This window comes from Paenibacillus sp. O199, assembly GCF_001636635.1.
GTDB lineage: Bacteria > Bacillota > Bacilli > Paenibacillales > Paenibacillaceae > Paenibacillus > Paenibacillus marchantiae.
In genome coordinates this window covers 290,929-348,599 of sequence record NZ_LGRP01000002.1, presented here as the reverse complement: position 1 = coordinate 348,599, position 57,671 = coordinate 290,929, and the positions used below count along the sequence as shown (strand labels likewise).

Genomic DNA, 57,671 nt, shown 5'->3' with positions numbered 1-57,671 from the left:
ATCAAGAGCTATGGGGAAATGAACGCATGCTTTTCCTGCATGAAGCCGTCAGCAATTTGCTTCTTAACCTGGAGCAAGCCAGCACATCTGATGTGATGTTAAACCGGGAAGAAATTCGTGCCTTTATGATGCAATACGCACTGACGTATTATTCTTTTTGACACCTTCCGTTTAGAAGAAAAGATACATAAAAATGCAAAGAAACCCTGGTGATATACACCGGGTCTTTTTGCATTTTTCGACCTGTCTTTTTCAAAAGTTTACGCTTATTGCGGTTCAGTAAATTTCACAACGATTAGTGCTTCTCCATTAGCTTGAACAGGGCCGGTCGTAGTTGGCATCACCTGTTCGATCTTTTCGTTCCCATTCGGGATGAGCACAGGTGTAATCAATGGCAGCCCGGCAGCCTGGATCGCTTCCATGTCAAATTCAATCAACAGTTGACCTGCGGTTACGGTGTCTCCGCTATTCACATATGCGGTAAAACCTTCACCCTTCAGTCCAACGGTATTAATTCCAATATGCACAAGCATCTGAACACCGGTTTCATGTTCCAGGATTACGGCATGTTTGCTTTTATTCATCACATGAGCGATGACGCCGTCAAAAGGTGCAAATACTTTGCCCTCAGAAGGCTCGATAGCGATCCCTTCTCCCATATGCTTTTCCGAGAATGCAGGATCAGGAACCTGCTCCAAAGCAACAGCTGTGCCTGTGATCGGTGATGCAATTTCCAACAAATCTACCTTGGTGCGATGGTTAGCGGCCTGGCTGGCAGAGGAGTTTGACTTTTGCGACAGAACTTCCGTCTTGCTCTCATCTCCAGCATTGCTCGGAACTTCCTCCGCAACCGGCTGATCCTTATATCCGAAGAACCAGGTAAGTGCAAATGCAATTCCCATGGCCACCACGTTGGACAAAATGTACAAAGGCAATTGACTATTCAAATACAGCAGGGTGCCCGGAATAACCGTCACCGCCATACCTGTACCTTGCAAATGGAACAATGACGCGATAAATCCACCGACAGCGCCTCCGACAAGGCCCATGATAAACGGTTTCATATACCGCAAGTTAACCCCGAAGATAGCAGGTTCGGTAATCCCTAGAAATGCAGAGAATGACGAAGGCAGTGCGAGTGCTTTCAGCTTTGTATTTTTGGTCTTCAACCCCACCGCCAGACAAGCTGCTCCTTGCGCAGCCATAGCGCATGTAATAATCGCGTTGAACGGATTAAAGCCCGTTTTCTCCAGCAATTGAATCTCCAGAAAGTTAAAGATGTGATGTACACCGGTAACAACAATAATTTGATGGAAAAAACCAATAATAATACCCGCAATACCAAATGGCAGTCCCAATACGGCTGTTGTTCCATGCAGAACCCACTCCTCCAGGGAATGGAAAACCGGACCAATCGCGAAGAGACCAAGTGTAATCATGACCGTCAGTGTAATAAAAGGGGTAAGAATTAAGTCGAGCGCCTCTGGCACGCGTCTTCTTAGAACCTTCTCAAACTTCGCTCCGATCAATCCGACGAAGAACGCAGGCAGTACGGAACCCTGATACCCGACCACCGGTATGAATCCGAACATATGCAGCGGTTGTGCTGATCCATCGGCCACAGCGTATGCATTCGGAAGCGCCGGATTCACAAGCATTAGACCCAAAACGATGCCGAGAACCGGACTCCCGCCAAACACGCGGAACGCAGACCAGGCTACAAGTGCAGGCAGAAATGCAAATGCCGTGTCCGTCAGGATTTGAGTAAATAATAAGAAATTGGGCGAAATGTCCTCCGGTGTTGCACCAAATAGCGATAGAATTTCATTTTGAGTGAGCAGCCCGCGCAGACCCATGAAGAGCCCCGTTGCGACCAGCACAGGAATAATCGGTACAAAAACGTCACCAAACGTGCGAATGGCCCGTTGAAAAGCATTGCCTTCCTTTTTGCCCTGACTCTTCACGTCTTCCTTGGAAGACCCTTCGATGCCCAGCTTCTCAACCTCTTCAAATATCCGGTTCACTGTTCCTGTTCCAAAAATGATCTGATACTGGCCCGAGTTGAAAAAGGCCCCTTTCACTTTGTCGATGTTCTCGACCTGCTTCTGATCAATCTTGTCCTTGTCATTCACCATGATCCGAAGACGTGTTGCACAGTGTGCAAATGATGCGATATTTTCTTTGCCCCCGATGGCACGAATAACGTCCTGGGCAATCTGCTGATTATCCGACATGGTTCTTCATTCCTCTCACGTTATATCTAATAATCCCATTTTGATGCCTGAAATCCTGCCTTGCCTTCATGTGCAAAGAAGCGAATCTCCACACTTTCCTTGCTTGGGAAGATACGGCTTGTGAATACCTCTTCTCCATCATTGACAAAGATCTCAACAGAAGAAGAATCCACAAAGATATGGAACTTCAGCACGTCTGCATTCAATGCGCAGCGCCGAATATTCCCGTTCTGATCCGCGAGCGTGGCGCCTGACTGCGAACGATTCAGGGTTACTTTCTGAGTCAACCGATCATACTGCAACACGGTCTTCTCTTCTGCACTCGCCCGCAATTCAATGCCTACAACCTCTGCGTCAAAATTACGGATTTCACATTCCAATTCATAAGCCATTCCAGCAAAGTCTGCGAAAGATCGAGTCTCATGATCCATTGTGAATTCCATGTGAGTCCCTTCAGAATCCCCACGCAGCTTCACCATTTCAGAGACTGGCTGCTGAATTAATTTCCCCTCCCGGAGTGACAACTGCCGCGGAATTGTTAGGCAATGTGCCCATCCACTCTTATCTGTCGGATACTCCAAATCGGGAAGTCCCATCCAGCCTACCAAAATTCGTCTTCCATCTGGCGCCTGCATCGTCTGCGGGGCATAAAAATCAAATCCACGATCCAGCTCCTGAAACGGACCATGGTCGAAGTGCCTTGTCTGAAGATCCAGTGGTTCGCCAATCAGATAGCCCGACTGAAAAATGTTGTGATACTCATCTCCCTGACTCTCTATTCCTTGTGGCGAAAAGATCAGCACACCCTTACCCTGCATCTCCATATAATCGGGGCACTCCCACATGTAACCAAAGTTAGGTAGCCCAGTATGAATCTCTCCAAGAAACGTCCAGTTTCTGAGATCTGACGAGCGATATAATACGGTGCATCCCGTTTCATCTACACGCTGGGCTCCAATCACACAATAATACGTGTCACCTTGCTGCCAAACCTTGGGGTCTCTGAAATGTTCCGTGTAGCCAGAAGGTACTTCAGAGATCACAGGTTGATGCACTTTGGTTATTGAACCGCTTTCATGCATAATCGCCAGACACTGATACGGATGCCTGATCCAGTCCTCATCTCTTGTATTACCTGTGTATAGCAGATTGAGCTGGCCATCTTTTTCAATAGCACTGCCCGAATATGCCCCGTGTGAGTCATATGTGTCGCCCGGCTCGATTCCGATTCCGACTTCTTCCCAGTGCACCAGATCCGTTGAACGGGTATGGTACCAATACTTCATTCCATGCTCGGTCCCGAGCGGGAACCACTGATAGAACAGATGATAATATCCCTGATAATAAGAGAATCCGTTAGGATCGTTAAGCAGTCCGGTTATCGGCTGGATATGGTAATGCTGTCTCCACGGACAAGCAGAGATCAAAGCTTCCAGCTTGCCTATTTCTCCAGGCTCTGCCTGTTCGATTCGTCTGTAGCGTTGCTCTCTAGTCATTTTCATAAAAAGTGTTCTCCATCCTAGCGAAAAGTAAAACCTAAATTAGAGGAACCGGTTCCAACACGCTCAAAAAAATAATTCCATATGGCTTTTTCGCCTGCCACCGTGTTCCCATATCCTTAATGGATATTCGGAGTGGAACCGGTTCGATGGAATTATCATAAAGGATTCATTTATATCTTGTCAACGCTTTCTCGTGGAATAATCTCCACATCAAGAATCGTGCACTGCTCCACCGGATCGCCTTGTACCAGACGAATAATGTGCTGGGCCGCCACTTGACCTGCCTCAAAATAATGATATTTTACTGTCGTTAGTGTAGGATGAATCATCTCGGTAATTTCATAACCACCAAATCCGGTAACCGATAAATCCTGCGGGATTTGTATCTTATTAGAAAAAGCAATCTTCATCACACCCAGTGCGATGTTATCTGTTGCGCCCACAATAATCGTCGGTTTGCTTTTTTTCAAAATCGCTTCTGCGGTAATGATCGCCTCAGACATTTTGAAGCTTGTCTCGTAATATGTCACATCACATCCACCGCATTCGTCGATCGCACGCTTGAACCCCTGTTTGCGATGGATACCCACTGCCTGATCTCTCTCGGTAACGCCAATATAGACGATTTTCCGATGGCCCTTTTCCACAACATGTTTACCCATCTCATACCCCGCCTGATCATCATTATGAACCAGACTGTGTAACTGTTCATGCTGCTGCCCTACCAATAGCACTGGAATTCCGATGTCTTCAACGGCTTTGAGATGTGCATCGGTCACTTCTGCGGCAAGCAGAATAATGCCGGATACCTTCTGTCTGGCAAAGTCATATATGGCATCAATCTCGCGCTGCATATCCTGGCTCGTATTCGCGATTAGCATCTGATACTGATTATTTCTTAATTCTTCATCGATGCCGATCAATGTCTGAGAGGTTGCAAAGGAATCCAGACGAGGAACAACCGTTCCAATAATACTGGTTTTTTTTGCTTTGAGACTCTGTGCGAACGTATTGGGTACGTAATTGTATTGTTTAATAATGCGCTCAATTTTCTGCCGTGTATCGTCACTAACAGAACCACCATTCAGGAAACGAGAGACGGTGCTCTTCGCCACGCCTGCCATTTGGGCGATATCCGAAATCGTTTTATTCATAACTTCTCCTCTTATTCTCATTCGCTTGAATTCACTTATATTACCTTATATTATACTTCGAATGGCAAACCCTTGCGAATACTATTCCCATGGAGATATTAGTAAATCTCACGCAACTCTGAACGTGCATGTGCAATGCGTCACGGTAAAGCGTTATTGATGCATGGCATTAATTCAGCTTCTTGCAGACAAGGAACATGAGATGCTAGTATAACTTCAATTCATAACGTGCATCATGAAATACAGAACCGAATATCATTATTCATACAGGCTATGACGGAAAGAGTACGCGGAGTTATCGTTCATTACAGGGACGCGGTGCCGAAGACTGAGAGCACCCGAAAGGAACATGCCGCCGAAGTTCACTCCCGAGCCGATTGCTGAAGAGCTGCTCCTCATGGATATAGCTTCTAGGACAATCCGTTCCTTGCGTTAAAAGGTCAAAGTGAGAAACAGATCGGCTGTATTCAATCAGCAGGACCGTTTCTAATTAGGGTGGTACCACGGCTTCTTCGTCCCTTACGGATGAAGGGCCTTTTTGTGTTTTTTCATAAATTTAAATTGAAGGAGTGGATCAGCATGGATCAAAGCATGAACTTGGAACAATTAAGAGGCCGATTGAGTGAGATTAATCATAACCTCCTCCACTTGTTGTCAGAACGGGCCCAAATTACACAGGAAATTGGTCAAATCAAGGAAAAACAGGGTGTACCCAAATTTGATCCGGTTCGCGAAAAAGAAATGCTGGAGGAACTGACTGCTGCCAATCCTGGGCCTTTCCAAGACGATGCCATCAAACTTCTGTTCAAACAGATTTTCCAGGCTTCCCTGAACCTTCAGGTCGACGAACATAAGAAACAACTGCTCGTTAGCCGCAAAAATCAGCAGGAAGATACTGTCGTCTCCATCGGAAACGTCAAGGTTGGCGCAGGCAAACCCATTATGATCGCTGGCCCATGCTCGGTTGAAAGTTATGAGCAGGTACGCGAGGTCGCAGCAGCGCTGAAAGCGGCCGGCATTACCGTAATGCGCGGAGGTGCATTTAAACCTCGTACTTCTCCATATGACTTCCAGGGACTCGGAATCGAAGGATTGAAAATTCTGAAGGAAGTTGCCGACGAGTTCGGACTGAAGACAATTAGTGAGATTGTGCATCCAAGTCATATTGAATTGGCTGGACAGTATATTGATGTCATCCAGATCGGTGCCCGTAACATGCAAAACTTTGAACTGCTCAAGGCTGCCGGGGATGTTAAGATTCCTATTCTGCTGAAACGTGGTTTGGCGGCAACCATTGATGAATTCGTTCATGCTGCGGAGTACGTTGTCTCCCGCGGGAACAAACAAGTTATGCTGATTGAACGCGGCATTCGCACCTATGAAAAAGCAACACGAAACACACTAGACATCTCTGCCGTGCCGATTCTGAAACAGGAAACCCATCTGCCTGTGCTTGTGGACGTCACCCACTCTACAGGGCGCAAAGATATCCTTGCCCCTTGTGCCAAGGCAGCACTTGCTGCGGGTGCAGATGGCGTTATGGTTGAGGTTCATCCGAATCCGGCCGTAGCCCTCTCGGATAGCGCACAGCAATTAAATATCGAGCAGTTCCACCAATTCCTCTCCTCTGTGAGACAATCTGGATTGCTGAAGGATCAATAGGTTAGTTAACAATAAAAGCCTGACTGAAATGTGTGGTTCATACGAAAAACGGTATGATCCTACATTTCTCAGGCTTTTGACTATCTTAATCTTAATTTTAATCCACATCTTAATCTCTATACATCGGCTCTGCTCCACTTTCTCAAACCTCAATAATAATGGGCAGAATCATTGGTCTTCGTTTTGTCTGGGCGTAGATGTAATGACCGATCTCGTCTTTCAGCTTTCTTTTGATCACATTCCACTGATTCGCTCCGCTTCCGGTTAACTCATCCATCTTGTTCTGAACCAGCTCATGAATCTCTTTCATGAACTCCTCAGAATCCTTCACAAACACAAAACCTCTGGAAATAATCTCAGGCGCTGTCACCATATGTTTCTCCGTTTTGCTCAGCGTAGTCACAATCACCAGCATTCCATCGGATGACAGTTGCCGGCGATCACGCAGCACGATATTCCCGACGTCGCCCATGATCAGACCGTCGACCAGACTGTTGCCTGAAGCAATTTTGGGACCAGGAGATGCCACGCTGTCTTTGTACTGAATCATATCCCCATTGTTCACGATGAATACATGATCCCGTTCGATCCCCACGGACTCCGCCAGTTGTCTATGCTGATACAGCATGCGGAACTCACCGTGAACTGGAATTAGATAATCAGGCTTCATCAGGGTCAGCATCAGTTTGAGTTCTTCCTGGCTGCCGTGTCCTGATACATGCATGCCTGCTGCTCCGCTTGAACCGTAAATGACGCGTGCTCCGAGCACATACAGATTATCAATGACATGCGCAAGATTGCGTTCGTTCCCCGGGATCGCCCCAGCGGCAATAATGACGGTATCTCCAGGTGCAATCTTCACATGAGGATGTTTGGAGGCCGCCAAACGGGATAAAGCAGCCATCGTTTCACCCTGACTTCCCGTACAGAGCACAACGACCTCATCAGGTGGAAAATGGTCCGAATCAATGGCCTCAATGAGCAGCCCCTCTGGTACATCCAGGTATCCCAGTTCACTAGCTACGGACACTACATTAAGCATGCTTCTACCCAGCAGAGCCAGCTTGCGCCCCGTCTCGAACGCTGCATTTACAATCTGTTGAACCCTGCTTACGTTGGACGCAAAGGTAGAAATAAACACTTTTTGTTTGGCACGAATAAACGCGTCCAATATGTGGTCACCTACGACACGCTCGGAAGGGGTGAACCCCGGTCTCTCTGCATTGGTGCTCTCGGACAACAGCACGTGTACACCTTGTTTGCCAATCTCGGCCATACGGTGCAGATCGGGATACGGCCCATTTACAGGTGACATATCAAACTTGAAATCCCCGGTATGGACGACATTTCCTCCAGGTGTTTGAAAGAAAATACCCAGGCAATCCGGTATGCTGTGACTGGTCGCAAAAAAAGAAATCTGAATTCCACCCAGCGTAATGCTGGATTTGGAATCAACCGTATGCAGATCTGCTTTGCGCAGCAGCCCATGCTCTTTCAGTTTCAGTTCAATTAATCCTCGTGTCAGTCTGGATGCATACACCGGGATATTGATTTGTTTTAACAAATAGGGAATGCCGCCAATGTGGTCTTCATGTCCATGGGTAACCACAAGCGCCCTTACCTTGTCCTGATTTTCCAGCAGATACGTCACATCCGGAATGATGAGATCAATGCCCGGTAGGGTTTCATCCGGGAATTTGGAGCCACAGTCGATGACAATGATGTCCTGATTATATTGGATCAGATACATGTTCTTACCTATTTCATTCAAGCCGCCAAGTGCCGCGATATACAATTTGTTGTGGGCGAGATTCAAATCGGATGCATCCTCCTCTACGTTGCAGTACTAGCATTGAAGCTTTGCATTTTTCTATGTATTTTTAGTATGGAAATTCTGACCGCAGTTATGCATTTCGCAGCTGTTTCCATGCAAAAAAGCCACAGTGGAAAACTTCTCCACCGTGGCCTGCATCATCCTATACGAAAGATTTATCTCGTTGAAGTAAAACTTCCTGCTCATAGGTTTTGATCTCAGCAATCCACTGTTCACGTACAGGTACTTGCTGCTGGGCGCAGTAATAATCCCAGATCGCGCCGAAAGGATAGGACTTAAACTCTTCTGTCAAAGCAAGACGAAGGGTGTAATCCCCTTCCAGCTCCGCTGATTTCAGAGCATCCACAGGTTCCAACATCGCACGTAGCAATGCTTTAATGGTGTTGCGTGTGCCAACTACCCACGCAGCAACTCGATTGATGCTTCCATCAAAGAAATCGAGTCCGATATGTGTCGTTGGTAGCAGCTCATGACGTACCAATTCGCGAGCAATTTCCAGCAGCTCATCATCCATAATGACAACATGGTCACTGTCCCAACGCATTGGACGGCTGACATGCAGCAGAATGCCGTTGGTAAACAGGGCCAGTGAAGATAGTTTGTTAGAAATAACTTCCGTTGGATGAAAATGTCCGGCATCAAGGCAGATTAACGTATCATTTTGCAGTCCATAGCCCATATAGAATTCATGAGAACCAACGACATACGCTTCTGAGCCGAGGCCAAACAGCTTACTCTCGACCGCATCCAGATGATACTTGGGATCAAGCTTCTCGGCAAATACCTCATCTAGTGAATCCTTCAGCCGCTTCCGCGGTGTCATGCGATCGACCGGATTATCCTTGAACCCGTCCGGCACCCATACATTGGTTACACAAGTCTGGCCCAGCTGCTCGCCAAAGTAAGCGCCAATGCGGCGGGATGCTTTGCAGTGATCAATCCAGAACTTGCGAATCGCCGGATCGGAATGACTTAGCGTGAAACCGTCACTTGATTTTTCATGTGAAAAACAGGTTGGATTGAAATCCAGACCGAGCCCTTGTTCTTTGGCCCATTTTACCCAGTTCTCATAATGCTTCGGCTCAATCCGATCCAGCTCTACTTGTTCGTCCGTATCCGCATAGATCGCGTGCAAATTGACCTTATGTTTGCCGGGAATCATGGAGAAGGCTTGCTCCAGGTCTGCCCGAAGCTCTGCGGGTGTCGTTGCAGCCCCCGGATATTGACCTGTAACGGATATTCCACCCGTAAGTTCCCCATCTTTATTCAGAAAACCTTTTACATCGTCCCCTTGCCAACAGTGAACAGACACTTTGATTTCCGCGAGCTTCTTCAGCACTTCATCCGTATCAATTCCATGCTGAGCATATAATAATTTGGCTGCTTCATATGCTTGCTTGACTTGATTTTCCATGTGCGAGAACCCTCCTTATTATCGTGTAAATGCTGCTGGCACACCGCCATCAATCGTCATCATGCAACCGGTTGTTTTTTCTGATTTGGAAGAGGCAAAAAAGGCGATGCCTTCCGCAATATCTCTCGGATAAATATTGACGAGCAAAGTTGTTCGTTTACGATAGTACTCTTCCAGTTGATCCGGTTCGATACCATAGGCTGCTGCACGTTCATTTCTCCATGAACCGTTCCAGATCGCTGAACCTTGCAGGATGGCATCCGGGAGAATCGTATTTACACGAATACCGTATTCCCCACCTTCCGCCGCGATGCAGCGGGCCAAATGAGCCTCAAGTGCTTTGGCCGAGCTGTAAGCTGAGGCGCTTTTACCCGCATAGACTGAGTTTTTGGACCCGATAAATACCATACTGCCGCCAATCCCCTGTTGTTTCATCAACTTGAAAGCTTCACGTGCCACGAGGAAGTACCCAGTACCCAGCACATTCATGTTCAAGTTCCATTCTTTTAACGATGTTTCGTCAAACGGACTAGAGGTGGCCAGGCCTGCATTGTTCACGATAATATCCAAGCCGCCATATTGTACAGCAACTTCGGCATACGCAGATTGCACGGCTTCCTCATCCGTTACATCCATCTTCAATGCATATGCTCGATTGGCACCATATTGGTCGTTAATTTCCTGAGCTACCTTCTGTGCTCCTTCAAGGTTGAGGTCCGCGAGAACGACATGTGCCCCTTCAGATACCAATCTGCGTGCGGTTTCACTTCCAATTCCACCGGCACCCCCGGTAATAAACGCCACTTTGCGGGAAAACTCAGTCTCCGCCGGAGCCAGCGATAATTTGTAAAGCTCAAGCGGCCAGTACTCCACATTGTAGGATTCATTGGCGCTGAGGGATACGAATTGGCCCAGACTTGTCGCACCCCGCATCACGGCAATGGCTCTATGATACAATGCCCCGCTCACCTGGGACAGTGCCCAGCTCTTGCCTGTGTTGATCATGCCCACACCTGGGATAAGAATGACGCGAGGTGCAGCTTCGAACATCACGTCACCATCATTTTTGTTGCTCTCAAAATATTGTTGATATTGTTCTTTGTAGGCGGCTACGCCTTCCACCAGTTTGGATTTCAGCCCTTCAATATCCTCCGCGTCCGGTGTCCAATCGATGAATAGAGGTACCACTTTGGTGTGCACCAAATGATCCGGGCACGCCGCGCCTACCTGTGACAGCTTCGGCGAATCCACTCCTCCAACGAAGGCGAGCACATCCTCCTGATCGTCAAAGGACAAAATCATTTTTTTGCTATCCGATACCGCTCCGCGAATGGTCGGCATTACTTTGGATACGATCTGGCGACGCACTTCTGCCTCAAACGCAGGATACTTCTCTCCGCCAAACAGGCTTCCTTGGTCAACACGTGCTTCAATGAAGGCTTCCGCTTCATTAATAATTTTGATCGTCTGGGCGTAACATTCTTCCGATGTTTCTCCCCAAGTCACGAGTCCATGCTTCTCCATCAGAACCAGTTCGGCATTGGGATTCGAGAATACGCTTTCAGCAATCATCTTGGATAGTGTGAATCCTGGACGCACATAAGGAACCCATACAAATCGATCCCCGTAAATCTCTTTCGCCAGTTCTTTTCCGTTATCTGCACAACACAGACTAATAATCGCATCTGGATGGGTATGGTCCACATGTTTATATGGAAGGAATGCATGCAGCAACGTCTCAATGGATGCACGCGGGTGTTTGGAATCGATCATGCAATGACCCAGGTATTCGACCATCTCTTCATCCGACATGGATTCCCGTTCGATTAATGGACGAATATCTTCGAGTCCAAGGCCTGTAAAATGCTTCGCCTGCATAGAAGCCAGATCAGATCCGCTGCCTTTTACATACATCACTTCTATATCACGGCCGCGAAAATCTTTCACCGTCGTTTTGGTAGACGTATTGCCTCCGAAAATGTTACATACACGGCGATCTGACCCAATCAGATTGGATCGGTAGACCAGTTGCTCCAGTCCGGTTGTTTTCTCCGAAGCCTGTGATGAATTCCATAAACTCTGTACCATTTGTTCCCCTCCGATAATGTTTGTTTTATTCCTAATCAGAGTTTATCATCTTTGTTTTGTTTTGAAAACAAAAGATTTTAAATATAAACGGAAAAATTCAAAAGAGTTTCTGTTTTGATGATTTTTTTTTCAATAAAAACACCCTGACGTGTTGGTCAGAGTGTTTGGAAGAGATTTTCTTGCACAGAACATGCTCAATGCTTCTCGTTGAGTAGATGAATCTTTTTAGAAAAGCTAGACCCTATAGACCCTAGTAGATCCCTGCTTTTTTTGAAGTATTTTTGATTCCGTAAGTGTCGTTGACGACCGTGTTTCCAAAGGATGTCAAACTTCCGTTAGGACCCGTAGCTAAGTCCAAATAGTTCAAATCAGAGCTGTTGCCATACCAGGACCATGCGAGCCAGCCTACCCCTTTTTCCTGACCATATTTCATGATCGCATATTCATCGACATCTCCGTTCGTGTGATATCCACCGAATTCACCGATGATCAGGGCCAGACCTTTGTTTAATACGCTTTCCATGTTGGCTTTTACGGTTGCCGCGTCTTTACCGGCATACTCATACATGTGAATCGAAAACACAGTATTTTTCTGTGTATCTGCTGCAAATACACTTTGTCCATAATCCACGATGGATTGCGGGTACTGCCCCCAGCCCGCTGCATCCACGATCAACGTATTGTTAATCCCGGCATTTCTCAGCTTCGGAATTGCTTTTTTGTATCCATCAGCCCAAGCACTACCGTTCCATGTTCCATACCATTCGTTCGCGATATTTACGATAACTCTGTCTTCTTTGCCAATGAGTGCTTCCTTGATGCTAATCCAGTAATTCACTGCTGAATCCAATGAATTATAGTCATCCTTACCTGTTGCATCATGTACTTCAAGTACCGCAATCATTTTGTTTGCGCTTACAACATTAATGATGTTTTTAACGGAGTTCAGATCGTCTTTGGTGTACTGCACGCCATTGGAGAGCACAATCCGTACGGTGTTGGCACCTGTTTTGGCAATTGCAGGAATAGCCGTGTTCAGGTCGTTCTTAAACCATGAATGTCCATGATTGACACCTCTCATAACAAATGCCTTGCCAGTGGAATCGTACAATTTGCCTCCGCTTACATAAAATCCTGTAGCAGCAGACGCTTTGGGTGCAGCACTCCCCAGAATCACCAACATAAGTGCAGCTATTACGGTAAAGACTGTACACTTTTGCAACTTGACCATTCGCTAGAACCTCCTACATTTTTTTATTTATTTCAATTAACCCTGCTCAAGGCAATAAGTTAACTAAAATCAAGAGTATCCCATAATTTTATAAAGTTATTATTTATAAATAAATAACTTTATGTAAGATACATAATTTAATTTTATTTACTTAATCGTTAAGGTTATGGACATATAATAAAATGAAAACGCTTACCGGTCAAGTTATTTTTACCATGATAAGGAATTTATTTTGTACTCGCTACCTCCCCCATCAACACTCCCTATTTGGCAATCGACCCCCTAAACACTTCAAATCGTTTTTAAAACAAAGAGAGCACCTCGTTCACCCCTAAAAGAAGTGAATAGGTACTCTCTGTTTCATATCCATGGTCAATGGATATCATCTACGCCGGGCAAAGTCCACAAATCTGAACTTGTCCGGGCGATGCCTTGCCTCTGTGAACTGGAATTGACTTGCATCCTCCAGGTAAACCTGACTTCTAACCACAACTACATTGTGGAATCCTTCGAGATCAAGCAATTCCCTATCCTCAGCAGTAGGCTCCTCCACCAAAATTTCCTTTTTGGCAAAAGAGATGGTCAGCCCGAGCTCTTCCTCAATGTACTCGAAGATGGAGTCATTACATATTTCCTTGCTCAAACCGGGAATAAGCCTCTGGCTTATATGGTCCTTGTCGAGAATGACATGTTCGCCATCCACTTGCCGTACACGTCTGATCTCCCAGACCTTTTCATTCAGGCCAAAATTGATTTTCTTGAACAAGGCCTGATCAACCTTTTTTTCTTCAAAAACCTTAACGTACGTTTTGGCCCGATGTCCCATTTTTTTAGCCAGTTCCTTGAAGCTGACGAGGCCCGAAATAGGAAAATCAATTTTACGTATATCCAGTACAATGGAGCCCTTACCTTGAATTTTCTGAATATAACCTTCTTCAGACAGCATTTTAAGCGCTTTGCGAATTGTCTCTCTAGACGTTTGATAACTTTCCGATAAATCAAGTTCCGAGGGAAGCAGCGTACCTGCTTCAATTTCTCCAGTCCGAATACGAGCTGCAATATCTTCATAGATTCGGATAAATTTATTATTCATCATTCATCACCACTGTCCATTACCTTTTTTATCATATTGGCAACCTATTATAACATTAAAAGTCGAATAACGGATAATGTGGCTACTGAGGATGATGAAATGATGAATTCCCATGTGATTCAATCTAAGTCTTTCAATCCGATTTTGACGTGTTAGCCTTACCGTCTATATCAATACTCGTTCCTTTATCATCCATAGTTCGGTTCTCTTCCTCCATAGTTTGACCTTCTTCTATAATACGGATCAGTTTGTTCAGTCGGAAGATCAGGGCTGCGGCCTCAGATCTGCTCAGATGCTGCATGGGTCGGAAACTGCCGTCTTCGTACCCGGTAAGCATGTACATTCCAGCAAGCTCTTCAACCTCTTCTTTGGCCCAATCGGACACATCCATCTGATCCGTAAAAGCACGACGTGAAGTTGCGGGTTCCGGCTTGATTTTGCGAATAACATTCGCAATGATCTTCGATGCCTGTTCCCGGGTTACCAGCGCATATGGAGCAAATTTACCATTACCCATGCCATGTACCATACCAAGACTTACGGCTGCTTCGATCTCAGGAGCAAACCAATCCTGATCGTTCACATCCCGAAAAGCATGCTGATAAACGGCAGATGTATCCACACCCATTAATCGCACAATAAGTGCTGTGAACTCAGCTCTTGTAATGGGACGACGGGGTTCAAAGCGGGTTTCACTTACACCTTGAATAATGTTTTGCTCTGCCAGCCATATAATCTGATCTTTATTGAATGTTTGACCAATATCAATGAACTTGATCTCTTTCTTGACTTTTGCTTCTACTTTGTCATTTTGCTCAGGCTGAGATACTCCGGACTGAACATTCTCAGGCTTGGAGGAAGGTGCAGGTGAACCAGCTCCACTTCCGCTTGGAGGTGGATATGGCAGAGTCACGGCCGTGACCTGCTGGCTTTCACTTTTTTCACCGGCTGAATTTTCAGTCCACAATATGACATCATAGCGCTGTCCGCCCGTTAGTCCTGTCCAGATGTAGCTTCGATCTTTTCCACGATAGATCTCCCGCCCACTACTAGAAAGCACGATCGTTTCATTCAAAGATTCCAGCTTCCAGCTCAATGCAATGCTGCTTGTGCTCTGGGAGATCGCTGAAACGGTGAATTCTTCTGAAGGCAATGTCTCGAACTCGGGAACATCGAATGTCTTTCCGTCTCCCGCCTCATTGAAAGGCACAATAGAAAAGTCGGAATAGACCTGGGCACTTTTCAATTCAGTTACATGTATCGATGTTTCCATTGTTGTTGCAATCAGCTCGTCTTCCTGATAGATGCGATAGCCTGCTGCACCAGGAATCATATCCCATATAATATCTGCACTATGCTGAGCGCGTTCTTTCACTTGAGGTGGAGAAGGAATTTTGCCTGGCAGCGTTACTGCTGTTAGATTGAATCCGCTCTCGCTCTTACCGGAAGCATTTACGGTTTTGATGGTATACACATAATTTATACCTGGCTCAAGCCCATGGTCTTTGTAATAAGGCTCGTCAACAGACACTCGGCCGATCTCCGCACCGTCACGTTCAATGATGAATTGCTCAGCCCCCTTGACATGGCTCTTTTCGAACTGAAGTTGTATGCTCTCCTGTGTCGAACGATATTCCACTTCCTTGGGAGCTTCCGGTTTGGTCAACAACGTATAATTAAGCTTATGTGATGTATCCCCCTGCTCGTTCTCGGTATACAGTTCAATGGAGTAGTTCGTTCCGCCCTGAAGTTCCTTTACGATATACTCTTTTTGTCTGCCTCTATACAGCTCAATACCATCCATTAGAACCACAAACGTTTCGTTGAGGTAAGGAAAATCCCACTCCAGTCTGGCATGATCCGTCTCCGGATATAGCTTCATCTCAATAGAATCGACATGAGGCAGCGTGAAAAATGGAGCAACGACCATTGGAATTCCATTACCCGCTGTATTATAAGGAACGATCTGTACTTGATCATATTGGGCTGCACTGACTAGCCCCTTAAGGGTAACTTCAGTCAAATCACTCTCTGTAATTGTTGTAAATTCGTCATCCGCTATCATTACAATGTAACCCTCTGCACCTTGTACTTTTGTCCACTTAATCACTGCCTCCGTCTCTTCAATCACGTCTGGATGCAGCGTTTCCGTAATTGTTGCAGGCAGCGTACGCAATTGAACATCAAATCCCGTATCGCTATCGCCGGAAGCATTCGAAGTCTTAACCGTATAAGTGTATCTCTCTCCCGGCGTCAAGTCCTTGTCTTCATAAGAGATACTGTCAGCCGGAATACGGTCAATTTCAATACCATCTCGCAAAATGATCAATTGTTCTGTGCCTCGTGTGGCGCTGCCACTCAGATCCAGCGTTGCCGATTGATCGGTTACCGCAGCAATACTTGCTGTTTGTGGGGATATGGGTTTGGTCAACAAAAGAACCTGAATAGGAGAAGAGCGGTGACCATCCTCATTCTTAACTGTAAGTTCAAACGCATACGTTGTGCCATCCAATAAACTGGCGAGATGGACCAATGGTTCGGACACAGTCTGAACTTCCCCCGTTGTCTGATTGCGAATTTCATATGCGGCTGCTCCCTTTACTGCTTCCCACGCCAGATCAAACGTATGCGTTCCCTTGATCACTGTAATTCCATCTGGTGATAGTGGCAGAGTTTGAGTTGTTATTCCATAGACAAGGGAAGCACCCGAACCACTTGCATTAACCGCCCGGATCTTGTACGTATATTTCGTGCCGGGCGACAAATCCTCATCTACGAATCGGGTTTCACTCGCATCCATACGAGCAATCTCTCGCCCATTGCGTTCAATGATGTATTCGTCTGCACCCTTTACCCCTGTTTTGGTAAAATCCAGACTAAGACTGTTTTCCGACACTTCCGTTGCCTTAATCTCAACTGGTTTCTCAGGCAATGTAAGTATGGATATACCCGTCGCTTCGGATGGGGTCCCTTGTCTGTTCACTGCAACAAGTGTGTAATGATGCATCGTTCCATCCTCAAGTCCTGAAATAAAGGTCGTCAGCTCTGTTCCACGGTAAATCTCTTTGTTCCCCTGCTGAACTACATACTCCGAGGCACCTGCTACCGAAGCCCATGACAAGGTGCCTTTATGTACTCCTGGTTCAACAACGATTTCTGAAGGGGCGGTCGGTTTGGATAATCGAATCAAGCTGGCGGACTGACCGACTCCAGACGTGTTCACGGCCTGTACTTCCACTAAATACTCCATACCTGGCAACAATTCTTCAGCCGTATAGGCAAGTCCCGAAGTTCGACCCACTTCCGTCCCATTGATACTAACAATATATGATTCGGCTGTATTTACAGATTCCCATTCCACCCCAATACTCGCTTCATCCGTACGTGTTACTGTGAGTCCTCCAGGTCTGGTTGGCAAAGTAAGCAGTTCACCGCTTGTGGGTGCACCATAACCAGCAGCATTTCCGGCCTCCACCTGATACGTATAGTGGCGGTTGCCTGATAACTGATGGACTTCAATCTGTGTATCTGAAATCTCATAACTCTGCCCCTCAAGAACGACCCGGTACTTCGTCGCGCCGGGGACTGCATCCCATCTGAGTGTTGCTCCTGTTTCAGTCGGTTGAACGAAGTGAAGACCTGAAGGACTCTCGGGAAGCGTCGTTCCAGATACTCGATTGGATTGACCTTGTCCACTTCCATTGCCTGCCTGAACGTCCACCTGAACCAACGTTCCCGCAGTCAATCCCGTTAGCAGATATTCATGGGTTCCAGCAAGCAGCGTCTCCCGCTTCTCCCCATTCACAAAGACTTCGTATCGCTCCGCGCCTCTTACAGGATCCCAACTGAGATGCATGCTCGTTGTTGTAGCATTATCTATACTCAAGCTTTCAATGGCCCCCGGCAATGTCAGCAGCTTCTGCAAACTTGTTACTGGACCTTCTCCTGTCTCGTTTGCGGCCAGCAATTCATAGCTATACTCTGTTCCACTATCCAGACCTGCGTCCACATACTCCGTTTCCAATCCTTCGTAGACCCCAGCTCCACTGCGTGAAAGGCTGTAATACGTAGCTGAAGTTACCGTCTCCCATCCCAGAGAGATCTCATGCTCCCGAATCTGCACTGCCGCAAATTCACCAGGTGCTGCAGGCAATGTCAGGAATCCCACCCTGCTGCTTTCTCCCGTACCACTCTCATTCAGTGCTGTGACCGAAATCGTATGAATGCTCCCCGGGACCAGATTGGTCATGTACGGAATATTGGAAGAATCGGAGATCGTCTGGTCAAATACAATACTTCCATCCGAAGTTGCAGCCGTGATACGGTACGCAGTAGCACCTTGAACCGAATCGAAATGTACTTCTGCCAGCTCAGGCTGGGAATCGACTTTTCGAACTTGTAATGATCCCGGTGCCGCGGGGATTGTCAGTGCACGGACAGATACTGCATCACTTATGCCAGTATGGTTTCGAACTCTCACTTCGTAATCATAGACTTGCCCACCACTTAGGGAGTGATCAATGAGCGTATGTTTAGGATAATCCAGTGTCCAGGACTGGCCTGTCGTATGGTTTATGATTTCATACTGATACCCGTCGGTATACCATTCTCCTGTGGGCAGATCCCACGTAAGTTCTGCCGAAGTCTCACTGATCTGTGTAACGCTCGCATTTCCCGGCTGCTGTGGCTTGCGCTGGATCTGATAAGGTGCTGATACGGTCTCATATGTATTCCCTGCCATATCTATTGTTTTGGCATGGATATACCAAATGCCTTCGGATTCAATTGAAATTACAGGCTCATTCGAGCGGACTTCATTCCAGTTGTCTGGCGATGCGGTACTGTTGGTCACACTGTACAATCGCGAATTCTCATTGATACCCGAATCAGAATCTTCATATTGAACGGTAGCAGATATATTAGTGTCAATCCAGCCTTGTCCATTCGGTGTAAATGTAATCGTTGGAGCAACCTGATCGACATAAGCCGTACGACTGACCTCCTTGCTAACGTTTCCGACAGCGTCTCTCGCTCTGGCTCGAATTACGTTGGGACCGTTTGAACTCACTGTACCTGAGTTTCCTACAATATACGGGGCCCCATTCAAACTATATTCATACGAAATGGCATGTTCATCTACGCTGCCAGCAATCGTAAATTGTATAGCTTCCTTGCTCCAGCCAGACTGACTTAATGTAATAACCGGCTCTGTTGGAGCAGTCTTATCCAGTCGAATGAGTGCTTTTGTAACAGTACTTACATTCCCTACCCTGTCAAGCGAGCGCGCATATACTGTGGTTTGTCCTTCTTCGGTAACCTTCACTTCTCCAGTGTAATCTTTCCAGGGGCCTTGTTCGTTTAGACGATATTGGCTTTTGGCAAGTCCACTGCCTGTATCTTCACCGCTGGTTATTTCAAAGGATACATCCTGATTCGTCCATTCATCAGCACTGAGTGTAATCTTTGGCTCATCAGGTCCTGTCTTGTCAATCCGGGCATTGGCTGAAGTTGACGCACTGACATTAGAGGCCCGATCCACACTTCGCGCCTGAATCTCGGTGATTCCTTCGGTATTGATGGTAAATGGCTCTTGATAATCGACCCAAGTTCCTTCAACTCCAAGTCTATATTGCGTAAGACCCACTCCACTTGCTTCATCCGTACCTGCCGTTAACGTCACTGTTACTGCCGAATGGGTCCACTCCGTCGGATTTAACGAGATGACGGGAGGTGTCGGAGCTGTACGGTCCACTCGTGCTGTAACAGAAGCCTCCTGTCCTGTATTGCCAAATGCATCTATGCTGCGTGCAATAATGAGTGTGTTTCCTTCAGAAGCAACCGTAATGGGAGCAGTGTATTCCTTCCATTCTCCCCCAATCCCCAGCTTGTACTCAGTCTTCTGTACACCACTTAAGGCATCCGAGCCTGCTGTAATCGTAACCAGGACATCTTCCTTGGTCCAAGAAGAAGGATTTACTGCTATCGAGGGAGCAGTGGGACCGGTTGTGTCCTTTGTGATCTGACCTGCAGAGGTAAATGCAGTCTGTATGCCTTCTCCATTCAGTGCTGCTACATATACGTTATATAATCCGTCTGCAAGTCCAGTTAACGCAAGTTCAGTCCGAGTTGATGAAGTTGTACCCGATGCAAGCACTTGTCCGACGGAGTTACGTATTTCCGTTTTGTAACTCGTTCCCGCAGGATTGCCATTGTTGTTCCAACTAGCCGTAACGGAGTTACCAGACTGGCTCACAGCTGCATCGCTTGGTGCATTGGCTAGTGTAAATTTGCTAGCTGGACTTGAATACCCCGTATACGAACCCACTGTATTTTTAGCGCGCACAGCAAAAGAATATTGAGTATTCGGTGTAAGCCCGGTCACCTGCCGACTATTTGTTGTACCCGTATCAAAGGTTTGATTCGTCGTTACATTTTTCAGTTCATACGTCACGGAAGCATCATTCGCCTTTTTGTCCCAGTTGACCGTCAGATTATTATTGTTAACAGATGTAAATGACGGTGTTCCCGGAACAACGAAACTTTTCACCGTGAAGTTGACAGTGCTCGCAGAGGAGACCCCTCCCTTGTCATCCATTACCCACACCTGCAACGTATGTGCGCCATCTGCGAGCGTGTCTGGCAATGTGTAATTCGTGTTAAACGACTGATTGGAACCTGTAGCCGTCATCTGTGTCAACATGTTTTCGGAGCCTCCGTCGATTGACCATTTGACAGTCAGAAGATCTCCCACATCCGTATCCCGGGTTGTACCGGATATTTGAAGCTGTTCTCCTTTGTAATAGGTCTGGCCCGAAGACGGTGCCGATAGTGCAAATGAAGGCGGTGCATTTTTGGGACCAATCCCCACAATCGTCGAAAATTTGCGTGAAGCCTGGTTCGCGGTTGCTTTGCCGTTCCACCAAAACTGCGCAGCAGTATCCGTTGCGGTAACGGTCTGCCCTGGCGTAAAGGAAGATGGAGAAGAACCACCTATCAGCTGCGCATTGTCCGGGCTATTGTACTGCCCCATGAAAATGCGATCTGCGTCCACAACGTTATACGTGTTGGCATAAAAAGCAGTTACCTGAACACCTCCACTGTAATTGCGCCAGCCGTTCTCAATCACTTCAAACGGAGAAGCATCGTTGCCATTCACCATCGTATCCCAATAGAACGTACCTCCCAGATTCAGCGTAGAGCCGCTGCGGTTAACAGCCTCCAGCTCCACCTTCATATAACCGCCCTGAGATGTGGCATTAACGATGGACACGCGCAAAATATACTCTACGTTGTCTTTCTGCCTGGACATTTCGATTACATTATTATTGATTCGATAATAATTAAGGGGCAGCGACTTAAAATTAACGGGTGTTCCGTTATGATCAATAATGGTGGATACATTCCCGGTATCGCCACCGTAGAATACGTTTGTATTAGGAAGCAACACAATTCTATATTTGCCATCACTATTCATCTCCACTTTCACCTTGGAGGATTGAACAGCCTTCATGCTGGAAGTATCGGATACAATACTGATGGTTTCCACAGCTTCAGCCATAATGGCCGTTGAACCCCATTCGACCAGCAAGGCTTGGGGTGACAGCAGAGCAAATGCAAGTACCACTTTGGTAAGCTGCTCGGCCTGTTTTTTAATACGCTTCTCAGATTTCTTCAACGTCTGCTCTCCTTTTCTGCACACAAAAAAAGGAGGCACCCCAACAAAGGAACAAAGTCCTCTGTTGGGGTGCCTCCCCTAACAAGTGTCATTTTTTCTTGATTATAACGATTCGAATAACGAAAGTAAATACTTAATAATGCTGAATATTGTCAATTACGAACGATTGATTGATTATAACGTATGGCTGAGAAACCACTTGTACAATTCCGGGTTGTCATACGTTTCGGTCCAAGCATCATGATTACCTTCAGGATATATCGTCAGCTTCACATCCGCGTTCAACGCTTCAAGCGCATGAACAATTTTCTCGGATTCCGTAACATAAACGATGTCATCCTTGGCACCATGGAATGCCCAGATCGGTATATTATGCAGTTCTTCCGCTTTGGAAGGGTCTGCTCCCCCACATACAGGAGCCAATGCAGCAAATGTATTGGGGTAAAACAGTGGCAGATCCCAAGCACCATACCCGCCCATACTCAGACCTGTAAGATACACCCGGTTCGGGTCAGCAGCTTCGTTTTCCAAAACATGTTCCAGAAGAGCCATAACAGCTTCGCGATGCATACCCCAAAATTCGTCCACAGGACATTGCGGTGAAATCACGATAAACGGGAAACTTTTGTCCTGATCGGCAATAAGCGGAACCCCGTGTGCTTTAAGCTTTTCCAGATCATTTCCACGTTCTCCAGAACCATGAAGAAACAAAATGACAGGCCATTTCTGGTCCGCAGCAAGCGGTTCCTCCGTCTCGGGAATGTGCAGTAAATAGTCCAAAGTGACGGTTTTGGTGATTTCCTTTACCAGTCGATGCCCGGTTTGGGACATATGCTCGCCTCACTTCTCATCTCTAATTTTCAGCAACGCTTCATCCAATACTCCAACCACCTTGTCACACCATGCATCAAATTCGGGATCTTCGGTCTGCAATTCAGGATGTGCAAGAATATATTCTATGGTGCTCCGGATTCCTTGATCGGCCCTGATCGTTGCCACAAATTCTGGAACAAGCCTTTTTAGCTTACTGTTATCAAATACAACCGTATTCGCCTTGTCTCCCAGCAGACCGCCTCGAAGATCCTGATCACTGCACGCCGCCAAAAACTCGGAAGATACATGAACCGCATGAAGCTTGACACCAAGCACTCCTGCAATAATCTCATAGATCTGATTCCAGGTTACTGACTCGTCCGAGGTAATATGTACCGATTCACCAATGGCGTGAATATTGCCCATAAGGCCAATAAATCCTTTGGCAAAATCACTGTTATGCGTTATGGTCCAGAGAGATGTACCATCTCCATGAATGAGTACGGGTTTATTTTCACGTATGCGCTTGAGGACCTGCCAGCTTCCCTCTGCCCCGTGTACACCGAGAGGTACAGAACGTTCACTATACGTATGGCTTGGACGCACAATGGTTACCGGAAATCCTTCTTCACGATACTGTTTCATCAAATAGTCTTCACATGCAATTTTGTTGCGCGAATATTCCCAATACGGATTGGATAAAGGCGTACCTTCCGTGATCCGATAATCAGCAAGTGGTGTCTGGTAGGCAGATGCCGAACTGATAAATATAAATTGCTTCGTTTTGTCTTTGAACAAACGGTAATCTCTCTCCAGCTGGGAAGGTACAAACGCGATAAAGTCTGCGACAACATCGAACTCCAGGTCGGCAATCAGCTCCGCAACCCGCGCTTCATCGTTAATATCGGCTTGCAGCACTTTGATTTGCGCAGGCAAATTATCATTTTGATTACCCCGGTTGATCAAATAAAGTTCACAGCCTTGCTTCGCAAGCTGATCGGTAATTGCTGTACTGATGGTACCTGTTCCTCCAATAAATAGCGCTTTCATATTTGGCCACCTCCAGATGAAATTGATCACTAGTCCATGATATCACGCACACAAAAGAGGAGCAAAGATTCAATTGAAGAATCTTTGCTCCTGTCCACTATATGACCTTAACCGTTCCGTAAATCATGTACATGCCACAGTGAATTTCATATTCCCCAGGCTGGAGATCTTTGTCCAAGGTGTAGTAATTATCACCCTTTTGCATGTACATATCCATGCCAAGCTTACTTGATGCCACCGATTTAACGTGTGTGACCTGCCGGGTAAGAATAAAGTTGATTTTGGTAGGGACTCCGGATTTAACTTCAATAACATCAGGTTCAAAACCGTCATTGCTTACGTTAACATTAACAACTTCATATCCCTTCAAGTCCTCCGGCGTCTCGGCTTTGGCCGTTACGGCACTTCCCGAGCCTGGGGACATGTCCTTGCCCATAAAATACACCATAAAAGATCCAAGCAGCACAACTACAGTAATTCCCAGCGTAAGCCAAGGCCAGGTTTTGCTAATCCAGCTTTTCATCTCAACGCTCCTCTGTCTATGTTCCCATTCTATTGCAACTCTTCTTCAGCATACCCCATCCGGTTAAAATTGAAAATGACTCGAATGGGCCATATCGATGGGACGTCACTTAGCCCAATAAATATATTCATCAAAAAAGAGCCTGAATCCCTCAGGCTCTTTCAGCTATAGTTCTTGTCTTTATCATTCTATCTAATTCCACTCAGGAATATAGAGGTGTATTTCGACTTCGTCTCATCCGCAACTTATAAATCTCTGGTAGCGCTACACCAATTAGCACCACAATAACCCCGATCCATTGCAATGGGCTCACATGCTCGTGAAGCACAATGGCTGAGAGCAGCACCGCGATTGGGAGCTCAACTGCACCAAGAATTCCGGCCATGTCGCCCCCAATATGAGGCACACCTACTGCGAACAGTACTGGTGGGATAAAAGCTCCGAAGAAGCCAAGCAACAATCCGAAGACAAGCAGCTGGCTCCAAATCAATCCGTTAAACAGGAACGTCGGCGGGAACAGGATACACAGCAAGACCAGACCTCCGGTCACCATCCATGCACTGCGAAAAGCCGGATGTGCTGATGGAACCGCTTTACCACTGAACATTACAAACAGGGAGTAACTTACAGCCGCCATTAAGCCAAGCGCTATGCCCAAGCCGTTAAACTCTCCGAGTCCCTGTTCCAGGAAACCTGCTGCCAGCAATGTTCCGCCAAACAGGATAATCAAAGTCAGGAACGTTACTTTGTCAGGACGCTGACGTTTGCTCACGGCCTGAATCAATACGCTAATCCACGTAAATTGGAACAAAAGAATAATGGCAAGTGACGCGGGAATGTATCGTAAAGACTGATAATAGACAAGACCGGTAATCACCGTCGGCGTCCCTGCAGCCATCAATATCAAACGTTGCTTCCACGTTAATTTCTGGAATGCTTTTGCCACGGTTGCTGATGTTTTTCCATCTGCCTGTGATTTCCGTTTCATTCTAAACTTCGAGTATAATGCCAGCATCCAGGAAAGGATGAAGCCCGTGATCAGCTGTGTGCCCACGACCTCTCCAAGTTTGTACCCTTCGCCGTAAGCCAGAACCACAATTGTGGATAATATGCCATAGCTCATCGCTCCTGCGAGAACGGACAGATAATATTTCATTGTAGATAAACCTCCTGATGATCGAAAAATGCGTCCGCATGTTTGATCCATGCCAAGGTCACAGACACCATCCAAATGCAAAAATCCTAACTACGAGCAAGGAATACAATGATTCCTGGCATCGTAGTTAGGAAGTATAGGCTTCCCGTAGAGACCCTCGCCCTGTGTACACTTTCGGCCTGCGAGGTTATACGAAATGAAATATGCATTTGTTGTTTGCGATTCGTGTGTGACGACTTTTCATATATTACATGGCAGGTGAGGTGGTGTCAACCCTGATTCACAATTTAAATTTTTTTAATTCAAATTAAAAACAAAAGACATACGTTATTACGTCATTTTATAGATGAAGAATCCCATGTTAACGTTTGCTGCAATCCTTCTTTGAGACCATTTAAATCCAATCCATCCACTGCAAAGGCCTCTCGGATCAAAGGAGGAGCCACAAATTCATCGTATTTACCAAGATACGGTGCTTCATCTTCTGAAAGTAACGCAGATGCGTCTTCCGCTGTTCGACATTCACTCATGATCTCGGCCAAAAGTGTGCGACCATCCACTTTGCCTGACACGACAAAATAATAAGGCTCCATAGGTACAACAGATCGCAAGGCAAGTTTGTCAGACAAATTGTGCTTCATTAAACGTTCCAGTGTGCGGAAAGACTTGCTTCCCACCCAAGGTAATACATACAAGGAATCTCCTCCAGCTGGAATGACAACCTGTTTCAGCAACCCACTTTCACGTGCAAGTCGACGGGCGCGTTCCAATCGATTTACCGCTTGCGGAGACAGATACGGATATATCACCGTGTCGGACAGTACTTCACGCATTTTCTGGACGACCGTCGTATGAATGTCCCCACCCGCACCCAGCCATAACGTATCCACTTTTCCTTTGGCTGCCTTCACATACACAGATTTATGCTTGTGATCGACCTCTTCCACTTTCCACAGTTTCCCGGCAAGAGAGAAACAGTATCCAGGAGGCGGCACGGTTGTAATCGACCCGATCTCCTCGGAACCGTTCAGCACTTTGTGCTCTTCATCATCTTTGAACACCGCATAAAAGCGATAGTTATTGACGGTTTTCTCACCCGTAAGCCCAATGATTAAAGTCCGATCTTCTGTCCATTGCAGATGATCAGTCTCAATCAGATAATTTAGAAAAATCTGATATTGATCTGCACGAATCTCCTTGAATGGTGCGAGCGAAAGCATGGCCTCAGCCAATTCTTTGGGTTCAGCCTCCCCCATGCTTTTCAGTATGCTCATAGTCTGATGATAGAGCACACCCATCGGCATCTTCCGGGCCTCAAGTGGTTCAACCCACTTGGTCTTTACATACAATTCAATAACAGCAATAGCCCGCATGAGTGTCCATGGCATCCGAGCAGGCAATTGAGCTTCCTCATCCTCTTCTTCCGGACATACAAATAGCATCTCGGAAGCCATATCCTCACGCCTGCCTGACCGTCCAAGGCGCTGAACAAAGCTCGATGCACTATAAGGTGCTCCAAGCTGCACAACTCGCTCCAGTTCACCCAGGTCAATCCCCAGTTCCAACGTTACGGTAGCCGCAGCTACTGCTGGCCCTGATCCGGTTCGTAAGGCGGCTTCGGTCTCTTCTCTCAACATGGCGGAAATGCTCCCATGATGAACATGGAATACGTCCCGCTCCTGTCTCCGTGCGGCGACACGCCGCATCTCAAGTATAGTGACTTCGGCATCCGTCCGACTATTGGTGAATATCAAAGCTTTTTTGCGATGTGTACTCTCATATATGAAGTCGTAATAGACTTTACGTGCGTTATGCAGATGTTCCGCCTGTTCTTCATCCCGTGCATCCGGAAACGAAAAATGCTCCACCCGCAAACGCAGCTTGCGACCACCGGGGGAAGAAACCACATCCACCCCCTGATTAGTTCCAGCAGCGAGCCAGGCTGTAGCAGCATCATAATCACTTAGTGTCGCAGATAATCCCACTCTTCTCGGTTTACATCCAGCCATACGTTCAATTCGCGCCAGCTCACTCAATACCTGAATGCCTCGATCCGCTCCCATGAATGCATGAACCTCGTCAATGATGACATATCGCAGATCATGAAATAGCGCCGGGATGGCATTGGGACGATTCATCAACAGACCTTCGAGCGATTCAGGCGTAATCTGAAGCACACCGGATGGACTTCGCATGAGACGTGTTTTCTCTGCCTGAGGCACATCTCCATGCCAGTGCCATACCGGAATATTGCCCTCTGACAGTAGGTCCTTTAGTCGCTCGAATTGGTCATTAATCAGTGCCTTAAGTGGCCCGATGTACAAGATGCCCACGGATTTGGAGGGACGTTCATGCAGCTCGGTCAGTGCAGGAAAAAAAGCCGCCTCCGTCTTGCCGGAGGCTGTACCTGCCGCAATCAGCATATGATGTGGGGTATGAAAACAAATATTACAAGCTTCAATCTGGGCAGGCCGAAGTGATTCCCATCTTTTTTTATAAATAAATTCCTGTACAAAAGGGGCCAGTCGATAGAAAGGGTTCTCACTCATAATTCAAACTCCGCCAGAAAATCATCCAAATCATCAGATGATGAAGAATCCGTTCCTTTTCCTGCTTCCTGCGGTTTGACTGCTCGCTCACCAAGTAATTGAACATAGGCCACTTCAGGATTCTGATGGAGCGTGTGCAGCACATCCATGAAGTCCCGTACCACTTCACGCGTGGTCAGTAACTCATCCGCGCCGAGCCGGTTGACCGCTGTTTGCATAAAATCAACTAAATCCTCGTCTGTTAGACTAACACTATATCCAAAATGCAGGGCATGTATCTGACGTAGCTTCTGCAACAGAATCAAAATCTCTTCATGGGACAACATCGAAAGTTTCAGGATCGGTCCGGTGTAATTCGCATATTCTCTTGCCGCATAGCGGCCATCAATGAGTCTCGAACGAAGTGCTTCATAACTGAAGAGTCCGCGTCTTTCATCTTCCACAAATTGTGGTGTGCCGCCTACAAAGATACCCAGGTGTTCTGCTTTACCCTGCATCGTATCATTGAACATGGTAAGCAGCTTCTCGTAGTTGCTTTGCCGGGATATGCTGTTTGTAATTTTGTACAGATTCACCGCTTCATCTATGAACAACAGCAGTCCTTTGTAACCGATCCGTGCCGTAAATTCGGACCATAATTTGAAGTAGTCATACCAGTTATCATCATCAATGATGACGCCGACAGCCAACTCTTTCTTTGCTTCCGTCTTGGTTGCAAATTCGCCTCTCAACCAGCGCAGAGCCGCCTGTTTGCGGTCATCATCCGCCAATTTATAGCCGTTCCAGTACGAAGCCAGCACCTTGGCAAAATCGAATCCATGCACCATATTCTGCATTTCGTTCGTCACCGCATAGATTTGCTTCTCGACTTCAGCAGGAAGAGCAGGATCATCCGGGCGCAAGCCCTGACTTTGCATCGCTTGCTGCTGAAGACCAGCGATCCATTTTTGCAAAATCGGTTCCAGTGCCCCGCCATCCGGACGTGTACGAGTAGACAGACGAGTCATCAGCTCACGGTATGTTGCAAGCCCCTGACCTTTGGTTCCCACCAGTCTGCGCTCAGGTGACAAGTCGGCGTCCGCCACAACAAATTCCCGATCCATCGCATAGTTACGAATCATCTGTAACAGAAAACTTTTTCCGCTTCCATACCTTCCTGTAATCAGCTTAAAAGCTGCCCCGCCTTCCGCAATGTTGTCCATATCCCGTAAGATCGCGTCCACTTCAGACTTCCGACCAACAGCAATCTGCTCCAGTCCGATTCGTGGCACAACGCCCGCTGTCAACGAATTCACTAGTGCGGTAGTCAGCCGCTTCGGTATTTTAAGTTCTGCCACTGCCCAATCACCTCTTCACATGTTCAAACACATTTATATAATCCGAAACCATCCGATCACCTTCAATCAAAAGGTCACCAATCGTTTCCATGGCCATATCATTAATTTCATCCAACAGGAGTGTAGGCATCGTGCCGTATTGCTCAGCCACCCGCATCAGCTCCGTATCCGGGTTGACGCCAAGCAAGGCGTGAATGGCCTGTACATGCTGCTGAGATAGCATTTCAGAAAACTGTATCCACTCTTCATCCAGATCAGCAGAAAAATCCGCCTCCCATTGTAATGATAATGGCTCGTTAATCCCGTTTTCTTGTCCTCCATCAGTATTAAGCGCTCCCTCAACGTCAACCTCCTGTTGGTTAGACTGCTTAGCACTTTCAGCTTCTTCCGTTGAATTCTGGATCACGGTAGTGGGTAGGCTGCTCACATTGTTTGCATCCTCATCTTCGGAGGTATGATTTTCTTCGATCATGAGTGCTCTGCGCACATATTCGCTTTCCTTTTGCAGCGAAGCAAGTTTCTCTGCATCAATCCGGACTATCGGTTGCTCTACAACTGGCATTTGCTCGACTGCAAATGCCTTGTCCAGGTAACGTTCAATCACTTTTGCAAGCTCAGGTTCAAGCGTCTTTCCACGAAGTCGCCCTCTGAAACCGAGCAGTTCACGGCATTTATTTTCCGTGCATCGAAAAACTCGGGTTACAAACTGGACAAAATCTGCATGCTCTCCAATCGGAACATATGTCATTTGAACCGATTTTCCATAAATGGATTCGTCATATACAGCTTTTCGAAACAGCGTACGTTCGATAGTCCTTTCATGATTTAACTCAAACTGATCCAATATGCCTGCCTTGCGTCTACGCAGTAGATAAGAATCCACCAAAACCATAACTCGGGGAATGTACTGTTCCAGAACCTTCATACCGCCATCTCTGTAAAATTTACTGAGCGTAATGTCGTAGTCATAATATCTTTGTAACAACTTCAGCGAGATATCCGATATATTGCTGCTCAATAGCCGTTGCAATTCCATATCCAGAATCTCCGGTGGAAGATAACCACTCGAAAGCTCCACCATCTCGGATAATGACATGTTCAACTCATGGACTAGATCATAATCAATAATCCAATCCTGCATGTACACATCCAACTGCGGAAGCCGTTCACGATAGTTGATCCATAGTTCTTTTAATTGGTCGTAACCTTCCTCAGGTTCCTGCCAACCAATTCCGTTTATCAGTTCATAAATATGAACAAACAGATAGGACAGATCCGTATCAGGGAAACGTCCTTGCCGGACTTCCGTCCTCCAATACATATACCACTTGCGCTGGGGTTCGTTCATTACACCATAAGTCGGCCAATAACTCATAAAAGGAACAAAGGGAGCCTGCTCCCCTTCCACCTCAATGAGTTGCCTTGCTTCCTCTACAAACCTTTTCTCAGAAGACAATATGCCGCCAGGTAATCTTATATCAAAATCAGCACGGACAATCGTTGAACGATCAGGAACCGGGACTGCCGCTGTGATAGGCTCTTCGCTCAGATCTATCTCCATAAATTCCAGTTGTCTTGAATCCTCTTTCATTGAATTCCGTTTCACCGTCCTCTGCGTGTGAATACGAACAAGTGTATCCATATTCATCATTATAACACTTGTCCTGTGCCTGCGGTGATGAAAATAATACTTTCCTAATTAGCAGAAAAAAGAAAGACATTCAAACTGATATCCAGTTTAAATGCCTTCCCTCTATACCATTTTGCTGCACCCTTTACAGTAAGGCTAGTACAACCTCGTATCAAACCATGATAGCCCGATTTTTTCCGTCACTCTTGGCTTGAGCAAGGGCCTGACTGGCTTTTTCAATCAGATTCGACATCATCAGCTTTTCTTCAGGAACCATTACCGCACCGCCAACGCTAACAGTGACCACGTCACTCGGGCTGGACAGATCTCTCTGAATTTGAAGTGCAAGCACATGTTGTCTGATTTCTTCGGCAAGCTCCGCTGAACGTTCTGATGTTGCATTCTTCAGTTTCAACATGAAGGTTCCTCCCCGAAGACGGGAGATGATGGCATCATTCTGCTCACTGACCACCGCCAGCACTTCTCCAATCCACTGCAGGCAAAGATCGCCACCTTGAAGTCCATAAGATGCATTATATGAACGGAAATCATCGATATCTATAATAAACAGTCCCAAACTGCATTTCTCCTGCAAACATTCATTCCAATCATCCTGAAGTTGAGATTGGAATATGGTTTGAAGCGGCATGTCTGTTAACGGATCTGTATTGAGATAGTTCTGGAGCTGACTGGTTGTCTCCGTATAATGATCCTGATCATGATTCGATGCGCCACCGTTCAGAAGGACCATCACTGAGGGTTTGCCTGCATGTGTAACAGAAGCCAGTGTAATCTCAAGCAGCAGGGACGTGCCCGTTGCTGTGGTGAAGTACGCCTGGTTAGTAAACAGACGCGTATTATTGAGCTTCAGTTCCTCCAGGTTTTGCTGCAAAATCGTTTTCGTCTTATCAGGTACAAATTCCCTGAAGTCCTTGCTGATGAGATTTTTAGAATTTTCATAGCCAAGCAATTCAGCTGCCTTGTTATTGCAATAAATAACGAACCCGTCCGTCAACGTAAAAAACGCCACCGGGGAAAACTCCATCAACTGTAAGTAGCGCTGCTCATTTTGACGCAAAATACGTGCATTCTGCAACGCCTGCTCCTCTGCCTGAACAAGCTGGTTCTCCGTTTGACGGCGTACGATGCTTTTGAGCAATGGAAGCACATTCAGCTCCTTCGTTGTCCACAGGTAGGAGGTCGATTGGACAATCTCTCTCCATTTCTCGAAGGATTTTCGGGGGGACAGACGCATGCCATCATCGGTTTTGATCACGGCTTTGGCTGGATCACCTGCCCAATCCACAAGCTGAACCACTTCAGGCCGGAACCAGATGATATAATGATGCTGCCCAGGGGATATGGCCACATAAACAATACCCGATGCTTTTTCCTTGTAAGCTTTAGCAGGATCATACTCCAAACTCAGCTTGGAGGTGTGATAACTGTAATCTACCGACTTGCCCGCTAGCCATGCAGCCAATTCCCGTACTTGCTCTCGTGCCGGCGTATCGCCATATAACAGCAGCTTGTCCTGATAACAGATCGCAGCTCCCGAAGCATCCATCAAACTCAATAAGGTCTGCTCTTCGCCCTGCAATTCCTCAATAATCCTCACTGGGCTTGTATTCCCAATAAAAATATTGGCAATTTGGGTAGCCGCTTCACGTGACCTGATTTCAGCCTGATATTCATCCAGCTGCTGACGTTGAAACAGTTCACTTGAGAAGAATGAACCCAGGAAGTTACACAAATTCCGAACACGATGAGGTATATATCTGGCTGAATAATGATGACATGTAATCAGGCCCCATAGTTGGTTGTCATGAATCAGAGAGATGGTTACGGTTGCTCCGACACCCATGTTCTGCAAATACTCAATATGCAACGGGGATACACTACGCAGAACCGACAAGCTCAGATTAAGTGGTTTGCCCGTCAAGGGTTGAAGCAAGGGCACGATCTCCACTGGCTTATAATTTACGTTCACGATGGTGCGCAACCAATTACGCAGGTACAACTCGCGTGCCTGTTTGGGAATATCTGACGCTGGATAATGGTGCCCGAGAAACGGTTCGAGCTCTTCCTCACGTGCTTCCGCGATGACCTTTCCATTCCATTGTTCGTCAAATTCATAGATCATAACCCGGTCATACCCGAGCATTTCCTTCACTTGTTCGGCTGCTACTTGACTCGCTTCCACCCGATTATCAGTACTTTTAAGTCGGCTGAAGAAGCTGGAAATCCACTCAAAATTATTCCCTTCCATATTTCCTTTTTCATAGGAAGGCTCCATTTCCAAAATTAACAGGCCTTCACTCTCATGAATGACAGAAGTGAAGACCTGCTCATTTCCAGATACGTTAATCGTGAGATCCATATATTGCAGGTCTGATGTTACAGATGCACTGAAGGTGCGTGCCAGTACCTGCCTTATATTATCCTTGCCAATCAGATGTTCGAGTGGAAGGCCCAGCACCTCTTGCGTAGTAAGACCGAGATGTTCCTCCGTATTTTGGCTGCATTGTACAATAGTCGGTATATTGTTGGTGCTCACAGCCAAGAGCACACCATGAGGTTGAATGAAGCCGGGGATATGAATGGGTTCTTTGTCGCAATTGTTTAGATCAATTGGATCATTGGTGTACGTACCCTGATTAAGCAATGTACGGTTAAGCAAATTATTTTCTTTCTTGGACTTCGATTCGGGCATAGCCTGAAAAATCCCCTCTCATGATGTGATAACTCTATTTTCAACTTACAGATTATCCGTATTTGTATTGATCCATTGATCAAGTAATCGGAATGTTTCCGAAGCCGTGTGCACCATGATGTCGTGATCTTCTTCCCCCGTGATGGATTGACGCAGTAGTTCCGTGAACTCTGCCCATCTCGTTCTGGTTTCCGTACCGTAGGCATTAAAATATTCCAACCCCCGATCTGCTTCAATCGGCAGGAACTGCGACAAACGTTTGGTCATGATCTGACCTCCGTTCGTAGATCCTTCAATGACATATAAATAACCGAACAACCTTGCTGGTGTCGATATATCAGGAAGATCCTTACATAAAGGAACCTGTCTGATTTCCTCTTCACTGGCGCCCAGATTCCGCAGGTCATTTTCAAGCAAATTTGCTTTTCCTCTAATCCCGATATCCAGTCCCGTGCTTTCCCAGAAAGGCTGCTGTACAGCTTGTTCTTCCAATGGTTTCAGGAACCCGTAAAATTTCTCCAGATATTTCTTATACTCTCCCAAGCTAACGGTTTGATTCATAATAGCCTTGGCATACTCGTTCTGTTCCACTTGTCTGTGATAATGAGCTGTCTCACTCTTCAGACGTTCCATAATGGTACTGGCTGTCATGTAATCATCGCCCTTCTAAGTCGGATCTCTTCATCAGAATTAAGACTTATACTTAACTGAATGTTCAGTGTAGGTTAGAATGGATACTCCATTTCATCTAGATAAAGACTCTATGTAAGTATACTTTTTCTTGTACGAGAAAACTATATGAATCCAGCATCGTTACATCTTTATTACGTTTGTTCGATTATACTAACCAGCTTGAACTCTTTAATTCTATTTTATAGGAAATAGTAAAGACGACCCCTGACATATATTGATCAGGAGTCGTTAGCTAAGCATAGATTAATATTAATTATTTATTTTCATCTGATTTAGATCCCCAATTCGCTAACTTATGCAATAGACTGATCAAAGCGGGTAACAAGATTGGGAGCATCACAAAACTGAGTAATACCAATCCAATGATGACAGATATAGCAACTTCAATCAATGTAACTACACCGGAAGGAATCAGGGCAGCAAAGGTACCTCCCAAAATAACAGCGGCAGAGATGACGACTCCTCCGATATTGCGGGAAGCCTCCGTGATTTTATGAACCGGATCACCTTCAATCTCGCGATATCTCATCATGAGGAAAATGCTGTAGTCCACGCCAAGTGTAACGATCATAATCAGACTGAAGAAAGGAACGTTCCAACTCAGATAATCCACGTTAAGCGGCCCCACTACTAACAATTCATTCAGACCAAGCGCAACGTAATACGTCAGGAACAACGAGCCAACAATGATTACGGACTGCCAGAATGAACGAATGATTACCAGAAGAATGAGCCCAATCCCAATCAACATAATCATGGAAGTTCTGCTCAGGTCACCTCCAGCTAATTTTTGTAGATCAAGATTTTGTGAAGGCACCCCACCAAGCGCCACTTTGGCTTCGCTCAAATCCGTACCAACAAGGGCTGTGTTCAGTTGGTTGCTCAGATTTTGGACAACATCCATCGCCTCTTTAGAGTAAGGGTTGTCTGTTAAAATGATGGATATTTCCGCAGTCTTCCGGTCATCAGACATATAAGTATCTAGCGATGCTTGGAACTCCTCTCCTGTTAATACCTCTTCAGGAATATAGAAACTTTTGGCTGCATCGGACTGTCCCAGATTGCCCAAATACTCCTCTGCATCCCCAAGACCTTTGGAAACATCTGTAAGCCCTTCTGTACTTGCGGTGAGTCCCGATTTCAATTCACCCATCTTCGCTTGCAAATCGTTCAGACCGGTCAATAACTGATTTTGTCCTTGATTAATTTGTACTAGTCCTTTTCCAACTTCAGACGTTTTCCCAGCGATCTGCTTGCTGCCACTTGCACCATTAACCAGACCTGCAGATAACTCTCCGGCTCCACCTTCAAGTTGACCCACACCCGAAGTCACCCGAGTTAAACCTTGGTTAACCTGAGCCAGGGCTTTGTTCGCTTCCTTGAATGAACCCAGAGCACCATTGTACTGCACCATCAGCGGGTCCATCTGTGTGTATAACTTGTTCAGATCGCTTTGAGCCGCCTGGGTAATGCCGATGATTTGTACCGCATCTTCTTCCTGCTGTAACTCAGGATGATTCGTAATGAGTCTTGTCATACTACTTTCGATTTGAGCGTAGGCATCTAGTGCACCCTGAATTGCTGTTTTCATACTATTAAAAGTATCTCTGAACGAACCTAGTCCCTGTTCAAGATCAGCATATCCTTGATGCAACTCAGTTGTACCTTTAGATAGTATATCTACTTTTTCTCTGAGGGTAGCCAGGCCATTTTTCAATGTATCTGCGCCTTTCCTCCCATCGTTCAACCCGACTGTCACCTGATTCATGGCTTTCCCCAGAGCTGCCACTCCTTCTTGCAACTGGCTTGTACCATCAATCAGCTGCTGCACATCACTCAGATCATTGGAAGATTGCAATTGGCCTGCAGCAGAAGATAATCCTTCGTTGATGGTGCCTAATCCATTGTTCGCTTTCCCAATACCTTGATTAAGCTCATCCGCCTGATCATTGATATACAATTCCTTAATTTTTGTTCCGGTTGGTCGGGTAACGCTATAAGCTACGGACACACCATCCATTTTGAATACTTTATCCGTCAGATCATCCAGTGCTTTTAAAAACGTTTGGTTATCCATCGACTGCTTGGATTGTACAACCAGTGTGGTTGGGGCAGAGAAACCTGGTGGGTAATGATCCATGATCAGATTAATTCCCTGTTTGGATGTATAATTGTTATTGACCTCAAACAGATCATTATAACTAAGCCGGTTACTGTAGCTGAACAAAAACGGAATGCTGATTACGGCAACAAAAATGATTGCAAGAACAGGTCTACTTGCCGCGTTCCGAGACAAGAATCCCCATAAGCGGCTATCTGCGTGACCTTCAAATTTCCTCGATGGCCAGAACATCTTTTTGCCTAATACAACCATGAAAAATGGATTCAACGTATTCAGGACGACAATGAGAACCGCTACTGCAAATGCCACTGAAGAGGTTGCCTGGTACAACTGAAACTTGGCGAGCATCAGAGCAAGGAATCCGATGAATACAGCAATACCACTATATAACACAGTACGTCCTGCCGTTCTAAACGTCGTTTTGGTTGCGAGAAGTACATCCCCGCCCTGTCTGCTTAACTCTTCCTTAAATCTGGTGTATAACAAAATATTGTAATCCGTACCGATCCCAAACAAAATCACAACCATAAACACTTGGGTAAAGTTAGAGAACGGAAAGTTAAACATGTCTACAAGATGACCCACAATCGCTAATGAAACAACATATGATATACCCACCGTAAGCAGTGAGATAACGGGAATGATCGGTGATCTGAAAATAATAATCAAAATAACGAGGATAAAAATAACCGCGATAATTTCTGTTTTCTGTACCCCATCCTCAATCGATTTGCCAAAGTCATCACCAATCAGATCTGCTCCTGTCAGATATGTATTCACATCTGAGATGGCTGTCGCCTCATTTAACTGACTCACCACTTCCGAAAGGGGAATATCCTCATCCTTAGTGACTGTGATTTGGGTTAAAATCGTGGTTTCGTCCTCGGATATAAGTCGACCAGCTTGCTCTTCACCATCCAGATGGGTTGTGAGCGTCTCTATATTCAGTTGTTTCTCCTGATTTTTCAGGTTGGACAAAACAGATTCGATTTCCGTCTTCTGCTGCTTGGTTAATGCCTGTGCACCTTCTCCACTGTTAAATACAGCGATGATTGAATAAGTATTCCCACTATCCTTATCCATGTCTTTCATCATCGTAGCTGCAATTTGGCTCTGAGCCGTTTCAGGAATTGAAATTTCTCCTTTTTCTTTGACCAGCTGACCAAAATCAGGCATCGTCATTACAGAAACTACGGTAATAAGTATCCATAAAATCAAGGAAAGCGCTCTGGGGTTTCTAAGTTTACTCATACTTTATCCTCACACACCTTATGTCTAGTATAGGAATGAACGTTCATTCCGTTTATGTTGTAAAAAAGGCCAATAGAATCAATGGACTCTAATGGCATTCCACAGGCACTCCTCAAGCTGGTTCATTAACTCCGGCGTTGCTTCCAAAAGACCTTTGTTAAAGTGTTCAAACAAATGCATAGAAGCACCGTAGACAATGTTCATTAACGCTTCTGTCGGCAACATAAGAATAGCTCCCTGCTGCTGCCCCTTATGGATGCATTCATTCAGAAACCCCATAAATTCATTGACGCTTTCCTTGCTTTCATCGTGAAAATGCAGTGCATTACCAGTAGAGTTAATAAACTTTAGCCGATCCGGGTTGGACTCAGCGAACTTAAACAATCCACGGAATATATGATGAAACTGCTCACGTACGGAAATGGGTTTATCCGGAAAGCCTTGCCTCAAGGCATCAAGGAACTCCCTGATACTTTTCTGAAAGAGTTCATTCAACAATACTTCTTTGTTCGTAAAATATCGATATATGGTTCCCGCTCCTACCTGAGCCGAATCCGCAATCATCGGCATGGTTGTTGCATCGAACCCCCGTTGGGCAAAAAGCGTTAAAGCAGCTGCATAAATATCATCTTTTTTGCTGCCTTTAGCCATGAATCTATCCCTCCTTATTTCAGGAATGAACGTTCATTCCGTTTCTTTTGGTTAGTATAACCTCTTTTCCCCCATCTAGCAAGTCTAATCTAAAGTGCCGTTCTTACTTCAAAATGGTAAACTAATCCTATATCCTGTCACTGGAGGAATTATACCTATGAACATAACGATTCAAGACATTATACAACATCTCACGAAAAATGTTGAGTTACCTGAACACACCGTGGATCAACTGATTACGGGTTCACCCAACCAAACGGTCACAGGCGTTTTTGTAACTTTTATGCCTACACAACATGTGATTGAGCACGCCATAAAGCGTGGAGCTAATCTAATTATCGCTCATGAACCTGCCTTCTATAACCATCATAGCCATACCGATTGGCTGGCTGATGATCCGGTCTATGAAACCAAGAGAACGCTAATCGATAATGGTGGAATTGCGATCTATCGTTGCCATGATGCAATTCACCGCTTTCAACCGGATGGCATTACGGAAGGATTGGTTCAGGCATTAGGATGGTCCCCTTATGTGGTACAGCGTAAACCGGAAGCTGACATTCTATCCTTTCCGGAAGGAATGACAGTTCAGCTTATTGCAGAACATATTAAACGTTCGCTTGGAATCGAATATATACGCCTGGCTGGTGATCCAAGGTTGGTATGCAGACAAGCAGCAGTGCTTGTAGGTTTTCGAGGCAACGGCAATCTGACCATTCCTCTGCTTCAACAGGAAGAGCTGGATCTGATTATCGCAGGTGAAGGATTCGAATGGGAGACACCGGAGTACATACGAGATGCTGTGCAGCAAGGAAAACAAAAGGCTCTTCTTATGATCGGCCATGCCGAGAGTGAGGCTTCCGGAATGAAGCTTTTGTCTGAAAGATTGGCTACAGCTTTCCCGGAATTGCCTGTTCATTTTATTGGTGAGCAACCGGTGTTTCAAGTATTGTGATCTTCAGAATGACGAGCCATCCTGAGTCCTGTCTGGATTTTGTAGAGGGTTTAATGTACTCTAAATGCTATAACTTCTGAGCTGAGGACATTTGTCCTTGGCTTTTCGAGTGGATATATCATTTAATAGAAATCGAAGAAGTAATGACGCGACAAGGAGAGTACAACCATGAGAGGAATTATTTTTGCACTATTAGGCGGTGCATGCATTACCCTGCAAGGGGTTGCCAATACCCGAATCAGTACGGACATGGGCACCTGGCAAGCCGCAACCATTACCCAACTCACCGGGTTCATTCTGGCGGCTCTGATCCTTGTATTCGTGCGGGACATCAACCTGCAAGGATTGAAGCAAGTGAAGCCCATGTACCTGGCGGGAGGCGCGTTTGGTGCAGTGATTATTTTCAGTGAAGTCACAGCAATCCAGCAAATTGGGGTAACTTTTACGATCTCCGCCCTGTTGATTGCACAGCTTTTCCTGACCTTTCTGGTCGACAGTAACGGATGGTTTGGTGTTGTGAAGCAGAAAATGAAACTACCGCAATTTCTGGGTATAGCATTAATGGTTACGGGCGTCATTATTATGAAGCTGTAGCTGGTCGAGTATATAGTCGGGGGTGAAAGACGTTATGGAAGAGTTTCAGAATGAGCATCAATTATTGCACTATTTAAAACAATATCAACTCGAATCGGTATTTCACCAGCCCCTGCGTCCGCATATGACGTTATGCCACTTCGAGAAGTGCGAATTAATCTGCCGTGAAGGCGAAACATCCGAATATTTATATGTGCTGGTCGAGGGGAAAGTCAAAATCTTCACGACCTCACCACAGGATAAAACACTCGTTCTTTGTTTTAAAACACCGCTTGAAGTGGTTGGTGATATTGAGTACGTTCGGGAGAGTAACATCGTGAACACCGTACAAGCGGTCTCACCTGTCGTGATGCTACGCATTCATTATCAATGGTTAGTTGAACTCGCTAGCGATTACGCACCCCTGTTGAAATTTTTACTCAAAATTATTTCCCACAAGTTTTACATTGATTCGAACTTCTCCAACTTCAACCTGATGTATCCGGTCGAGGTTCGATTAGCCAGCTATCTGCTCTCCATCTCTACCGAAGAAGCGGGGACTGTTGTCCACGAAGAACTGGACGCCTTTAATTTGACAGATATCGCGAATCTGATCGGTACGAGTTATCGGCATTTGAATCGGGTGATTCAGAAGCTGTGTGCAGATGGATTAATCATGCGGGATCAGGGCTTTATTATGGTCAAAGATCGGGCAGGTCTGGCAGAAGTGGCGGGTCACAACATCTATGAATAAGGAGATCTCTATCCTATGATCATTACAGGTATTTTACTAGCGTTACTGGCAGGTTCTCTTGTCAGTCTGCAGACCATCTTTAATAGTAAGGTAAATGAACGTACCGGCTCGTGGTCCACGACAACGATGGTGCTTTTCACCGGGTTTATTGCATCGTTTCTGATTTCTCTAGTGGTGGAGGGCAAAAATACGTTCAGCTTCCAACATATGCAGCCCTGGTATTGGCTTAGCGGAGCCATCGGTGTTGGGGTGGTCTTCTGTCTCGTTCAAGGGATGAAGCTGCTCGGTCCCACATTTGCGATCTCCATCGTACTTACATCACAGTTAAGTTTCGCCTTGCTGTTTGATTCCATGGGATGGCTTGGACTGGAGCAGATTCCATTCTCGTGGAACCAGCTTCTTGGTGTTCTTGTCATCGTGGGCGGTATTGTGTTATTCAAGTTTGGCGGTAGCAAATCGGCAAAATCGAAAAAATCTCCTGGTGCATTGCAATCCGATTCATAGGAGAACAATAAAAAGAGTGTCTGCCCAATCTGTTGATTGGCTAGACACTCTTTTTGGCAATCAAACCACGTATCGTTTAGTTCGCTTAAACGAACTCTACGTTGTGATACACTTGCTGAACATCTTCAAGGTCTTCAAGCGCATCAATCAGTTTCTCGAACTGAGCTTGTGCATCCTCTGGAAGTTCAATATGGTTTTGCGCAAGCATCGTCAGCTCGGCTACTGTGAACTCAGTAACACCGGCAGCTTTAAATGCTTCCTGTACAGCGTGGAATTGATCCGGTTCTGCATATACGATCACAGCATCGTCTTCGTCCACGATATCACGTACATCCACATCTGCTTCAAGCAGAATTTCCAGTACTTCCTCGGAGTTTTTGCCTTCTACCCCGATTACCGCTGTAGGATCAAACATATAAGCAACTGAACCACTCACACCCATATTGCCCGCGTTTTTGTTAAATGCCGAGCGCACTTCCGGTGCAGTACGGTTCACATTATTGGTGAGGGCATCCACGATAACCATGGCACCATTGGGCCCGAATCCTTCATAACGCAGTTCTTCATAATTTTCGTCCCCGCTGCCTTTTGCCTTTTCCATGGCACGGTCAATAATTGCTTTGGGTACGTTATACGTTTTGGCACGTTCCAGCACGACTTTCAGTGCGCGGTTCGCTTCCGGGTCCGGTTCGCCCTTCTTGGCAGCTACATAAATCTCAACGCCGAATTTAGCATAGACCCGGCTAGTATTTGCATCTTTTGAAGCTTTTTTTTCTTTAATATTATTCCACTTACGACCCATATCGTTTCCGCTCACTTTCAACATATAATCTGCTTTCTACTTTGTCATTATATCTTGTTGGGCGTACTTCAACAAGTTTAGACTCACGAAAAAATGGTAAAAGACAAGTTGATTTCACCTTACCACGTTCCGAAATCCCAAAGAGAAACGATCCAAAAACGCCAAAGAAGCAATTCCCTAAGGAATGCTTCTCTTCACGAATTCATCTAATTAGGCATGAAACTGTTGACCGTCCAGCACTTCAGGCACATAACCGGCACGAATGACGAAATCTCCAAAATGCTCACCATCATTGCGCTCTTTGGCATATTGATTCACCATTGGAGTCAATGTATCCAAAATTTCGGTTTCGCCAATATTTTCTTTGTACAACTTGTTCAAGCGATGCCCGGTAAAACTTCCACCGAGATACATATTGTATTTTCCCGGAGCTTTGCCGATAAACGAGATCTCAGCCAGCATCGGTCTCGCGCAGCCGTTCGGGCAACCCGTCATACGAATGACAATCTCTTCGTCTCTCAGCCCCGCTTCGTCCAGTACAGGCTCCAGCTTGTCGATCAGTGATGGCAGATACCGTTCGGATTCCGCCATGGCAAGACCACAAGTCGGAAGCGCCACGCAAGCCATAGAACTTCTGCGAAGCGCCGAGTAATGAGCACCATCGGTCAGATTGTATTGCTCAATCAGTGCCTCAATCTTTTTCTTCTTCTGGCTGCTGATGTTCCCGATCATGAGATTCTGATTGGCTGTGAGACGGAAATCTCCAGTATGGATTTTGGCAATTTCACGCAGACCTGTCATGAGCGGATAACCGTCCACATCCTTCACACGTCCATTTTGAATGAACAAGGTGTAGTGCCATCTGCCGTTGCTGCCTTTCACCCAACCGTAACGATCTCCATTATGTTCAAAATGGAACTCGCGCGCCGCATCCAGCTTCCAGCCGAGACGACTCGTCAGTTCTTCCACAAACCAGGCGAGGCCGCGGTCATCGATTGTATATTTGAAACGGGCATGTTTACGTACTGCACGATCCCCATAATCACGTTGAATCATAACCGTCTTCTCCGCAACATCAATCATTTGCTCTGGTGTACAGAAACCAATAACTTTGGACACCTGCGGATAAGTCTTCGGATCACCATGAGACATACCCATACCACCGCCGACAGAAACGTTAAAGCCTTGCAGCTTGCCGTTCTCTACAATAGCGATAAATCCGAGATCCTGCGAAAACACATCTACATCATTGGATGGTGGAACAGCAATCCCAATTTTGAACTTACGCGGCAAATACACTTTGCCATAAATCGGTTCTACCTCTTCATCTGTGTCTTGTGAATCGATAATTTTCTCTCCATCCAGCCACAACTCATGATACGCACGAGTCCGTGGATCCAGGTGATTACTCACCTGGCATGCCCATTCATATACTTCAGCATGAATATCTGATTGGTCCGGATTCGGATTACACATGACGTTCCGATTGACGTCACCACACGCAGCAAGAGTGCTGAGCAACGAGTCGTTTACTTCACGGATGGTATTTTTGAGGTCCCATTTGAGCACACCATGCAGTTGAAATGATTGGCGCGTCGTCAGACGAATGGTCTCATTCGCATATTTATGCGCTACACGATCCATCATCAACCACTGTTCGGGTGTAACAATTCCTCCGGAAGCACGCACACGCAACATGAATTGATAGGCAGGCTCCAGCTTGGATTTATTCCGCTCATTACGCAGGTCACGGTCGTCTTGCATATAACTGCCGTGATGTTTCATCAGACGGTTATCGTCCTCAGGAATCGCACCACTGATCCGATCCGCCAGCGTTTCAGTCAGACTTCCACGCAAGTAGTCACTTTTGATCTTTATATCTTCCACATCACTGTTCGTGCGCTGCGGGTTAAGTAAGTTATTATAAGTCATGCTGCTATCTCCTCTCGTATCTCCGGGATGCCTTATCCGGCATATGATCTGTAATTAATACACATCCCGCTGATAACGTTTTTCCTGTTGCAACCGTGTCAGATATTCCGCTGCCTGTTCAGGTGTTAGGCCACCCTCTTGTTCAAGAATGGTCGCGAGTGCAGCATGAACATCATGTGCCATTCGTTTCTCGTCACCACAGATATATATAACTGCACCTTCCTGTAACCATTGATACAGCTCTTTGCTATGTTCCAGCATCCGATGCTGCACATATACTTTCTCTTCTGCATCACGGGAAAAAGCGACATCCATCTTCGTAAGAACGCCGTCCTTGAGCCAGCGCTGCCATTCGGTCTGATAGAGGAAATCGGTGGAGAAATGCTGATCTCCGTAGAACAGCCACGTTTTGCCTTCTGCACCCGTCTCTTCACGCTCTCCAAGGAAAGATCTGAACGGAGCTACACCTGTACCTGGTCCAACCATGATGATTGGAGCATCCGGGTTCTCAGGCAGTTTGAAGTTTGGATTTTGCTGAATGAATACAGGTAATGTATCACCTAATTCGACTCGTTCAGCCAGATGAACAGAGCATACACCATAGCGCTCTCTGCCACGTGATTCATAACGTACTGTTCGAACGGTAAGATGAACTTCATCCGGGAAAGATTTCGAACTGCTTGCGATCGAATATAGACGTGCCGGGATTTTGCGAAGCACAGCTACGAACGATGCAGCCGGAATACCTTTAAGCCCATAATCCTGTACCAGATCCAGCAAATCACAACTGTTCATGGCTTTCCTGAATTCCGAATCATCTGCGAGCAGAGCGGGCAACCCGCTACCCGGGCTCAGCTTTGCCAGCTGCTCCACAACGGGTCTTGTGACAGCAGTAATTTCGAAGTAACGCAATAACGCTTCACGTACAGAAACCTGGTCTCCACTTTTATTAACCGTAACGCGCTCATCTGCATTCCATTCCATGGCTGCAATCAGCTCATCGACCAGGCGTGGATGATTCTCAGGGAACACACCCAGGCTGTCACCCGGTTCGTAGTCCAGATTGGAACCTTCCAGAGACAATTCAATATGACGTGTCTCACGGTCCGATCCTCTGCCGTTCAGGTTAAGATTTTCCAGCACTTCCGCCTTGTATGGATTCGTCCGGTTGAATTCAGATTCACCGCTACTTACTGCGGCTCCAACCGCTTCACTGGTTACCACTCCCGCAGCAGCCGGTGTACTGCTAAGTGAAGCAAGCACATCATTCATCCACTCTGCAGCCGCTTCATCAAAATCAACATCACAGTCCACACGTGGTAAAAGCGCTGTTCCGCCAAGCTCCTGCAAACGAATGTCAAAATCCTTTCCTGTCTTACAGAAGTACTCATACGAAGTATCTCCCAAAGCCAATACGGAGTACCGTAATCCATCAAGCTTCGGAGCCCGTTTGCTATGTAGGAATTCATGCAACGGAATCGCATTATCCGGCGGTTCGCCTTCTCCATGTGTGCTGACAATAATGAGAAGATTCTCTACTTTTTTCAGTCCGTTCGGTTTGAAATCTCCCATTGACGACAGGGTCACCTGAAGCCCCTGCTCTTCCAGCTTTTTCGCCAGTTTCTTGGATAGTCCACTGGAGTTCCCGGTTTGTGATCCAAAGAGTATCGTAACTTCCCTGGACACCGCAACAGGTGCACTTTCAGGAGTAATACCTGCTGAAGATGCAGGCTGTTGTTCCACACCAGCAGGTGCAGCTACAGCCGCAAATCCCTGAATGGCTGTCAGATATCCGCTAAGCCACGTTTTCTGTCCATCGTTCAATGTAGGAATAAGGCGATTGAGCAGCTCAACCTGTTCCTGATTAAAAGGGCTGTTTGTCACTTGAAGTTCCACCATTTGCCACCTCGCGCATTACGTCAATTTTAATTCCTACTAAAATGATCATATTAATTTCTACTCTCTTGAACCTACCATACCCAATGGTAGGGGTCAATTTCGATGATTTTATGGTATTTATCAGTTTCACTGATAAAGGACAAAAAAACAACAAATACCCTCCTCCTCGATTCAGGAAGGTTTTTGTTGTTTTTTAAATCTGAGAGCAGTTTAGTTCAAAGTCGAAAGCGGAATATATTCGCTAAAATGATTATCCAGCACTTTGTTTTTATCTCCATATACTCTGTCCAGATGATTCTCTCCCCACATACAGATGCGGTCGATGATTGCCTGCAGTGTCAAGCCATACTCGGTCAGCTCATACTCTACCTTGGGCGGAATCTGGGGATGAATAATTCGATGGATGATTTCATTCTTTTCAAGATCACGCAGCTGCTGGGTAAGGACCTTCTGAGTAATGCCAGGGATAGCTCTGCGAAGTTCGCTTGTTCGTTTTTTACCTGTTATCAGTTGATGCAGAATAAGAATCCTCCATTTTCCTCCGACGAGTTCCAGCATTGCCTGCACACCACTTTCATATCTTTTCAGTTCCTGTTCCACTGGGAATCCCCCTTAAATCACATATATGTATACCCATTATTAAAAGTAACCGAAGAACCTCAAAGTATCTACAGCACTCGAAGGTGCGTACTTCTCAATAAGATGTCATGAAACTTATAATAACATTGGTCAGAACGTTAAACCAAAAAATGAAGGAAAAAGGATGGTCACTCATACATGAAAATTAAACTGGTCGTTACTCACCCAAGACAGGATTCTCTAACATTTGCCGTGATGAATCGTTTTATAGAAGGTCTGAAGGAGAATCACCATGAAATTGATATCCTTGATCTGTATCATGATGGATTCGATCCGTTATATAGCGTAGAAGATGAGCGAGATTGGCAAAATCCCGATAAGCAGCATGCCCCTGTGATTCGCAAAGAGCTGGATCGCGTGCTCGCGGCTGATGCCATTGTATTTATTTTCCCGGTATGGTGGTACAACGTTCCTTCCATGCTCAAAGCTTATCTGGACAAGGTATGGAACATGGGGCTGCTGAACAAGGCAAACTCCAAAAAGGCACTCTGGATTGCACTAGCTGGAGGAACGGAGGCTTCATTCCATAAGTACGATTATTACAACATGATTTCGAATTATTTGAATAATGGGATCGCGGGTTATGCAGGATTGCAGGAATCCCGAGTCGAGTTTCTCTATGAAACTATATCCGAATCCAAAACGCATATTGAAGGCTTGCTGGAGCAAGCGTATCAAATCGGCAGACATTACAAGTAACCTCTGCAACGCAAAAAGACAGCGTCCATTTAACCTTGGCGCTGTCTTCTGTATGCTTGTTCATGTTTCTTCTAGTGCAGGCACTAAAATTAAAATACCTTCGTTGTCCACGACTCACAATTCCATGTCTCCGTAACCACATCACGATAGAATTCAGGTTCGTGAGAGATCAGCAGAATGCTGCCTTTGTATGCTTTGAGTGCGCGTTTCAACTCTTCCTTCGCATCAACGTCCAAATGGTTCGTCGGCTCATCGAGTACGAGCAGATTTGTTTCGTTATTGATCAGTTTGCAGAGACGAACTTTGGCTTTCTCGCCACCGCTCAGTACCGCAACCTTGCTCTCAATATGCTTGGTAGTCAGTCCGCATTTTGCGAGTGCAGCACGCACTTCAAATTGGGTATAGGAAGGAAACTCCTGCCAGATCTCTTCGATACAGGTATTGTAGTTGGCATCCTTCATCTCTTGTTGGAAATATCCAATCTCCAGATGTTCACCGCGCTGAACGGTTCCTTCCAAAGCTGGAATCTCACCCAGAATGCTGCGCATCAGGGTTGTTTTACCGATACCATTCGCACCAACGAGAGCGATCTTCTGACCACGCTCCATACGCAGGTCCAGTGGTCTCGACAACGGCTCATTGTATCCAATGACAAGGCCTTTTGTTTCGAAAATGAGCTTACCGGACGTTCTTGCATCACGGAAGTTAAACTGTGGTTTCGGTTTTTCCTTGGCGATTTCGATGACATCCATCTTGTCCAATTTCTTCTGTCTGGACATCGCCATGTTGCGTGTAGCCACACTTGCCTTATTACGGGCCACAAAATCCTTGAGATCAGCAATTTCCTGTTGTTGACGCTTATACGCCGACTCCAGTTGCTGTTTTTTCATCTCATGGACTTCCTGGAAATGACTATAATCGCCCACATAACGGGTGAGATCCTGATTTTCCATGTGATAGATCAAGTTAATTACACTGTTCAGGAACGGGATATCATGCGAGATCAGAATAAAAGCATTCTCATATTCCTGCAAATAGCGTTTCAGCCATTCGATATGCAATTCATCCAGGTAGTTCGTAGGCTCATCCAGGAGCAGAATATCCGGTTTTTCTAGCAGCAACTTGGCGAGCAATACTTTAGTACGTTGTCCACCACTAAGGTCGTTAACATCCTTATCCAGACCGATATCGGTCAGACCCAGACCGCGTGCTGTCTCGTCGACTTTGGCATCGATCATGTAAAAATCCTGGTTGGTCAGCGTATCCTGAATCGTACCTACATCCTCCAGCAGCTGTTCTAATTCCTCCGGAGTTACATCGCCCATCTTGCCATACATATCATTCATTTCTTGTTCCATGTCAAACAAATACTGGAATGCTCCACGAAGGACATCACGAATGGATTGTCCCTTGCTGAGCACAGCGTGCTGATCCAAATATCCGACACGCATACGTTTGGACCACTCCACTTTACCTTCATCTGGCTGGAGTTTGCCAGTAATAATGTTCATGAAGGTAGATTTCCCCTCACCATTGGCCCCGATCAGACCAATATGTTCGCCTTTCAGGAGGCGGAAAGAAACGTTGTTAAAGATAGCACGGTCACCAAAACCGTGACTTAATTTTTCGACATTTAATATGCTCATTCATGACACCTTTTCTATATAGACTTAATTCTTTGTATATTATAAGCGTTATATCATGTACAACTCAACGCCCTATTGTAAATTTAGCACCATTTTTCGATGAAATGTCCTTCGTTTTGACCCCTGATCCACTCAAACTGATATCAATGGCATTTGCCTTATAGGTATGGATGAGTTAAAATTTTTCCTTAAACGACTTACTACTATAAGAATGGAGCTCTCTTGGAGAGCATCAGGTGAAAATCATGATTGAAGTGAAACAATCCAAATTGGGTAATGGCGAATTTAACCGCGGCGTATTTGCAACCGTAGACATTCCAAAAGGCCAGCTGATCCATCAGGCTCCAGTTGTCCCTTATCCAAATGAAGACCACGAACATGTTGAGAAAACAATTCTCGAAGATTACGTATTCGAATACGGAGCCAATCATACGGCTATCCTGCTGGGCTATGGCAGTTTGATCAACCATTCCTACGAGCCTAACGCCACCTATGATATCAACTTTGAAAACCACACTTTTGACTTCTATGCTTATACAGATATCAAAGCCGGCGAAGAAGTATTGATTAATTATAATGGCGAGGAAGATAACATGGACCCATTATGGTTTCTGGATGATTACGAAGAACGTATGCGTGAGTTGAACGAAGTAAGTGATGGTGCAGAGGATGCTGATGGCATCGAATCTGACTCCAAGGATACGGACTCAAGCAAATAAGACCTTGAAGATAAACGACAACAGTATTGCAACTTCATGTGAAAAAAATTCAAATAAGCCTCACCATAATCGTTGAAGGCTTGATAAATTAACCTCATGGTGCTGCCTAATTCAAACGAAAACAAGCAAGTCCTCCACCAAGGAAGACTTGCTTGTTTTCGTTTGTTGCGATAAAGTCACATTTCCCAACCACACAATCTTAATCGGCAATGGGAGGGTCTGTGTGCAGATCCTGATCCGGTTCAGTCAATTTCCATTTGGTAAACGCAACCTCGAACCCGGCACGCTTCGGAGAACAGAGAAACGGTCCTGCTTGCTTGTTCGTCGGATAGGCAAACCTCGCGACCCGAATGGTACGCCAAGGATGCTCATCCGTGCGGGCACGACTAACTACGGCTTCGTCATGGTATGACGCCCGAATGGTAACGATGCGTCCACCCCATTCCGGTACAGGTGAGAGCGACCAATCGGAAAACCGATCCGTTACGACCGCTCCTACATGAGCCACGCCGTCATTTACTTCAACCCCAGCCTTGATCCATTGATCCTGTCCATGCCAGAGCATTAACCCTGCCTGATCATATAATTCCGTGAATGAACTCAGATCAAATGATACTTCGATTGCCTTGGTTCCATCCCATGGAGCAAGCATGGCATGTCCATTATGATGGCAGAAACCATAGAAGGTCTTCTCCCAAAAGTCACTGCCCTCCTGTGCCTCCACAATTAGACGGTCACCTTCCGTTCGCGCCTGAACCGGTTCGGTTGTCCACTCGGCTTCTTGAATCCGATGAAAATGAACTGACATAATTCTTCCCTTCCTTCCACACCATCACATTAAAATAAAGAGCCTATATCCGATGCGGCTGTAGGATATGCAAAATTCATGGTGTTTAGCTGATCGGTCGTCAAATCGAACTGAATTGCCATGGCGAACAGGTTAATCAGTTCTTCTGTTTTGCCACCCAATACATGGGCACCCAAGATACGTCCTGTTGACTTGTCGATTACAACTTTGGCCATGGCATATTTTTCATTCGTACGTTTATAAGTATACCATTTCGACATGTCATTTACCTTCACCTCATAGCCCTCTTTCTTGGCCTGCTCCACATTAAGGCCTACAGAACCCATGGATGGCACGGTAAATACAATGGAGGGCATTACTTTATAATTAGGTTTGTTATGATTGCCTTCAAGCAGATTCAAGGATACTGCGCGTGATTCCTGGCCTGCGAGCGGAGTCAACGGAATTCCTTCCGTTGCGGTAACATCGCCGGCCGCGTAGACTCTTGGATTGCTTTCGCTCTGCAAGTACTCATTAACGGAGATGCCTTTTTTCGTATAGCTGACATTTCCCTTCTTCAGTTCAAGACCCTCTACATTCGGAATACGCCCTGCTCCGTGAACGACAAGTCCACACTGCCATTGATGATCAGCCCCATTGCGGGTTCCACTGACCACATATGTGTTTCCCTGCTGACGAATTGCCTTCACTTCCGCATTCAAGTGTACGTGAATGCCTACTTCTTCGGATTTTTGCAGCAGCAGGTCCACCAGTTCCGAATCAAACTGTTCCAGCGGCTGTTCACCTCGATGAATAATATGGACTTCCGTACCAGCTCTCGCCGCAATATGTGCAAATTCAAAAGCAATGTAACCTCCACCTACCAGAACCAATTTATCCGGCAGCTGTTCCAGATCAAGAAAATCATCGCTGTATTTCAGATGCTCTACACCATCAATAGAAAGTGGTGCTGGACGCGCTCCTGTTGCGATGAGAATATGTTTCCCGTGTAGAACTTCGTCCCCTACACGAATATGATCTTCGTCAACAAAAGAAGCCTTGCCATGGAACGTATGCATACCGGCCTGCTTGAACTTATCCTCACTTGCTCTCGGAATACTCTCCGTAAATGTTCGCTTGAACGCCATAAGTTCCGACCACTGAATAGAAGCGTTACCTTCCACTCCTTTGCCCTTCATTCGTTCATTCCAGTCGATCAGTTCAGCCGCTCCTGCAAGTACTTTCTTGGGATCACAGCCCCTTAATGCACAGGTTCCGCCAAACTCTCGTTCATCAATCACGGCAATTTTCCAACCGGCTTCGGCGCAGCGGGATATAACAGAGCTTGCAGCGCTCCCGGTTCCAATCGCGATCAGATCATAAGTTTGTGTCATGTTAGTTCCTCCTCTTCATGTATAACCGTAAATATCAAGCTACAGTAACCCTGCTTTTTGCAGATAATCCGTTGCCACTTGCTCTGGAATCGCTCCATTAACGTTCACTTCGTAATTCATTTGACGCATCTCATCGTCCTTGATCCGACCTGCAAGTTGATTCAGTACCTCCACAAGCTGCGGATATTGGTCTGCCGTTTCTTTGCGGAGCATCGGCGCCCCCTGATATGGCGGGAACAATTCCTGATCATCCTCCAACACAACGAGTTTATACTGTCTCAGTTCACTGTCTGTGGAGTAAGCATCCAGCAAATTGATATCTCCGCGCTGCACGGCTGCATAACGCAGTTTCGGTTCCATTGTGGCCACGTTCGGGAATTTGATGCCATACTTCTTCTGAATACCAACATATCCGTCTTCCCGATCAGAGAATTCCAGTGTGAATCCTGCCTTGATCTGCTGCTGTACCGACTTGAGATCTGATATCGTCTTCAGATTATACTGATCCGCAACCTTCTGAGGCACAGCCAACGTATACGTATTGTTGTAATCCATCGGGTTCAGAAGAACCATATCGAATTGGCTCAACATCCCGTCTCTTGCCTGTTCATAAACTTCTTTACGATCAGTGCTAACTGCGGTTTCCTTCATAAATTCCGATATGGCGGTACCCGTAAATTCTGGATAAATATCAATATCACCTGATTTCAGTGCATTGAACAGAAATGTGGTTTTCCCCAATCCTGGTTTCAATTCAACCTTGAGATCGGTATCTTTTTCAATGAGCAATTTGTACATATTAATCAGAATCTCTGGTTCGGCACCCAGCTTGCCAGCAATAATCAGATCTTTTTGCCCTCCACGGGAGAGCCAAGGAATTGTAATTACCAGAACGGCCACCAGAGCGAGTGTTCCGAGAGTGACCAGCGTTTTCTTGAATGATAAACGTTGGAACTGGCGGAGCAGCACATCAAACAAAATGGCAAGCAATGCGGCTGGGATGGCCCCCAGAATAATCAATGCCGTATCATTTCGATCAATACCTAGCAAAATGAGTTCACCCAGACCCCCTGCACCAATCAGGGCTGCAAGCGTTGCTGTACCTACAATCAGAACCATTGCGGTACGAATGCCTGCCATAATGACAGGCATCGCGAGTGGCAGCTCCACTTTGGTGAGACGTTGACGACTGTTCATGCCCATCGCATTCGCTGCCTCGACCATGGAAGGATCGACTTCCGATATACCCGTATACGTGTTGCGGAGTACCGGAAGCAGGGCATACACTACAAGGGCAATAATCGCAGGAAATGTACCGATGCCGAATAAAGGAATGAGCAATCCCAGTAGGGCCAGAGACGGGATCGTTTGCAGTACGGCTGTTACCCCAATAATCGGCTCAGCCACACTTGGCTTGCGTGTCAGATAAATGCCAAGCGGGATAGCGATCAGAACGGCAAAGAACAATGCGATAAATGAGATCTGAATATGCTCAAGGAGGGCAGACAACAACTGTCCTTTCCGCTCGCTGAACACTTCCGTAAATCTACTCATGTGCTTCACCCCGTTCCTGCAACTGTCCGGACCAGTACCGGATCAGATCGGCTCGACTCACCTGTCCTATAATCTGGTGGTCTTTCTCGACCAGTAAATGATCATGAGAAGCCATGATTTCCACAAAATCCGGCAGCGTAATCGATACGGGAACAGCCGTTTTGGCTGACTTCGGCACATGCCCGGGTGAGAGCGGGGACATGATCGATTCAAGATCAAATATTGAAGTCAGTCGTTCTTGTTCGCCGGAGCCCGCTCTTAATTCATACATTGGGTCGTCCCCATCAGATACAGGCTGTGAACTCCTATCCGAACCAGAACCGCCAACAAAGTCACGTACAAATTCATTCGCTGGCTGCTGGATTAGTTCTTCCGGGGTGCCTACCTGTAACACTTGCCCATCCTTCATGATGCAGATACGATCACCCAGCTTCATCGCTTCCTGAATATCATGGGTAACAAATACAATCGTCTTCTTCATCTGACGCTGAATATCCAGAATATCGTCTTGCAATTTCTCGCGGCTCATCGGGTCAAGTGCACTGAAAGGTTCATCCATCAGTACAATTTCGGGATCGGCAGCGAGTGCGCGCAATACACCGATTCTCTGTTGTTGTCCACCAGATAGCTCAGCAGGCTTGCGATCACTGTATGTGGTACCTTTCAGTCCGACCATGTCCAGCAAAGTATGTACGCGATCCTTGATTTGCTCTGACTTCCACTTTCGGAGTTCAGGAACAACCGCAATATTTTCGGCAATCGTCATATGTGGGAACAACGCAATCTGTTGTAGCACATATCCGATATTCCACCGCAATTCATGAATGTTATATTCATCGATAGGTCGTTCATTAATTCGTACGGTCCCATCTGTCCGCTCGATCAGACGATTGATCATTTTGAGCATTGTGGTTTTGCCGCAACCGCTCGGACCAATCATGACGAACAGCTCTCCCTTGTTAATGTTGAGATTAACCTGACGCAGAGCATGGGTTCCATCAGGGTATTGCTTGGATACATTTTCGAACTGAATCATCCGTTCTCTTCTCTCCTTTTTATCAAACATTCATTCTCATCTATTTCCCCAAAAGCGTACACGTATAATCACCATGCTGGATTGGGGTATTGTTAAAGGTTGAACAATCAGCAAAAAAGACGGGCGTTCCGGCACCGTCTTCTTGTTATTCAGCAGAATTTGCTTCCAATATTTTTATAATAATTCTTATATCATTTCCCTTAATGCATATGCTGCCTAATAAATTGCTCCAGAGAAACCGGGCTTTGCCCTGTGACTTTCAATACCGTCTCCGTCGTTTGATCTTCTCTTCCTTCCTCACGGATGAATACATCCAGCCCTGCCAGAGCCGTGGCGTAATCTTCTGACATTCCCGCCTGAATCAGGCTATTTCTCAGTTCTGCATCCGACAATGATTCATGCTGAATACGCTGATCCAATAAACGACTAATGATGTCCGCAACTTGCCCATAAGACAATGTCTCTGGCCCCGTAATGATATGAGCTGTATTATGGGGGACAACATCTGTCAGAGCAAAGAAGGCAACTGCTGCGATGTCATCTGCGCTGACAAAACCAATTTTACCATCACCAGCAGCACTGTAGATTTTACCCAACTGCTTCATCGTCTCCCGATGCGGTCCCTCTGTAAAGTTCTCCATAAAATAGGAAGGCTGTAGTACAGTCCACTCAGGAGCAAGCTCCTTCAAGCTTTGATGTACTTTGCCAAATATAGGTCCGTCTTCATCAACGGAAGCACTGCCAAGCAAGACGAATCGTTTAACGCCGCTCCATAACGCTTCCTTGATGAACGGAATCATTATGGCTTCCAGACTGATCAGTCAAGAAAATACATGCTTTGATTTTTGCCAAAGTGGTATAATGACATTAGAAGTTGAATTAATCCATCTACCATTACAATCGTGCCAACATATAAAGGAGTGTAGCGATATGCATATTCAAATTACAGATTTGGCTGCTGCGCGATTAACTGAAAGCCTGAATGATCAGCCCGGTTATTTCAAAGTGATCTATGACATGGAAGGTTGTGGCTGTAACGGAATTATCGCCATACTTATCGTGGATGAACCCGAAGCTCTAGATGTACAAATTGAAACCAATCTGGTGCCATTCTATGTCGATCCGAAACAACAGTTAAACCTGGAGCAGCACATGAAGCTGGACACGGAACTCAACTATCCTTCCTTCAAACTAAGCAGTGATTCCGGTTTACTCAGCAGCAATGTCCGTGTTCGGGATGCTCGCGCTGTGGCTGCTGGAAGCTCCGGCAATTCTGTTTCATGCGAGCTGTAATTCAAAAGTTTGTGGCTGAAATAATGAGCATTTGATTCGCCTATCTATGTATACAGAAAGACTTTGCACAAAAGGTGCAGAGTCTTTTTGTATGCTCTTTTTCTCGTCAGACAATTAAAAGCTATGAATCTCGCAAACTTTGTTTACAACTCGGAAACAATTGGAGAACCTATGGATATAATCCTCTAGTATACTCGGTATATACCAAAGAACGAGATTGATATAACCCGAGGAGGAACACACATCATGAAATCTTTTACACGTAAATCCATCGTATCCACGATACTTATAGGTTCTGTCGTAGCAGGCTCAGCATTCAAAACGCTGCCCTTCACTAAGGAACTGAATCCGGTCGCATCTGCTGCCAGCTCCAGCTTCACTCAATTCCTGCACGATAATGCACCTGGACGCACAATCAAAACGAGCAGCAGTGGCCTGGCAACGGTAACAAATCTATCAAGCACGGTTGTGCTAGTGAATAAAAAGAGAAACCTGCCTTCAACCTATGCCCCTCAGGATCTGGTTGTTCCTAACATCCCATTTAGCTTCTCCGGCTCCAGTCCGAAAAAGCAAATGCGTAAAGTAGCTGCCACAGCAATTGAGAACTTGTTCGCAGCAGCAAAAAAAGACGGCATTGATATCAAAGCCGTGTCCGGTTATCGCTCTTATGCTACCCAAAAATCCATTTTTGACCGTAATGCAAGTATCAAAGGCGAAGCCGTTGCGAATAAAACCAGTGCTCGTCCTGGACAAAGTGAACATCAGACGGGTCTTGCGATGGATATCTCCAGTGCATCAGCGGGATATGATTTGCAACAAAGCTTTGGAAACACCAAGGAAGGCAAATGGCTGAAAGCCAATGCACATAAATACGGATTTATCATTCGTTATGGCAAAGATCAGGAGAAACTGACAGGCTATTCTTATGAGCCATGGCATGTGCGTTATGTTGGCGTGTATATTGCGGGTGAAATTACGAGTCAGAACCTTACACTTGAACAGTACCTGGAGCGCGCCAAATAAAACAGTAGAAATCTGATGACAAAAGGTATTCATTCCACTCTCATATGACTATCGTATGTAAATTACAGATACAACTAACAGGACGGGGCCCGATTTCGGGCGCCGTCCTGTTGCATTATATCTACAACATTTTAATCGTTCTCCAAATCGAAAAGATAAGGATCAGCTCAACCACATTGATGTAAAGGTTAAGTTCGATTCATAGCAGATTTAAGGTTTACTATTCAGTTCTGTGCTCCATTCCTCTACAGCATCAACGACCTGTTTTAATTGCTGCTCTTCCTCAATCGCTGGATCATTGTCCCCTTTTTGCTTCCCATAGGAGCCAAATTGGCCATGGTTCCCTCCTTCTACACTGACATACAAAGTGTCAGCAGGTAGATTGGTTTTGGCACTTTCCCAAGCTTCTTTATTGAGAACTCCATCTGCTGTACCTGTAATTTGCAAAACAGATAAATCAGTGTCTTTTATGGATCCGCCCTCATCCGCATAAGAAGCCAAGAAAAATACACCCTTAAGCTTCTCACTGTGTTCCGAAGCATATCTCGCTGCAAATGAACCTCCTAAAGAGTGACCCCCAATAACAAATGATTCGTCTGGGTGTTCTTCAAGAAAGGAGTCCGCTTTATTTTGACCGAAAATGGCTAGATTCAGTGGCATTTCCGCAATATATACGCGATGTCCCCGTTGAGCCAGTTCTCTGGCAAATGGTGAGTAGCTTTCCGGTTCTACTAAACCTCCAGGATAAAAAATAATATTCGGTTCAATTACTTTCCCGGTTTGTGGCTCAAATTTATAACCGTCTTTGATCTCTGTTACTATGACCTGATTATCATTCTGAAATGCGAGTTCTGCTTGATTGGAAGGACTGTAGGTTATCGAATTGAGGTATACCAATAAGCCAATGATTACAATTACAATGAGGGAAACTCCCCATATCAATATTTTAGTCCATTTGTTTTTTTTCTCTGTTTTTGCCAAAGTTAAAACCTCTTTCAATATTATTTTGGATTAGGTTATCATTGAATTGTAGCTTCAGTTCTAGTAAATTATATTTACCGGTAAGTAAAATTACAAGTCTAATCTT

Annotated in this window: 41 protein-coding genes (1 of these 41 running past the window's edge); 10 read left to right on the top strand and 31 right to left on the bottom strand. The window is 45.9% G+C overall.

Annotated elements, in window-relative coordinates; all coding sequences use genetic code 11:
• Window positions 1-161: the final stretch of a hypothetical protein gene (locus tag A6049_RS04755; RefSeq protein WP_063563505.1), read on the top strand. 286 nt of this gene lie to the left of the window's left edge; the window shows 161 of its 447 coding nt (coding positions 287-447); the start codon falls outside the window, past its left edge; its stop codon occupies window positions 159-161.
• A 105-nt stretch (window positions 162-266) separates the two neighbouring features.
• On the opposite strand, the gene A6049_RS04750 is transcribed toward A6049_RS04755, so the two are convergent.
• From A6049_RS04750 to A6049_RS04740, 3 genes are all read right to left on the bottom strand, one after another.
• Window positions 267-2,234, bottom strand: coding sequence for a sucrose-specific PTS transporter subunit IIBC (locus A6049_RS04750; RefSeq protein WP_063563504.1), 1,968 nt, complete (start codon window positions 2,232-2,234; stop codon window positions 267-269).
• A gap of 26 nt (window positions 2,235-2,260) precedes the next feature.
• Window positions 2,261-3,736, bottom strand: coding sequence for a glycoside hydrolase family 32 protein (locus tag A6049_RS04745; RefSeq protein WP_063563503.1), 1,476 nt, complete (start codon window positions 3,734-3,736; stop codon window positions 2,261-2,263).
• A gap of 170 nt (window positions 3,737-3,906) precedes the next feature.
• A complete protein-coding gene (locus A6049_RS04740) occupies window positions 3,907-4,890 on the bottom strand; it encodes a LacI family DNA-binding transcriptional regulator (protein WP_063563502.1) in 984 nt (327 codons plus the stop codon).
• A 579-nt stretch (window positions 4,891-5,469) separates the two neighbouring features.
• Here A6049_RS04740 and A6049_RS04735 point away from each other — a divergent pair.
• Entirely contained in the window at window positions 5,470-6,552 is a 1,083-nt protein-coding gene (locus A6049_RS04735; protein ID WP_063563501.1) for a bifunctional 3-deoxy-7-phosphoheptulonate synthase/chorismate mutase, read from the top strand.
• A 142-nt stretch (window positions 6,553-6,694) separates the two neighbouring features.
• Here A6049_RS04735 and A6049_RS04730 read toward each other — a convergent pair whose 3' ends face one another.
• From A6049_RS04730 to A6049_RS04650, 17 genes are all read right to left on the bottom strand, one after another.
• A complete protein-coding gene (locus A6049_RS04730) occupies window positions 6,695-8,368 on the bottom strand; it encodes a ribonuclease J (protein WP_063563500.1) in 1,674 nt (557 codons plus the stop codon).
• Between the two features lie 160 nt (window positions 8,369-8,528).
• A complete protein-coding gene (gene rhaA, locus A6049_RS04725) occupies window positions 8,529-9,800 on the bottom strand; it encodes an L-rhamnose isomerase (RefSeq protein WP_063563499.1) in 1,272 nt (423 codons plus the stop codon).
• 18 nt (window positions 9,801-9,818) lie between these two features.
• On the bottom strand, window positions 9,819-11,888 hold the full coding sequence (locus A6049_RS04720) for a bifunctional aldolase/short-chain dehydrogenase (RefSeq protein ID WP_063563498.1): 2,070 nt from the start codon (window positions 11,886-11,888) through the stop codon (window positions 9,819-9,821).
• A gap of 250 nt (window positions 11,889-12,138) precedes the next feature.
• On the bottom strand, window positions 12,139-13,071 hold the full coding sequence (locus A6049_RS04715; RefSeq protein WP_481852221.1) for a glycoside hydrolase family 5 protein: 933 nt from the start codon (window positions 13,069-13,071) through the stop codon (window positions 12,139-12,141).
• A gap of 430 nt (window positions 13,072-13,501) precedes the next feature.
• Window positions 13,502-14,212, bottom strand: coding sequence for a trehalose operon repressor (gene treR, locus A6049_RS04710; protein ID WP_079694432.1), 711 nt, complete (start codon window positions 14,210-14,212; stop codon window positions 13,502-13,504).
• A 133-nt stretch (window positions 14,213-14,345) separates the two neighbouring features.
• Window positions 14,346-21,887 (bottom strand): fibronectin type III domain-containing protein, encoded by a 7,542-nt coding sequence (locus A6049_RS04705; RefSeq protein ID WP_063563495.1) that lies wholly within the window; start codon window positions 21,885-21,887, stop codon window positions 14,346-14,348.
• 174 nt (window positions 21,888-22,061) lie between these two features.
• Window positions 22,062-22,718: a carboxylesterase family protein gene (locus A6049_RS04700; RefSeq protein ID WP_063563494.1), complete on the bottom strand. Its 657-nt coding sequence runs from the start codon at window positions 22,716-22,718 to the stop codon at window positions 22,062-22,064.
• Window positions 22,719-22,727: 9 nt separating this feature from the next.
• The gene (locus A6049_RS04695) at window positions 22,728-23,750 is read right to left on the bottom strand and encodes an SDR family oxidoreductase (protein WP_063563493.1); all 1,023 of its coding nucleotides are present in this window, start codon (window positions 23,748-23,750) and stop codon (window positions 22,728-22,730) included.
• A gap of 97 nt (window positions 23,751-23,847) precedes the next feature.
• Complete coding sequence (locus tag A6049_RS04690) at window positions 23,848-24,273, bottom strand: cupredoxin domain-containing protein (RefSeq protein WP_063563492.1); 426 nt, start codon at window positions 24,271-24,273, stop codon at window positions 23,848-23,850.
• Window positions 24,274-24,475: 202 nt separating this feature from the next.
• Window positions 24,476-25,429 carry an EamA family transporter gene (locus tag A6049_RS04685; RefSeq protein ID WP_063563491.1) on the bottom strand — a complete coding sequence of 318 codons (954 nt, stop codon included), beginning with the start codon at window positions 25,427-25,429 and terminating at the stop codon, window positions 24,476-24,478.
• Between the two features lie 335 nt (window positions 25,430-25,764).
• Window positions 25,765-27,978, bottom strand: a complete 2,214-nt coding sequence (locus A6049_RS04680) for a DEAD/DEAH box helicase (protein ID WP_063563490.1) — start codon at window positions 27,976-27,978, stop codon at window positions 25,765-25,767.
• Complete coding sequence (locus A6049_RS04675; RefSeq protein WP_063563489.1) at window positions 27,975-29,315, bottom strand: ATP-binding protein; 1,341 nt, start codon at window positions 29,313-29,315, stop codon at window positions 27,975-27,977. The genes A6049_RS04680 and A6049_RS04675 overlap by 4 nt, the downstream gene beginning before the upstream one ends.
• A 7-nt stretch (window positions 29,316-29,322) precedes the next feature.
• Window positions 29,323-30,966, bottom strand: coding sequence for a TerB N-terminal domain-containing protein (locus A6049_RS04670; protein WP_063563488.1), 1,644 nt, complete (start codon window positions 30,964-30,966; stop codon window positions 29,323-29,325).
• Between the two features lie 151 nt (window positions 30,967-31,117).
• Entirely contained in the window at window positions 31,118-33,658 is a 2,541-nt protein-coding gene (locus A6049_RS04665; RefSeq protein WP_063563487.1) for a diguanylate cyclase domain-containing protein, read from the bottom strand.
• A 45-nt stretch (window positions 33,659-33,703) separates the two neighbouring features.
• On the bottom strand, window positions 33,704-34,309 hold the full coding sequence (locus A6049_RS04660) for a biliverdin-producing heme oxygenase (RefSeq protein ID WP_063563486.1): 606 nt from the start codon (window positions 34,307-34,309) through the stop codon (window positions 33,704-33,706).
• Between the two features lie 295 nt (window positions 34,310-34,604).
• Window positions 34,605-37,724 carry an MMPL family transporter gene (locus A6049_RS04655; protein WP_063563485.1) on the bottom strand — a complete coding sequence of 1,040 codons (3,120 nt, stop codon included), beginning with the start codon at window positions 37,722-37,724 and terminating at the stop codon, window positions 34,605-34,607.
• A 78-nt stretch (window positions 37,725-37,802) separates the two neighbouring features.
• Window positions 37,803-38,375 carry a TetR/AcrR family transcriptional regulator gene (locus A6049_RS04650; RefSeq protein ID WP_063563484.1) on the bottom strand — a complete coding sequence of 191 codons (573 nt, stop codon included), beginning with the start codon at window positions 38,373-38,375 and terminating at the stop codon, window positions 37,803-37,805.
• 157 nt (window positions 38,376-38,532) lie between these two features.
• On the opposite strand from A6049_RS04650, the gene A6049_RS04645 reads away from it, so the two are divergent.
• The 4 genes from A6049_RS04645 to A6049_RS04630 all read left to right on the top strand — a co-directional run bounded on the left by A6049_RS04645 (window position 38,533) and on the right by A6049_RS04630 (window position 41,161).
• The gene (locus A6049_RS04645; protein WP_063563483.1) at window positions 38,533-39,330 is read left to right on the top strand and encodes a Nif3-like dinuclear metal center hexameric protein; all 798 of its coding nucleotides are present in this window, start codon (window positions 38,533-38,535) and stop codon (window positions 39,328-39,330) included.
• 168 nt (window positions 39,331-39,498) lie between these two features.
• Complete coding sequence (locus tag A6049_RS04640; protein WP_024633836.1) at window positions 39,499-39,924, top strand: DMT family transporter; 426 nt, start codon at window positions 39,499-39,501, stop codon at window positions 39,922-39,924.
• A 34-nt stretch (window positions 39,925-39,958) separates the two neighbouring features.
• Window positions 39,959-40,657: a Crp/Fnr family transcriptional regulator gene (locus A6049_RS04635; RefSeq protein WP_063563482.1), complete on the top strand. Its 699-nt coding sequence runs from the start codon at window positions 39,959-39,961 to the stop codon at window positions 40,655-40,657.
• Between the two features lie 18 nt (window positions 40,658-40,675).
• Entirely contained in the window at window positions 40,676-41,161 is a 486-nt protein-coding gene (locus A6049_RS04630) for a DMT family transporter (protein WP_063563626.1), read from the top strand.
• 85 nt (window positions 41,162-41,246) lie between these two features.
• On the opposite strand, the gene A6049_RS04625 is transcribed toward A6049_RS04630, so the two are convergent.
• The 4 genes from A6049_RS04625 to A6049_RS04605 all read right to left on the bottom strand — a co-directional run bounded on the left by A6049_RS04625 (window position 41,247) and on the right by A6049_RS04605 (window position 46,394).
• A complete protein-coding gene (locus tag A6049_RS04625) occupies window positions 41,247-41,963 on the bottom strand; it encodes a YebC/PmpR family DNA-binding transcriptional regulator (protein ID WP_063563625.1) in 717 nt (238 codons plus the stop codon).
• A 210-nt stretch (window positions 41,964-42,173) separates the two neighbouring features.
• Window positions 42,174-43,895 carry an assimilatory sulfite reductase (NADPH) hemoprotein subunit gene (gene cysI, locus A6049_RS04620; protein WP_063563481.1) on the bottom strand — a complete coding sequence of 574 codons (1,722 nt, stop codon included), beginning with the start codon at window positions 43,893-43,895 and terminating at the stop codon, window positions 42,174-42,176.
• A 54-nt stretch (window positions 43,896-43,949) separates the two neighbouring features.
• Complete coding sequence (locus tag A6049_RS04615) at window positions 43,950-45,791, bottom strand: assimilatory sulfite reductase (NADPH) flavoprotein subunit (RefSeq protein WP_063563480.1); 1,842 nt, start codon at window positions 45,789-45,791, stop codon at window positions 43,950-43,952.
• A 213-nt stretch (window positions 45,792-46,004) separates the two neighbouring features.
• Window positions 46,005-46,394, bottom strand: coding sequence for a winged helix-turn-helix transcriptional regulator (locus A6049_RS04605; RefSeq protein ID WP_063563478.1), 390 nt, complete (start codon window positions 46,392-46,394; stop codon window positions 46,005-46,007).
• A gap of 177 nt (window positions 46,395-46,571) precedes the next feature.
• Here A6049_RS04605 and A6049_RS04600 point away from each other — a divergent pair, with 177 nt between their 5' ends.
• The gene (locus tag A6049_RS04600; protein WP_063563477.1) at window positions 46,572-47,132 is read left to right on the top strand and encodes an NAD(P)H oxidoreductase; all 561 of its coding nucleotides are present in this window, start codon (window positions 46,572-46,574) and stop codon (window positions 47,130-47,132) included.
• A gap of 89 nt (window positions 47,133-47,221) precedes the next feature.
• Here A6049_RS04600 and A6049_RS04595 read toward each other — a convergent pair whose 3' ends face one another.
• Window positions 47,222-48,778 carry an ABC-F family ATP-binding cassette domain-containing protein gene (locus A6049_RS04595; RefSeq protein ID WP_063563476.1) on the bottom strand — a complete coding sequence of 519 codons (1,557 nt, stop codon included), beginning with the start codon at window positions 48,776-48,778 and terminating at the stop codon, window positions 47,222-47,224.
• A gap of 245 nt (window positions 48,779-49,023) precedes the next feature.
• On the opposite strand from A6049_RS04595, the gene A6049_RS04590 reads away from it, so the two are divergent.
• On the top strand, window positions 49,024-49,497 hold the full coding sequence (locus A6049_RS04590) for an SET domain-containing protein (protein ID WP_063563624.1): 474 nt from the start codon (window positions 49,024-49,026) through the stop codon (window positions 49,495-49,497).
• Between the two features lie 199 nt (window positions 49,498-49,696).
• Here A6049_RS04590 and A6049_RS04585 read toward each other — a convergent pair whose 3' ends face one another.
• The 5 genes from A6049_RS04585 to A6049_RS04565 form a co-directional block, all read right to left on the bottom strand.
• Entirely contained in the window at window positions 49,697-50,305 is a 609-nt protein-coding gene (locus A6049_RS04585; protein WP_063563475.1) for a DUF1349 domain-containing protein, read from the bottom strand.
• A gap of 29 nt (window positions 50,306-50,334) precedes the next feature.
• Entirely contained in the window at window positions 50,335-51,678 is a 1,344-nt protein-coding gene (locus A6049_RS04580) for a dihydrolipoyl dehydrogenase family protein (protein WP_063563474.1), read from the bottom strand.
• 39 nt (window positions 51,679-51,717) lie between these two features.
• On the bottom strand, window positions 51,718-53,232 hold the full coding sequence (gene opuFB / locus A6049_RS04575) for an osmoprotectant update ABC transporter permease/substrate-binding subunit OpuFB (protein ID WP_063563473.1): 1,515 nt from the start codon (window positions 53,230-53,232) through the stop codon (window positions 51,718-51,720).
• Window positions 53,225-54,268 (bottom strand): ABC transporter ATP-binding protein, encoded by a 1,044-nt coding sequence (locus A6049_RS04570; protein WP_063563472.1) that lies wholly within the window; start codon window positions 54,266-54,268, stop codon window positions 53,225-53,227. The genes opuFB and A6049_RS04570 overlap by 8 nt, the downstream gene beginning before the upstream one ends.
• A 200-nt stretch (window positions 54,269-54,468) precedes the next feature.
• On the bottom strand, window positions 54,469-55,068 hold the full coding sequence (locus A6049_RS04565; protein WP_176854319.1) for an NmrA family NAD(P)-binding protein: 600 nt from the start codon (window positions 55,066-55,068) through the stop codon (window positions 54,469-54,471).
• A 130-nt stretch (window positions 55,069-55,198) separates the two neighbouring features.
• Between A6049_RS04565 and A6049_RS04560 the strand changes: the two genes are divergently transcribed.
• Entirely contained in the window at window positions 55,199-55,561 is a 363-nt protein-coding gene (locus A6049_RS04560) for an iron-sulfur cluster biosynthesis family protein (protein ID WP_063563471.1), read from the top strand.
• Window positions 55,562-55,807: 246 nt separating this feature from the next.
• Window positions 55,808-56,584 carry a M15 family metallopeptidase gene (locus A6049_RS04555; RefSeq protein ID WP_063563470.1) on the top strand — a complete coding sequence of 259 codons (777 nt, stop codon included), beginning with the start codon at window positions 55,808-55,810 and terminating at the stop codon, window positions 56,582-56,584.
• 210 nt (window positions 56,585-56,794) lie between these two features.
• Here A6049_RS04555 and A6049_RS04550 read toward each other — a convergent pair whose 3' ends face one another.
• Window positions 56,795-57,565 (bottom strand): alpha/beta fold hydrolase, encoded by a 771-nt coding sequence (locus A6049_RS04550; RefSeq protein ID WP_063563469.1) that lies wholly within the window; start codon window positions 57,563-57,565, stop codon window positions 56,795-56,797.
• Window positions 57,566-57,671: the final 106 nt, after the last annotated feature.

What these genes read in the sequence shown, in the direction of transcription:
- A6049_RS04750 (WP_063563504.1), bottom strand. Translation starts at nt 2,234, where the DNA reads ATGTCGGATAATCAGCAGATTGCCCAGGACGTTATTCGTGCCATCGGG.
- A6049_RS04745 (WP_063563503.1), bottom strand. Translation starts at nt 3,736, where the DNA reads ATGAAAATGACTAGAGAGCAACGCTACAGACGAATCGAACAGGCAGAG.
- A6049_RS04740 (WP_063563502.1), bottom strand. Translation starts at nt 4,890, where the DNA reads ATGAATAAAACGATTTCGGATATCGCCCAAATGGCAGGCGTGGCGAAG.
- A6049_RS04735 (WP_063563501.1), top strand. Translation starts at nt 5,470, where the DNA reads ATGGATCAAAGCATGAACTTGGAACAATTAAGAGGCCGATTGAGTGAG.
- rhaA (WP_063563499.1), bottom strand. Translation starts at nt 9,800, where the DNA reads ATGGAAAATCAAGTCAAGCAAGCATATGAAGCAGCCAAATTATTATAT.
- A6049_RS04720 (WP_063563498.1), bottom strand. Translation starts at nt 11,888, where the DNA reads ATGGTACAGAGTTTATGGAATTCATCACAGGCTTCGGAGAAAACAACC.
- A6049_RS04715 (WP_481852221.1), bottom strand. Translation starts at nt 13,071, where the DNA reads ATGTTGGTGATTCTGGGGAGTGCTGCACCCAAAGCGTCTGCTGCTACA.
- treR (WP_079694432.1), bottom strand. Translation starts at nt 14,212, where the DNA reads ATGAATAATAAATTTATCCGAATCTATGAAGATATTGCAGCTCGTATT.
- A6049_RS04700 (WP_063563494.1), bottom strand. Translation starts at nt 22,718, where the DNA reads ATGTCCCAAACCGGGCATCGACTGGTAAAGGAAATCACCAAAACCGTC.
- A6049_RS04695 (WP_063563493.1), bottom strand. Translation starts at nt 23,750, where the DNA reads ATGAAAGCGCTATTTATTGGAGGAACAGGTACCATCAGTACAGCAATT.
- A6049_RS04690 (WP_063563492.1), bottom strand. Translation starts at nt 24,273, where the DNA reads ATGAAAAGCTGGATTAGCAAAACCTGGCCTTGGCTTACGCTGGGAATT.
- A6049_RS04685 (WP_063563491.1), bottom strand. Translation starts at nt 25,429, where the DNA reads ATGAAATATTATCTGTCCGTTCTCGCAGGAGCGATGAGCTATGGCATA.
- A6049_RS04680 (WP_063563490.1), bottom strand. Translation starts at nt 27,978, where the DNA reads ATGAGTGAGAACCCTTTCTATCGACTGGCCCCTTTTGTACAGGAATTT.
- A6049_RS04670 (WP_063563488.1), bottom strand. Translation starts at nt 30,966, where the DNA reads ATGATGAATATGGATACACTTGTTCGTATTCACACGCAGAGGACGGTG.
- A6049_RS04665 (WP_063563487.1), bottom strand. Translation starts at nt 33,658, where the DNA reads ATGCCCGAATCGAAGTCCAAGAAAGAAAATAATTTGCTTAACCGTACA.
- A6049_RS04660 (WP_063563486.1), bottom strand. Translation starts at nt 34,309, where the DNA reads ATGACAGCCAGTACCATTATGGAACGTCTGAAGAGTGAGACAGCTCAT.
- A6049_RS04655 (WP_063563485.1), bottom strand. Translation starts at nt 37,724, where the DNA reads ATGAGTAAACTTAGAAACCCCAGAGCGCTTTCCTTGATTTTATGGATA.
- A6049_RS04650 (WP_063563484.1), bottom strand. Translation starts at nt 38,375, where the DNA reads ATGGCTAAAGGCAGCAAAAAAGATGATATTTATGCAGCTGCTTTAACG.
- A6049_RS04645 (WP_063563483.1), top strand. Translation starts at nt 38,533, where the DNA reads ATGAACATAACGATTCAAGACATTATACAACATCTCACGAAAAATGTT.
- A6049_RS04640 (WP_024633836.1), top strand. Translation starts at nt 39,499, where the DNA reads ATGAGAGGAATTATTTTTGCACTATTAGGCGGTGCATGCATTACCCTG.
- A6049_RS04635 (WP_063563482.1), top strand. Translation starts at nt 39,959, where the DNA reads ATGGAAGAGTTTCAGAATGAGCATCAATTATTGCACTATTTAAAACAA.
- A6049_RS04625 (WP_063563625.1), bottom strand. Translation starts at nt 41,963, where the DNA reads ATGGGTCGTAAGTGGAATAATATTAAAGAAAAAAAAGCTTCAAAAGAT.
- cysI (WP_063563481.1), bottom strand. Translation starts at nt 43,895, where the DNA reads ATGACTTATAATAACTTACTTAACCCGCAGCGCACGAACAGTGATGTG.
- A6049_RS04600 (WP_063563477.1), top strand. Translation starts at nt 46,572, where the DNA reads ATGAAAATTAAACTGGTCGTTACTCACCCAAGACAGGATTCTCTAACA.
- A6049_RS04595 (WP_063563476.1), bottom strand. Translation starts at nt 48,778, where the DNA reads ATGAGCATATTAAATGTCGAAAAATTAAGTCACGGTTTTGGTGACCGT.
- A6049_RS04590 (WP_063563624.1), top strand. Translation starts at nt 49,024, where the DNA reads ATGATTGAAGTGAAACAATCCAAATTGGGTAATGGCGAATTTAACCGC.
- A6049_RS04585 (WP_063563475.1), bottom strand. Translation starts at nt 50,305, where the DNA reads ATGTCAGTTCATTTTCATCGGATTCAAGAAGCCGAGTGGACAACCGAA.
- A6049_RS04580 (WP_063563474.1), bottom strand. Translation starts at nt 51,678, where the DNA reads ATGACACAAACTTATGATCTGATCGCGATTGGAACCGGGAGCGCTGCA.
- opuFB (WP_063563473.1), bottom strand. Translation starts at nt 53,232, where the DNA reads ATGAGTAGATTTACGGAAGTGTTCAGCGAGCGGAAAGGACAGTTGTTG.
- A6049_RS04570 (WP_063563472.1), bottom strand. Translation starts at nt 54,268, where the DNA reads ATGATTCAGTTCGAAAATGTATCCAAGCAATACCCTGATGGAACCCAT.
- A6049_RS04565 (WP_176854319.1), bottom strand. Translation starts at nt 55,068, where the DNA reads ATGATTCCGTTCATCAAGGAAGCGTTATGGAGCGGCGTTAAACGATTC.
- A6049_RS04560 (WP_063563471.1), top strand. Translation starts at nt 55,199, where the DNA reads ATGCATATTCAAATTACAGATTTGGCTGCTGCGCGATTAACTGAAAGC.
- A6049_RS04555 (WP_063563470.1), top strand. Translation starts at nt 55,808, where the DNA reads ATGAAATCTTTTACACGTAAATCCATCGTATCCACGATACTTATAGGT.